Origin of the sequence: Streptomyces sp. AJS327 (assembly GCF_013450295.1) — a bacterium.
In the GTDB taxonomy this organism is placed as follows: domain Bacteria; phylum Actinomycetota; class Actinomycetes; order Streptomycetales; family Streptomycetaceae; genus Streptomyces.
The window spans coordinates 336,962-394,632 of the sequence record NZ_SKBR01000004.1 but is presented as its reverse complement, the minus strand read 5'-3'; the positions used below and the strand labels follow the sequence as shown (position 1 = coordinate 394,632).

38 protein-coding genes and 1 tRNA gene (2 of these 39 running past the window's edge) are annotated in these 57,671 nt (G+C 72.6%); 25 read left to right on the top strand and 14 right to left on the bottom strand.

Annotated elements, in window-relative coordinates; translation table 11 throughout:
• The 5 genes from E0L36_RS23585 to E0L36_RS23560 form a co-directional block, all read right to left on the bottom strand.
• Positions 1-5,309, bottom strand: partial view of an SAV_2336 N-terminal domain-related protein gene (locus E0L36_RS23585; RefSeq protein WP_180931294.1) — the 5' portion only. 448 nt of this gene lie to the left of the window's left edge; only the first 5,309 of its 5,757 coding nucleotides appear in the window; its start codon is at positions 5,307-5,309; its stop codon lies beyond the left edge, outside the window.
• On the bottom strand, positions 5,306-6,313 hold the full coding sequence (locus E0L36_RS23580; protein WP_180931293.1) for a MoxR family ATPase: 1,008 nt from the start codon (positions 6,311-6,313) through the stop codon (positions 5,306-5,308). The genes E0L36_RS23585 and E0L36_RS23580 overlap by 4 nt, the downstream gene beginning before the upstream one ends.
• 83 nt (positions 6,314-6,396) lie before the next feature.
• Positions 6,397-8,577, bottom strand: coding sequence for a trypsin-like peptidase domain-containing protein (locus E0L36_RS23575; RefSeq protein WP_308416897.1), 2,181 nt, complete (start codon positions 8,575-8,577; stop codon positions 6,397-6,399).
• Between the two features lie 16 nt (positions 8,578-8,593).
• A complete protein-coding gene (locus tag E0L36_RS23570; protein ID WP_180931291.1) occupies positions 8,594-9,205 on the bottom strand; it encodes a CU044_2847 family protein in 612 nt (203 codons plus the stop codon).
• 475 nt (positions 9,206-9,680) lie between these two features.
• A complete protein-coding gene (locus E0L36_RS23560; protein ID WP_180931290.1) occupies positions 9,681-10,259 on the bottom strand; it encodes a Chromate resistance protein ChrB in 579 nt (192 codons plus the stop codon).
• A 153-nt stretch (positions 10,260-10,412) separates the two neighbouring features.
• On the opposite strand from E0L36_RS23560, the gene E0L36_RS23555 reads away from it, so the two are divergent.
• The 3 genes from E0L36_RS23555 (at position 10,413) to E0L36_RS23545 (ending at position 12,849) form a co-directional block, all read left to right on the top strand.
• A complete protein-coding gene (locus E0L36_RS23555; protein WP_180931289.1) occupies positions 10,413-10,745 on the top strand; it encodes a helix-turn-helix transcriptional regulator in 333 nt (110 codons plus the stop codon).
• Positions 10,742-12,055 carry an MFS transporter gene (locus tag E0L36_RS23550; RefSeq protein ID WP_308416896.1) on the top strand — a complete coding sequence of 438 codons (1,314 nt, stop codon included), beginning with the start codon at positions 10,742-10,744 and terminating at the stop codon, positions 12,053-12,055. Before E0L36_RS23555 ends, E0L36_RS23550 begins: the two co-directional genes overlap by 4 nt.
• A gap of 353 nt (positions 12,056-12,408) precedes the next feature.
• Positions 12,409-12,849: a MarR family winged helix-turn-helix transcriptional regulator gene (locus tag E0L36_RS23545; protein ID WP_180931288.1), complete on the top strand. Its 441-nt coding sequence runs from the start codon at positions 12,409-12,411 to the stop codon at positions 12,847-12,849.
• Positions 12,850-13,209: 360 nt separating this feature from the next.
• On the opposite strand, the gene E0L36_RS23540 is transcribed toward E0L36_RS23545, so the two are convergent.
• Positions 13,210-13,605: a hypothetical protein gene (locus E0L36_RS23540; RefSeq protein ID WP_180931287.1), complete on the bottom strand. Its 396-nt coding sequence runs from the start codon at positions 13,603-13,605 to the stop codon at positions 13,210-13,212.
• 163 nt (positions 13,606-13,768) lie between these two features.
• Between E0L36_RS23540 and fabI the strand changes: the two genes are divergently transcribed.
• The 13 genes from fabI (at position 13,769) to E0L36_RS23475 (ending at position 39,552) form a co-directional block, all read left to right on the top strand.
• The gene (gene fabI / locus E0L36_RS23535; protein ID WP_180931286.1) at positions 13,769-14,557 is read left to right on the top strand and encodes an enoyl-ACP reductase FabI; all 789 of its coding nucleotides are present in this window, start codon (positions 13,769-13,771) and stop codon (positions 14,555-14,557) included.
• 283 nt (positions 14,558-14,840) lie between these two features.
• Complete coding sequence (locus E0L36_RS23530; RefSeq protein WP_308416895.1) at positions 14,841-15,893, top strand: zinc-binding alcohol dehydrogenase family protein; 1,053 nt, start codon at positions 14,841-14,843, stop codon at positions 15,891-15,893.
• A gap of 52 nt (positions 15,894-15,945) precedes the next feature.
• A complete protein-coding gene (locus E0L36_RS23525; protein WP_180931284.1) occupies positions 15,946-17,292 on the top strand; it encodes an NAD(P)/FAD-dependent oxidoreductase in 1,347 nt (448 codons plus the stop codon).
• The gene (locus E0L36_RS23520; protein WP_180931283.1) at positions 17,238-26,351 is read left to right on the top strand and encodes a type I polyketide synthase; all 9,114 of its coding nucleotides are present in this window, start codon (positions 17,238-17,240) and stop codon (positions 26,349-26,351) included. Before E0L36_RS23525 ends, E0L36_RS23520 begins: the two co-directional genes overlap by 55 nt.
• Positions 26,348-30,895, top strand: a complete 4,548-nt coding sequence (locus E0L36_RS23515) for a type I polyketide synthase (protein WP_180931282.1) — start codon at positions 26,348-26,350, stop codon at positions 30,893-30,895. Before E0L36_RS23520 ends, E0L36_RS23515 begins: the two co-directional genes overlap by 4 nt.
• Entirely contained in the window at positions 30,892-32,574 is a 1,683-nt protein-coding gene (locus tag E0L36_RS23510; RefSeq protein ID WP_180931281.1) for an NAD(P)/FAD-dependent oxidoreductase, read from the top strand. Before E0L36_RS23515 ends, E0L36_RS23510 begins: the two co-directional genes overlap by 4 nt.
• Before the next feature lie 125 nt (positions 32,575-32,699).
• Entirely contained in the window at positions 32,700-34,133 is a 1,434-nt protein-coding gene (locus E0L36_RS23505) for an FAD-binding oxidoreductase (RefSeq protein WP_180931280.1), read from the top strand.
• Positions 34,134-34,169: 36 nt separating this feature from the next.
• Positions 34,170-34,445, top strand: coding sequence for an acyl carrier protein (locus E0L36_RS23500; protein ID WP_180931279.1), 276 nt, complete (start codon positions 34,170-34,172; stop codon positions 34,443-34,445).
• Complete coding sequence (locus tag E0L36_RS23495; RefSeq protein WP_180931278.1) at positions 34,442-35,752, top strand: beta-ketoacyl synthase; 1,311 nt, start codon at positions 34,442-34,444, stop codon at positions 35,750-35,752. Before E0L36_RS23500 ends, E0L36_RS23495 begins: the two co-directional genes overlap by 4 nt.
• 185 nt (positions 35,753-35,937) lie before the next feature.
• On the top strand, positions 35,938-36,678 hold the full coding sequence (locus E0L36_RS23490; protein WP_180931277.1) for an ABC transporter ATP-binding protein: 741 nt from the start codon (positions 35,938-35,940) through the stop codon (positions 36,676-36,678).
• Positions 36,678-37,451 carry an ABC transporter permease gene (locus E0L36_RS23485; RefSeq protein WP_180931276.1) on the top strand — a complete coding sequence of 258 codons (774 nt, stop codon included), beginning with the start codon at positions 36,678-36,680 and terminating at the stop codon, positions 37,449-37,451. The genes E0L36_RS23490 and E0L36_RS23485 overlap by 1 nt, the downstream gene beginning before the upstream one ends.
• Positions 37,452-37,486: 35 nt before the next feature.
• Positions 37,487-38,119: a TetR family transcriptional regulator gene (locus tag E0L36_RS23480; protein WP_219637000.1), complete on the top strand. Its 633-nt coding sequence runs from the start codon at positions 37,487-37,489 to the stop codon at positions 38,117-38,119.
• A gap of 755 nt (positions 38,120-38,874) precedes the next feature.
• Positions 38,875-39,552 (top strand): response regulator transcription factor, encoded by a 678-nt coding sequence (locus tag E0L36_RS23475; RefSeq protein WP_180931274.1) that lies wholly within the window; start codon positions 38,875-38,877, stop codon positions 39,550-39,552.
• 120 nt (positions 39,553-39,672) lie between these two features.
• On the opposite strand, the gene E0L36_RS23470 is transcribed toward E0L36_RS23475, so the two are convergent.
• Positions 39,673-41,145, bottom strand: a complete 1,473-nt coding sequence (locus E0L36_RS23470) for an AMP-binding protein (RefSeq protein ID WP_180931273.1) — start codon at positions 41,143-41,145, stop codon at positions 39,673-39,675.
• Positions 41,142-42,278: an acyl-CoA dehydrogenase family protein gene (locus E0L36_RS23465; RefSeq protein WP_180931272.1), complete on the bottom strand. Its 1,137-nt coding sequence runs from the start codon at positions 42,276-42,278 to the stop codon at positions 41,142-41,144. The genes E0L36_RS23470 and E0L36_RS23465 overlap by 4 nt, the downstream gene beginning before the upstream one ends.
• Before the next feature lie 323 nt (positions 42,279-42,601).
• On the opposite strand from E0L36_RS23465, the gene E0L36_RS23460 reads away from it, so the two are divergent.
• The 4 genes from E0L36_RS23460 (at position 42,602) to E0L36_RS23445 (ending at position 46,165) form a co-directional block, all read left to right on the top strand.
• Positions 42,602-43,957, top strand: coding sequence for a cation:proton antiporter (locus E0L36_RS23460; protein WP_180931271.1), 1,356 nt, complete (start codon positions 42,602-42,604; stop codon positions 43,955-43,957).
• Positions 43,954-44,700: a 4'-phosphopantetheinyl transferase superfamily protein gene (locus E0L36_RS23455; RefSeq protein ID WP_180931270.1), complete on the top strand. Its 747-nt coding sequence runs from the start codon at positions 43,954-43,956 to the stop codon at positions 44,698-44,700. Before E0L36_RS23460 ends, E0L36_RS23455 begins: the two co-directional genes overlap by 4 nt.
• Before the next feature lie 154 nt (positions 44,701-44,854).
• Positions 44,855-45,169, top strand: a complete 315-nt coding sequence (locus E0L36_RS23450; protein ID WP_308416894.1) for an acyl carrier protein — start codon at positions 44,855-44,857, stop codon at positions 45,167-45,169.
• A 204-nt stretch (positions 45,170-45,373) separates the two neighbouring features.
• On the top strand, positions 45,374-46,165 hold the full coding sequence (locus tag E0L36_RS23445; RefSeq protein ID WP_180931269.1) for a thioesterase II family protein: 792 nt from the start codon (positions 45,374-45,376) through the stop codon (positions 46,163-46,165).
• Positions 46,166-46,248: 83 nt separating this feature from the next.
• On the opposite strand, the gene E0L36_RS23440 is transcribed toward E0L36_RS23445, so the two are convergent.
• The gene (locus E0L36_RS23440; protein WP_180931268.1) at positions 46,249-47,256 is read right to left on the bottom strand and encodes a hypothetical protein; all 1,008 of its coding nucleotides are present in this window, start codon (positions 47,254-47,256) and stop codon (positions 46,249-46,251) included.
• A gap of 364 nt (positions 47,257-47,620) precedes the next feature.
• Here E0L36_RS23440 and E0L36_RS23435 point away from each other — a divergent pair, with 364 nt between their 5' ends.
• The gene (locus E0L36_RS23435) at positions 47,621-47,938 is read left to right on the top strand and encodes a heavy-metal-associated domain-containing protein (RefSeq protein WP_180931267.1); all 318 of its coding nucleotides are present in this window, start codon (positions 47,621-47,623) and stop codon (positions 47,936-47,938) included.
• 87 nt (positions 47,939-48,025) lie between these two features.
• Positions 48,026-50,317: a cation-translocating P-type ATPase gene (locus tag E0L36_RS23430; protein ID WP_180927864.1), complete on the top strand. Its 2,292-nt coding sequence runs from the start codon at positions 48,026-48,028 to the stop codon at positions 50,315-50,317.
• Positions 50,318-50,704: 387 nt separating this feature from the next.
• Here E0L36_RS23430 and E0L36_RS23425 read toward each other — a convergent pair whose 3' ends face one another.
• The gene (locus E0L36_RS23425) at positions 50,705-51,355 is read right to left on the bottom strand and encodes a hypothetical protein (RefSeq protein ID WP_180931266.1); all 651 of its coding nucleotides are present in this window, start codon (positions 51,353-51,355) and stop codon (positions 50,705-50,707) included.
• A gap of 484 nt (positions 51,356-51,839) precedes the next feature.
• Between E0L36_RS23425 and E0L36_RS23420 the strand changes: the two genes are divergently transcribed.
• The 3 genes from E0L36_RS23420 (at position 51,840) to E0L36_RS23410 (ending at position 55,236) form a co-directional block, all read left to right on the top strand.
• Complete coding sequence (locus tag E0L36_RS23420) at positions 51,840-52,685, top strand: hypothetical protein (protein WP_180931265.1); 846 nt, start codon at positions 51,840-51,842, stop codon at positions 52,683-52,685.
• A 177-nt stretch (positions 52,686-52,862) separates the two neighbouring features.
• Complete coding sequence (locus E0L36_RS28365; RefSeq protein WP_180931264.1) at positions 52,863-54,983, top strand: TIR domain-containing protein; 2,121 nt, start codon at positions 52,863-52,865, stop codon at positions 54,981-54,983.
• A gap of 180 nt (positions 54,984-55,163) precedes the next feature.
• Positions 55,164-55,236: transfer RNA gene (locus E0L36_RS23410), tRNA-Lys, on the top strand.
• 261 nt (positions 55,237-55,497) lie between these two features.
• Here the strand turns inward: E0L36_RS23410 and E0L36_RS23405 are convergent.
• The 4 genes from E0L36_RS23405 to E0L36_RS23390 all read right to left on the bottom strand — a co-directional run.
• Complete coding sequence (locus tag E0L36_RS23405) at positions 55,498-55,941, bottom strand: hypothetical protein (RefSeq protein ID WP_180931263.1); 444 nt, start codon at positions 55,939-55,941, stop codon at positions 55,498-55,500.
• 13 nt (positions 55,942-55,954) lie between these two features.
• Positions 55,955-56,764: an aminoglycoside phosphotransferase gene (locus tag E0L36_RS23400; RefSeq protein WP_180931262.1), complete on the bottom strand. Its 810-nt coding sequence runs from the start codon at positions 56,762-56,764 to the stop codon at positions 55,955-55,957.
• Between the two features lie 76 nt (positions 56,765-56,840).
• Positions 56,841-56,999, bottom strand: a complete 159-nt coding sequence (locus E0L36_RS23395) for a hypothetical protein (RefSeq protein ID WP_180931261.1) — start codon at positions 56,997-56,999, stop codon at positions 56,841-56,843.
• Between the two features lie 15 nt (positions 57,000-57,014).
• Positions 57,015-57,671: the 3' portion of a radical SAM protein gene (locus E0L36_RS23390; RefSeq protein WP_180931260.1), read on the bottom strand. The gene runs 558 nt beyond the window's last position; the window shows 657 of its 1,215 coding nt (coding positions 559-1,215); its start codon lies beyond the right edge, outside the window; it ends in the stop codon at positions 57,015-57,017.

Sequence of the window (57,671 nt, the reverse complement as noted above, 5' to 3'; positions counted from 1 at the left end):
AGAGCGACAGATCGCGCCCTCAAGGTCTGGCCCAAGGCGAGGTGCGAGCGGGACTGGTAGGCCAGGACGCTCGCCTCGCCCGCACGATCCCCTTCCAGCCGGAGGATGTTCAGGGCGTTCGCGAGATGCTCGGTGGCGTCGTCGTAGCGGTGCCGGTGCAGGGCGATCGCGCCACGCAGTCTATCCAGCAGCCCCAGGGTCCAGGCGTCTCCGGCCGACGCCGCCAGCGTCCGTGCCCGGTCCGCCATGTCCTCGGCCTCGTCGAACTGGCCCTGGAAGAACCGGGCTTCGGCGACGACCAGGGACGCACGGGCGGTCGCGTGGAGGTCGTCCGCACTCTCCGCCGCTTCCCGCAGGGAACGCGCCGTGGCGGCGAACCGCTGGGTGAAGGCACCCGATTCGCTCAACTCCCGTGTCATCAGGAGCAGATCGACGGCCAGGCGCAGATGAGGCCGGGTGCTTGCCTGGCGGGCGCGGGCCAGCAGGCACTCGGCCTCGCCGAAGAGCCAGTCCAGCGCACGGTGCCTTTCGGGAAAGACCAGTCCTGTGTGGGTCGTTGGCTCGATGTGCCGGGCCAGGTGGTCTCGCAGTCCTCGGTCAACGTACGCACGCACCACGGTGGCCAGGTAGAAGTCAAGCAGTCGGGAGAACGCCTGCTCCAGCTCCTCCGGGGCGTGTTCAGACTCGGCCATATCGCGCGCGTAGAGGCGTACGAGGTTGTGGTGGCGGTATCGGCCGGGGCCGGAGGACTCCAGGAGGGAGACGTTGACCAGGGACACCAGCAGGTGTTCCGCGTCCGGGACGGGGATGTCGAGCAGGGCGGCGGCCGCCTCCAGGGAGATGTCCGGACCGTCGATGGTTCCGAGGAGGCGGAAGGCACGGGCCTCCGGGGGATCCAACCCGGCGTGACCGAGGTCGAACGCGGACCGCACCGAGAGGTCCCCGACGCGCAGTTCGTCCAGACGGCGCCGTTCGTCCGCGAGCCTCTCGGCGAGCGTTCTGACCGTCCAGTCGCGGCGGGCGGCGAGACGGGCGCCGGCGATACGGATGGCCAGCGGCAGGAAGCCACACGCGCTGACGACGTCGTCCGCGGACCAGTGGTCGGACCACACGCGTCGACTGCCGACGATCTCGCTGAAGAGCGCCAGAGCTTCCTGGGTGGGCAGCACATCGAGGTTCACCAGCCGTGCGCCCGCCAGGTCAACCGCCCGGCAGCGACTGGTGACCAGTACCGCGCAGTTCTTCGAGTCGGGCAGCAGCGGAAGAACCTGCGCCGCGTCGCGCGCGTTGTCGAGCAGGATCAGGACGCGGCGGCCTGCGAGCGCGGTGCGAAACAACGCAGCGTTCTCACTCGACGAGTTGGAGAGTGCGTCCGCCGGTGCGCCGAGAGAGCGGAGGAACGACCGCAGAACGGAGTTCGGTTCGATCACCGGCTCGTCCGTACCGTCGAGGTCGAAGTAGAGCTGGACGTCAGGGAAGTGGGAACGCACCTGGGCGGCGATCTGGAGGGCGAGCGCGGTCTTGCCGACGCCAGCCATGCCCGACAGGACGACGACGGTCCCTTCGGAGTCCGACGGCTCGGTCAACTGCCGGGAAATGCTCGCGATGTACGAGGACCTTCCGATGAAGTCGGCTACTGGAGCGGGAAGTTGCTGCGGTGCAACGGACATCCTGTCGATCCAACCGAGCGGCGAACGAGGGGAGTTCGGGAGGAGGCCGGGGTCCTGCTCCAGGATGCGCTGCTGTAGCTCACGTAGGGCGTGGCCCGGCTCGACGCCGAATTCGTCAACGAGCAGGCGGCGCGTGTCCGCGTACACCGCCAGGGCCTCGGCCTGCCGACCGGCTCGGTAGAGGGCCAGCATCTGAATCTCGCGGAGTCGCTCACGCGTTGGGTGCGCTGCGGTGAGCGTGGCCAACCGGGCGATGGCCCGGGAGGTCTCGTCCAGATCCAGGTCCATCTCCGCCTGGATCTCATGGAGTTGGAGGCGCCACTCCTCCAGGCGATCGCGCTCCGCTCCGGCGAACGGACCTGGCACACCGAACACCGACTCCCCGTCCCACAGGTCCAGTGCGCTGCCGATCAGTGTGCGGGCTTCCGCCAGGTCACCGGCTGCCCGCTGTCGATGAGACTCCTCTACGAGGTTCTCCGCCACCGCTAGGTCGAGTGAGTCGGCCGCGACGTCGAGGAGGTAGCCGCCTTCCTCGTACCGTACCGACAGGGGCCCGAGAACGGAGCGCAAGCGGGAGGCGTAGGTGCGCACCGCGTTCTCGGGCTGATCCGGCGGGGCGTCGCCCCAGACGGCCTCGATCAGCTCCTCCATCGTGACGACACTGCCCCGGGACAACAACAACACGGCCAGCACCGCGCGTTGGTTCATCGTTCCGACGCGAAGAGCCTCCGAGCCGTGCCAGGCGCGGACGGGGCCCAGGACCTCGAACTGAACTCCCCGGCGGGGCGGTCTGGTTGGTTCCGGGAGTTCTCTGAGCGGGGTGCGGCTGCTGAAGGTCACCGTCCGGGACAGGTCGCCGTCACGGATGTGGTGGTGCAACCCGTTCAGTTCCGGGCCGGGTTCGAGGCCGAGTTCGCGGTCGAGCAGGCGGCGCGCGTCGGCGTACACCGCGAGCGCCTCGGTCCTCCGGCCCGACCGGTAGAGGGCCACCATCAGCAGGGCCCGCAGGCGTTCGCGGAGTGGGTTGTCGTTGACGAGTTCGGTCAGTTTCCTCTCGGCCTCGGCGTTCTCACCGAGGTCCACGTCCAGTTCGATCTCGCTCTCGGCGAGGGAGAGTCGCCACTCCTCCAGGCGTGCGCGCTGTGCTTCGGCGTAGGCGCCGGTGATGCCCTGGAGGGCTGGGCCTTTCAGCTGGGCCAGCGCCTGTCCGATCAGTCGCCACTCGCCCCGCAGTCCCTCGGAGTCCCGAGCCGCCAGGGCTTCCGCGTGCAGCCGCTCGGCCTCCGTCAGGTCCAACGGAAGGGGTGTGTCGGGCTGTTCACCTCGGAGTGTGAACATGGTTTCCTGTCCGTCGCTCTCGATGGAGAGGCCGAGCGGGGTGAGGATGTAGCGCAGCCGCGAGAGGTCGTAGCGCAGGGTGTGGAGGGCGGATGGGGAGGTCTCCCGGCCCCACACCGCGTCGATCAGGGTGTCCCTGGACACGTCACGACCCGCGTTCAGCAGCAACACCGCGAGAATCAGCCGCTGTTCGGGCGTTCCCGTGTAGACGGGCGCTGTGCCCCGCCAGGCCAGTTCCGGACCGAAGACCGTGAACCGGACAGTGTCGGCTGGGACTTGGGGTTCGACATCGACCGTGTCCCGGCGACTGGGCTCGTGGGGTGGGGTTCGGGGGGTGGGGGCGGCGTCGGGCGTGGGCTCGGGGGAGGACGGGACTCCGTAGAGCCGGTCCAGTACCGGGCTCAGGAGCACCGCGAACGCCGCCGCCTCCTGGGAGAGTCGAGCGGTGCCACGCGGGTCGGCGAGCAGCGCGGCGAAGTCCGGCAGGCGCCCGAGCCGGGGTTCGAGGGCCTTGCCGACGGCTTCGACGATCTCGATTGTCTGCTCCGCGCTGAGTCCGCCGGCCAGGAGGTCGCGGACGCCCGGTCTGAAGTCGAGGGGGACGTCGCCGGTTCCGCCTCCCAGCGACGCCGGAAGTGAGCGGTCGGTCAACTCGTCGGATTCCAGCGGTTGGAGGAGCCCGCCCAGCAGCACCTCGGCGACCGCGTCCGGGGAGGTGGCGGGCAGGGTGGCGATGCGGACCAGCTGCATGACGGGCACGTTCAGCGGGCGGATGGCGGTGAGCCGCACGGCGAGCCGGTACGCCTCGGGTGAGAAGGAGGCCCGGAAGCGTTCGATCAGTTCCGCCGCTGACGTCGTCCCCCGGGGCGTCGGATTGGGCTCCGGGGGGACGTGGGTGGGGACGCCGGTGGTCTCGGCTTCCGGGGGTGGTGCGATCAGGGCCGTGTCCGTCAGTCGGGACGGTCCGGGGTGGGTCAGCAGGCGCGTCCAGGTTCTCAGTGAGGTGGGTGAGAGTCCGACGACGGGGACGGGCAGCGTGCGCGGTGTGCGCTCGATCTGGCCTCCGCCAAGGGGATCACGCACGTCCAGTGCGCCGTTGTGGCTGAACGATCGTGCGGCTACCAGGAGTTGGGGTTGGGCGTCGAAGGCCGTGCCGCGCCAGAGCCGCCTCGGGAGCGGGGTCAGGACGATCAACGGCCCGGAACGTTCCCACGTGTGGAGGAGGCGGTGGCCCTCCGGGCCGCGCCACGCCTCGTCGACGCCGTCAGTCAGGACGAACGTGAGGGGCGACTCGGTGGCCGGGGGGACGCTCTGCCGTCGTCCGTCGCCCGGTGTGAACCGGTGGAGGTGGACGGCGCGGAAGACACCGGCACGTCCCAGCAGGCGCCGCACGTCCCGTACGAGCGGCTGCCACACGCGCATGGACGGCGAGTCGTCGACCAACAGGGCGGCTGTGTAGCGGAGTTCCCGCTCGGGGCGGTCGATCACGTCGAGCAGGCCGGACTCGGCGGTGAGCCGCACGGTGGCTTCCACGTCGACGACCGTCCGGTGCCGGTGGTCGCGGTGGCGCCGCAGGGGACGCAGCGCCCGGGCGAGGCCGTGCGGGCCCGGCAGGGGGCGCGGTCCCGGGGCGCGGACGGCGCGGGCCCGGGGTCCGTCCGGAGGGCCCGGGTCGCGGTGGGCCGCGGTGAAGAGGCGGTGCCGTCCGTCGGTGGGCCCGGCGGGAGCGGCGGGCTCCGGGGCGGCCTCGACAGGCCATGCGGCGGTGCCTTCCGCAGCCTCGGTGACACCGGGCGGGTCGTCCGTGGGCGGCGGGCCGTCGGCGGCGGCACGGGACACGGGGAGTGAAGTACCCCTGGCCTGGGGCGCGTTGGTGGGTTCGTGGTGGGCGAAGGGCGGTTCGTCAGGCGGTGTGAACGGCCTGTCGGCCGGTGGCCGGTCGTCTCCGGGGGCGTGTTGTGCGGGGTTCTCCGCGTCCGGGATCTCCGCGTCCGGGATCTCCGCGTCCGGGATCTCCGCGTCCGGGGTCGCCGGGGAGGACCGTGGCGGGGAGACGTCGGCGGCGGAGCCGGAGTCGACGTCGGCTCCGGGATCGACGTCGGCTCCGGGGGCGGTTCGGCTGGGGTCGGGATTCGCGGCGTCCGCTCCGGCACGGTGGGCGTCGTCAACTCGCTTGTCAGCCCCGTCGGTTCGGACCGGCGGGCGGCTCATCGCCTGGGCGAGCCAGAGGACGTCGAGGAGTTCGGGGCCGCCGAGTTCGTACCCCATGCCCCCGAGTGCCTGCCGGAGCCGCTCGATCATGCGGGGAACGCTTCGTCCAACCGGTGCATGACCGCGGCCAGCAGCTCGTCCCGGCTCAGGTCGGCGCCGGTGACCCGCAGGTGGACGGCGGCGAGGAGCTGGTCGGTGGCGAGGCTCTGCGTCGCCGCGCGCCCGAGGAACGCCTCGATGAGGTCTCCGGCCTGGGCGAGGGCCTCGTCGCCGAGGTTCTGCCGGACGATGTCGCGCAGCTTCGCCTCGTCGGGGTCGCGCAGGTCGAGCCGAACGCAGCGGCGGAGGAAGGCGGGTGGGAACTCGCGTTCGCCGTTGCTGGTCATCACGACGATCGGGAAGTGCGCGCAGGCCACCATGCCGCGCTGTACCCGGACGCGTTCCCTGCTGCCGGTGACGAGCACGTCGGCGGTCTGTTCGTGCTCCGGGAGGCGGGCCAGCTCGGGGATCTCGAACTCGCCTTCCTCCAGCACCACCAGCAGGTCGTTGGGCAGGTCGATATCGGACTTGTCCAGCTCGTCGATGAGCAGCACGCGGGGCCGGTCGGCCGAGGCGAGCGCGGTGCCGAGTGGGCCCAGCCGCAGGTAGTTCCCGATGTCGGAACTCTGGTCGGTGCGCCTCCTGAGGCGACGTGCGGGGCCGCGCAGGGGTTCGCGCTCGCGGCGCAACGAGGCTTCGCGCAGCCGTCCGACGGCGTCGTACCGGTAGAGGGCGTCCGTCAGGGTGGAGCGGCTGTTCACGGACCAGCGCAGGACGTCGCCCAGTTGTAGGTCTTCGGCGACCGCCCGCGCCAGTGTGCTCTTCCCGGTGCCGGGGCGGCCCGTCACCAGGAGTGGGCGGCGCAGGTGGAGGGCGGCGTTGACGACGGCGACCTCCTCGTCGTTCATCAGGTAACGCTGGGCGGTGGGGCGGCGGTTGGCGGCGGGGAAGCGGCGCCAGGGCGGGGGCTCCGGGAGGTCGGCCGGGCCGCGGAACACCCACCAGTTCTCGGCTGCCGCGCCGCTGTCGCCGGCGGCTGAGTGTGATTCCGGCACGGTCTCGCTCTCCTTGGTCGGGACGGGTCGGGACGGGACGGGACAGGGCGTGTCGGGTCGGGTCGGGACGGGTGTCGGAGGGGTCAGGGCTGGGAGGTGGCCGGTTGAGTGAGGGCCCAGGGGTCGGGTGCCAGTGGGGGCGGGCGGTGGTCCGGACCGTCGTGCAGCAGGGAGAGTTGGCGGCCTCGGTGCGTGGGACAGTCGGGATCGGCGATGGCCTTGGCGCGCTCCATCCGGACGGTCTCGGGAATGTGGTCGTGGTCGACGCCCTCCACGAGCGCCAGCAGGTCCGCTGTGAACTGCCCGCCGTGGTCCTGGCGGTGCCACAGCACCGTGTGAACTCCGGCCTGGATGCACTGTCGTAGCACTCGCCCCTGGTGCCGCGGGTCGCAGCAGACGACGACGATCCCGGCGTCCGGGGTCACTTCGAGCCGGGCGCGGGTGACGGCGGGGTCCGTGCAGCGTTCGTCGAGCAGCAGCCGGGGGGCGGTCGGCAGCGCGGTGGTGCGGCGCTTCCAGCCCGCGTACGACTCCCGGGTGCGCTCTGAACTCCGTAGCACCACCCGCCGGGTGATCCCCGGGTAGAACCCGCCGCCGCCGTCGGCCTCGTCGGTGAACTCCCAGGTGTCCACGTCGAGATGGAGCCAGGCGGGTGCGACGAAGAACTCCACCAGCGCGGTCGTGGGGTGTTCCCGCACCTCGGTGTTGAGTACCCGGCGGATGGCCTCCACCACCTGCTGGCTGGGGACTTCGGTGTCCTGGGTCAGCACGACCTCGTGCCGGTCGTCGCCGCTCCACACCCAGATCTGGTACGTGAAGAGATGGGGCGCCACGGGCAGCAGTTCGACCTGGAGGCGGGGCGGGAGCAGGGGTGTTGGCTCGCCTGCGGGGTGGGCGGCGGCATGGGCTGTGGCAGCGTCGGCCCGGTACTGGTCGACGGCGGCCGGGGCCACGCCCAGTCGCGGGGCCGCGCTGCGTACCCAGGCGTCGAGGTCGTCCGCGAAGTAGCCGCCAGCGGCGCGTTCCTGGACGCCCACGCGGATGACGCCCTGGAGCAACGGCGTGATGGGCTGGCCGGGTTGGGGGTCGTAGCCCTCCAGGAGGTCGGTGGCGTCGGCGAGGTCGGCGGGGCGGGGAAGGTCGTTCGCGTAGGGCAGGACCTCGCGCAGCAGTGTGGCGGGGTCGCTGGAGTGGCAGTGGGCCAGCAGTGCGTTGAGGTTGTGGCGTCGGCGCGGCGAGATCCGTTCGCCGGGGCTGACGAGGCGGGCGACGCGCAGCAGTGCCGCCCAGTCGGCGGACTCGACGACGCTGCCGGGTCCGTGTTCGACGAGATGGTCGTAGACGATGTCGAGGAGTTCGGGGACGCCTCGGCGCACCCCCATGGCCAGGCCGGTCAGCCGCTCGACGTCCGTCGCCGCTCCGGCGGACGGTCTGCCCAGCCGAGCGGACAGCTGCTCCTCGCACTCCCGGATCGCCCGCCGGGAGGGCAGTAACTGTTCGAGCAGGACGAGGAGTTGCTGTCGGCCGAGGCCGCCCGCCGGAACGGCGACCGGAGGGAGGGTGGGCAACTCGCCCTCGATGGACGGCAGTCCGATCGCGTACATCGCCGCGGGCACACCACGGGGTCCGTCCCCGGGAGGCGGCACCGGGCCGGGGACGGGAGGCGGTGCCGTCTCGTGGGCGGCGACGACCAGTCCGACCACGGCCTGCCGGTCACGGTCCCACAGGGGCCCACCGCTGAACCCGTCCGCGACCGTCCCGCCCAGGACGTCCAGGGCGATCCAGGGGTGCGCGGAGACCCGGGGCATGGCGCGGAGCGTGGGCAGGGCGTGGCCGCTGGCCCAGAGCGCCACGACCTCCCTGCCGTCACGCTGGGGCAGGAACGGGGCGGGTTCGGCGTTTGGCGGGGCCTCCGTGTCGAGTTCCAGGACGGCGAGGTCGCCGTGGTACGGGAGCATGCCGACGGGCGGGGGTGTGGGGTGGTCGCTCTCCGGGCGGGCGCGCGGCGGACGCCACATGTGCGGGAGGACCCTGCCGTCGAGCCGCCGCTCGCGGTCGACGTGGGGCAGCCGGACCGGGACGGGCTGGTCGCGTGGTGGCGTGGCGGGGTCGTAACGGTCCCGGCCCAGCGCGCTGTTGACGACGTGGGCACAGGTCAGGACCAGTTTCGGGGTGATCAGCACGCCCGCGCCCACCGGCCGGGCCTGGCCCAGGACCGAGACGAAGGCGCGGTGCAGCGGAGCGTCCGCCAGCGCTGAACTCACATCCGGCCGCATACCATCAGGTGCCGTTCGTCTGGCCAGGAACCGTGCCCCGCTGTGGCGTTGGGGGTGGGGCGCCGTACGAGGCGCTGGGGCCGCCACCAGGCCCCGCGCCTGCCCGTCCCGAACCGCCCGCGCCACCGGTGGCGTTCGCGTCGTCCGCCGGGTCGGCCGGGTTCGCGTCGTCGGCCGGGCTTCCGGTGTCCGTGAGGTTCCAGGTCGCGGAGACGGTGAAGCTGGCCTCGCCGCTCCCCGAGAAGACCCCGAGGCTCAGGTCGCTGCCGAGGGTGACGCCGAACTCGACCGTCACCTCGTCGGGACGGTGGGCGGACTGGGCGAAGCTCTGGTGGATGCTTCCGAGTACGCCGTTGAGCGGGCGCAGCGCCTGGGCGAGGGCCTCGCCGCCCCGGGTGACCGCCCGCGCCGCGCGCCCGTCGGCGCTGACCGGGCGGGCCGCCCCGAATCCGTCGGGAAGCTCCAAATCGGAGCCGTACGTGGACTGTTGACCGCCCGGGCTGGCACCACCCGCCTCCTCACCGGCCCCAGCTGGTGCGCTGGCCGTGGGGTGTTCGGGCGTGAGGTGGAGATGTGCGACGGAACCGTCGTCGAAGGTAAGCCTTACGTCCCCCATGAGCCGAATTCTCGCATGTCACACCCGGATCCGTGGGGCCCTTCACCGGTCGTCTTCCGCCTCCTCGCCTCGTCTTCCGGGCACCGCCACGGACCCGGAGGCCCGTCGCGGGGTCCACCAGAGACGGAACCCCTGGTGGCCGGTGGGGTGTTGGGGGCCGGTGTGGCTGGTGGCGGGTGGCGTCAGGGGGCGGCGACGTACAGCGCGGAGGCGTCGGCGAAGGCCACCGGTCCGCCGGTCATGACCGGGCGGGCGCCGATCCGGTCGGCGAGGGTGCCGAGGACGGGCCTGAGGGGCACTTCGGCGCCGTCGTAGTGGCGAGCAGGCCGCCGGGCACCAACAGCGGGGGACGGCGTCGTCGGAGAAGCCGCCGAGGTTGGCGGCGTTGCCGTGGGCACGAGGGCGGTGGTGAGACCGGCCGCGTACTGCGGCCACATCTGCCGTGCGGGGGCTGCCTGTTGGGGCGTTCCGGTGGTCACCGGCCGTCGCCGGGGGTCTGGTGCAGGGAGTGGAGGACGCGTTCGGCGTAGTCCTCGCAGGCGGTGGTGCACCGCCTGAGTCGTTCGGCCGCCTCCGCCGCCTCCGGGGAGCCGAAGACGTCGCGCGCGGTCAGGTCGCGGTGCCAGCGCCGGAGGCGTTCCAGCGACTGCTCCTCTTCCTCCAGTTCGGCGAGGGTGAACCTGGCGTTGCGGATCCCGTTGGCCAACTCGTTCTCGAACTTCCCGCAGTCGGTGAGGAATTCGGTCCAGTCCTCGGAGCGTGCGGCGGTGAACAACGCTTTGAGGCGGTCGGCGTCCTCCGGGCCCCGGCCGGACGCCTGGAGCGTCATGGCCTGCCCTCCGGACTGTTCCGTGAGGCCGAGGGCCCGGGAGAGGCCGTCGGTGAAGACCGGTACGTCGGGGACGGCCCAGATGCCGGGCCCGAGGGAGAGCGCGCCGATCCTGCGCAGTTCCCGCCAGACGGCGACCCGGTGCCGGGAGGGTTTCGCCGGCGGTTTCAGTACGACGAGGAGCCAGCGTTCCGCCGGTTCCCCAGCCGATTGTCCGTTCGTCACGCCGGGCAATGTAGCAGAGGTTACATCACGCTCTGTAGCGAGTAGACACGGTGCGCACGGTCGCCTCCCCGCTCACCGGGGCGACACGGCTTGATTGTGCGAGAATTTTCGAACTATCATCGTGCGAGAATTGCCGAACGATAGGAGAGGGCCATGACTCCGGCGAGGGTCTACCAGCACCCCGGCACCGACGAGATCGCGATGCCGAGGGTCCTGTTCGCGCTGAGCGAGCCACTGCGGCTGACGATGGTCCGGACGCTCGCCGAGCGGGGCGAGGTCGACAGCGTCGAGCTGGGCCCGGACCTGCCCCGCTCGACGCTCACCCACCACACGAGCCTGCTGCGCGAGTCCGGGGTGGTGTTCGTCCGCGCCGAGGGACGGAAGTGCATGATCCGCCTGCGCCGGGAGGACCTGGAGGAACGGTTCCCGGGGCTGATCGACACCGTGCTGACCGGATACCCGGAGTCGGGGCCGGTGACGGAGTGATACGCCGTCTCTGGCCGCTGGTGTGCGCGGCCGTCGCCCTCGGCATCGACGCCTACGTCCTCGCCGGGGTCCTGCCGTCCATCGCGGACTCGCTGACCACCACGGTGGCCACGATCGGGCTCGGGGTGACGGCGTTCACCGGAGCGTACGCGCTCGCCGGTCCGCTACTGGCGGACCGCGTGACCCGCGGCGGGACGGCCCGGGTACTGCTGGCCGCACTGGGGGTGTTCAACCTGGGCAACCTCATGACGGCCCTGGCGCCGGGGGTGGAGGTCTTCCTGGTGTCGCGCGTCGTCGCGGGCGCGGGCGCCGGGGTGCTCACGGCGGTCGCCACGGCGACGGCCGCCGCTATGGCCGCCGAGCACGAGCGGGGCCGCGCGATGTCGCTGGTCACCTTCGGCCTGTCCACCGGGACGGTGGCGGGCGTGCCGGTCGGCATGCTCGTCGGGGACCGTCTCGGCTGGCGGTGGACCATGGCGCTGGTCGTCGCCGTCGGCCTGCTCAGCATGGCCGCGCTCGCCGCCCGGGCGCACACCCTGCCGTCGCTGGCCGGGGCGGACCGGCGGCCAGTGCTGGGCGTGCTGCGCTCGCGCCGGACCGTCCTCGGCGTCGTGGCGGCGTTCCTCCTCGGCGTGGCCAGCCTCGGGCTGTACACCTACCTACTGCCCATGGCCGACCAACGCCAGCTGGACGACTGGGGGTTCGCGCTGGTCTGGGCGTGGGGCGTGGGCGGGGTCACCGGATCGGCGCTGATCGGCGGAGTCCTGGACCGGTTCGGGCCACGCGTGCCGCTCGCCGTCCTGCCGGGCGCCCTGGCGGCGTCGTTCGGCGTGCTGTGGACGACCTCCTCGCCCGTCGCGTGGCTCCTCGCCACGGCTCTGTGGGGCGCGAGCGGCTGGGCCTGCGTGCCCACCCTGCAACAGGCGCTCACCGCCGGACGGCCCCAGACGGCCACGCCGGTGATCGCCTTCCAGATGGCGGCGATGTACCTCGGCTCCGCAGCGGGCGCCGCGGTGGGCAGCTCCCTGCTGTCGAGCGGGACGCGCGCCTCCGACCTCGCCGCGTGGGCGCTGCCGCCGGTGCTCCTCACCCTCATCCTCACCGGCTGGATCGGGGCCGCGAGGAGGCCAACGCGCGTCGCCACGAAGGTTGTTCGGCCACCGCACCCCTCCCCCACCGGCCGGCGGCCGACCGGAGAGGGGACCGCGCCCGGTCGTACGGCACCGGGGTGTTCAACCGGCCCCGACCGCACCGTCGTTGTGGAGGGGTGCGGCGAGGGGACGACGGGCACCCGCCCACCCGGGACGTGAGCACCGCCACCGTCCGCACGACCCCGCGCGGGACGTGGGCACCACCTCCCGCGCGGCCCCACGCGGTCCGCGCACCCGCGCCCGCGCTCCGTCGCCCGTTCCCCCTCTCCCCCCGGCGCCCCCGCGCCGCCGCGCTCCGGTCATCGGGTGCCGACCGCCGGGCGGTGCCGGGCAGTTGGGGACCGACGGACTCCGGACTCGGGGTACGGAACCCGGGGCTCGGGGCTCGGAGGCTCGGGCGGGCTACCGGTCCCGCGTCCAGGCGAGGGTCACCCGCCTCATTCCGGGCGGTGTTGGTGACACCCACACCACGACACGATGTTGGTGTAACCAACACTGATAGCGTGGTGGTCATGGACGAGATCCCGGATCGCCTGACGGAGAAGCCGAGTTGGCTGATCAGCCAACTGGCCATACACGCCCGTCGACTGGCGTTCGACGGCTTCACCGCCGTGGACGCGCGTGGGTACCACTACCGCATCCTGGCCGCGCTGCACGAGTTCGGGGCGGCCAGCCAGGCCGAGTTGGGCAGACGGTGCCGGGTGGACCGGAGCGACGTGGTGGCCGCCGTCAACGAACTCGCCGGGAAGGGCTTCGTGGACAAGGAGCCGGACCAGCACCACGGGCGGCGGAACCGGGTGACCCTCACCCCGGACGGCGCCCAGCAACTGCGGCGCATGGACCAGGTACTCGACCGGGTACAGGACGACCTGCTCCAGCCGCTGTCCGCCGAGGACCGGGCGACGCTGACCCGCCTCCTCGGCCGGGTGCTCGCCCACCACGAACCGGGCTGACGACTACCGGACCCGAACGACCGTCCGGCTACGGGGTCTTGGGCCCGAGTGAGATGACCGTGCTTCTCGGAGGGCGCCGTGTGGTCGGCGCGCGGAACGGCCCGTAGGCCCCGCGCGGTCCCCGTCCGCGTACCCCAACTTCCCCTCCACGGAAGCCCGGGCACAGAACAGCGCCCGCCGGGGGCCGGAACGGCGGGCGGGTGCGGGGCACTTCACGACTGGGGTGCGCCCGGTCCGGCCCGGAGGCGGGAGCCGTGGCGCGACCCGGGGCCGCACCCGTCGGCGCCGGGGCCGGGCATCCACCTCTGAAGAGGGGGCGGAGGGACGGGTGTTGGGGCGCCGGGGTGCGGTCGGACGGGGTCAGAACCGGGTCATGCCGTTCACCTCGGACGTCACCCGCTCGTACTCGGGGGACTGGAGCGAGGGCATCATGGTGCGCAGCCGGGCCACGTCCCCACCGGGACGGATGCGGCCGGTGACCAGCCCGACGAGCGGCTTGATCTCGTTGAGGGTGAGCTTGACGCTGGTGGCGTAGGTCATCCGCAGGGAGCACATGGGGTTCTCCAGGGTGCCGCGCCGCGCCTCCCGCAACCGGCCGTCCTCGATGCGGAAGTAGTAGGCGATCTCCCCTTCCTCCGGCGCGTCGCGAATGTGGTGTTGCAGTTCGACGTGGAGTCCCGGCCGTTCGGGCAGCCGCCCGCCGCGCTTCTCCAGCTCCGCCAGATACTCCGGGGACAAATACTTGATCATCGCCATACCACTCTCCGGATACTTGGGTGGGTGGACTGTACTTGGCGGGGCCACGGTGCGGCATTCCTTCGCAGTGACGAATTAGCCCGGCGACGGCGGTCGCGGTCCTTCGTAGGGAGGAGCACCTGGTGTCGTATTCATCGGCGGCCCGCCGGAGGATTCTTTTGGGATGCTGCTGGAGAACAAGCGCCTTCTGGTGACGGGCGTACTCACGGAGAAGTCAATCGCCTGGCAGGTGGCCCGGCTCGCCCAGGAACAGGGCGCCGAGGTGGTGCTGACCGGGTTCGGCCGCGGGCTGCGGCTGACGGAGCGGGTCGCCGCGCGGCTGCCGCGGCCGACGGACGTGCTGGAGCTGGACGTCACCCGCGAGGACCAACTGGACACCGTGGTCGCGGACCTGGAGGGACGCTGGGGCGAGCTGGACGGGGTGCTGCACGCGGTCGCGCACGCGCCGCGGGCCGCGCTGGGCGGCGGTTTCCTGGACGCCCGGTGGCCGGAGGTGGCCAGCGCGATGGAGGTCTCCGCCTACTCCTTCGTCGCGCTGGGCAGGGCGTTCTCCCCGCTGCTGGCCCGGTCCGGGGGCGGCTCGGTGGTGGGGCTGGACTTCGACTCGTCGGTCGCCTGGCACGCGTACGACTGGATGGGCGTCGCCAAGACGACGCTGGAGGGGTGCGCCCGCTATCTCGCCCGTGACCTGGGCGGACAGGGGACGCGGGTGAACCTGGTGGCGGCCGGTCCGCTGCGGACGGCGGCGGCGCGGGCGATCCCGGGGGCCGAGGCGGTCAGCGACGCCTGGCCGTACCGGGCGCCGCTGGGCTGGGACGTGCACGACGGGGAGCCGGTGGCCCGGGTGGTCTGCGCGCTGTTCTCGGACTGGATGCCCGCCGTCACCGGAGAGATCGTGCGCGTGGACGGCGGGGCGCACGCGGTGGGTCCGTCGACGGCCACCTCCCCCTAAAGGACGATGCTCATCCTTTCGGCGCCGAGGGGGAGTTCATCAGGGCGACGGAAGACACGGCGCGGAGGCCACTCATACATTTCGTCCCACCACTCGGGGACCTCGGCCGGAGTTCTCCCCGGAAACGGACGTATTCCGCTGCCAGGAGGTTATGGGCGTGATCAGTACCGAGGCATGGGTATTGCATGCGGGCCCTGCCCAGGCAAGCTCGGAGGAACCCGTCCCGGGAGAACTCGTAAGGGAGGAGTTCACGTTTCCGGACCTCGCGGAAAACGAGGTCCTGGTGGAACCGCTCTTCGGTTCCTGGGAGGCGAACATGGGCCACGCCCTGGAGCGGACGCCGGTGGACGTGTGCCGACAGCGGGGCGAGGACCGCATGGTGATCGGCAACTTCGCGGCGGTCCGGGTGGTGCGCCCGGGCCGGGCCGTCACCCGCGTACGGGAGGGCGACCTGTGCCTGACGCAGGCGTTCGCCCGGACCGACGAGCACGGCTACGTCAAGCTCGTGCACGCCTACGACGCCCCGGGGACCATCGGGGTGCTGGCGCGGCAGACCAAGATCGGTGAGCATCTGCTGCTGCCGCTACCGGAGAACTCCCGCTACACGCCGCAGCAGTGGGCCGCGTCCTACGGCCGGTACTGGACCGCCTGGGACAACTGGCGGGTCACGTACGCCTGCTGGATGTCGCAGGTACGGCGGAACCCGGCCGAGCTGGACCCGCGGCCGCTGGTCTTCGGCTGGGGCGGCGGCGTCGCCGTGGCCGAGCTGGAACTGGCCCAGCGGGACGGGTTCGTGGCGGCGATGGCGTCGAGCAGCCCGAAGCGGCTGGCCGAGATCGAGGCCAAGGGCATGATCCCGGTGGACCGCCGGACCTTCCCCGATCTCGACCACGACGAGGGGAAGTTCGCGTCCGATCCGGAGTACCGCCGCCGCTACCAGCAGTCCGAGCGGGTCTTCCTCCGCACGATCCAGGAGCTGAGCGGCCGCCGCGGCGCCGCAGTGATCATCGACAACATCGGGCGTCCGGTGTACCGGGCGACGCTGCGCGCGCTGGGGCGGCAGGGGGTGCTGACGACCGTGGGCTGGAAGCACGGCATGCGCCTGGAGACCGCGCGGGCCAACGAGTGCATCAAGCGCCACATCCACGTCCACACCCACGCCTGCCGGTTCTCCGACATCGAGGAGATTCTGGAGTTCCAGGAGGAGTCCGGCTGGATGGTCGAACTCGGCGACCAGCGCGTCTACCAGTTCGACGAGATTCCCGAGCTGGCGCGGGACTACGCGAGCGGGAACCTCGATTCCTATTTCCCGCTCTTTCAAATCAACGTTCAGTGAGTACCGTTCTTCGTTTCGTGAACCGAACTCACTCACCTGGAAGGGGAAAGCTGTGTCGGACGTCGACTTCGATATAGGCATCATCGGGGGAGGCCCGGCCGGTTCCACGGCCGCGTCGTACCTGTCGAAGGCGGGACTCAGCTGCGTGGTGTTCGAGGGGGAGAACTTCCCACGTGAGCACGTGGGCGAGTCCCTGATACCGGCCACGACGCCGGTGCTGGCGGACATCGGGTTCCTGCCGCAGATGGAGGAGGCCGGTTTCCCCAGGAAGTACGGTGCCGCCTGGACCTCGGCCACCGACAAGGGAATTCCGACGATGGGGTTCGAGGGAATGTCCCACGGATTCCGGTCGGCGCTGGTCGAGTTCAACGAGCGCGAGCAGCTGGGCGTCAACCAGGATTACACGTACCACGTGGACCGTGGGAAGTTCGACCTGATGATGCTCCAGCACGCGGCGAGCCTGGGCGCGAAGGTCTACGAGGGCACCCGTATTCGCCGGGTGGACTTCGACGGGCCGAATCCCCGCGTCATCGTCCCGATGGGCGGCAGCGAGGCGTCGGTCACGGTGCGGATGGTCGTCGACGCGAGTGGGCGGCACACCTTCCTCGGCCGCCAGCACAAGCTGAAGGTGAGCGACCCGGTCTTCAACCAGTACGCGATCCACAGCTGGTTCGACAACCTCGACCGGGGCGCGCTCGCGGTCGACAAGGACCAGGCCGACTACATCTTCATCCACTTCCTGCCGATCACCGACACCTGGGTGTGGCAGATCCCGATCACCGACACCATCACCAGTGTCGGGGTCGTCACGCAGAAGAAGCACGTCCAGGCGTCCAGTTCGGACCTGGAGGGCTTCTTCTGGGAGTGCGTGTCCAGCCGCCCGGACCTGCACGAGGCGCTCCAGAACTCGCAGCGGGTACGCCCGTTCAAGACCGAGGGCGACTACAGCTACGCCATGAAGCAGATCTGCGGCGACGGCTGGGCGCTCGTCGGGGACGCGGCGCGCTTCGTCGACCCGATCTTCTCCAGCGGGGTCAGCGTCGCCATGAACGGCGCCCGCATCCTGAGCGCGGACATCATCGCCGCGGCGGAGAAGGGCGACTTCAGCAAGGCGGCCTTCCACACCTACGAGTCCAAGCTCCGCCGCGCGGTGGGCAACTGGTACGAGTTCATCTCGCTCTACTACCGGCTCAACATCCTCTTCACCGCCTTCGTGCAGGACCCGCGGTACCGGCTGGACGTGCTCAAGATGCTCCAGGGCGACGTGTACGACGACGGCGAGCCCAAGGCGCTCACCGCGATGCGGGAGATCACCCGGCAAGTCGAGGAGAACCCCGACCACCTGTGGCACAAGCACCTGGGTTCGCTCCGCGCGCCCAGTGCCGCGCCGCTGTTCTAGAGGGCTACGAGATGCGGCCACCGATCACCGAGCGGGCAGCGCGGCGCCGCGCCCCGGAGCCCATCGCCATGGTGGGGGCCGGGTGCCGGTTCGCCGGGGGAGCACACGGGCTGCCGGGACTCTGGCGGCTCCTGAGCGAGGGAGTCGACGCAGTGGAGACCGTCCCGCCCGATCGGTGGGACGCGGAAGCCCTGTTCGACCCCGACCCGCGCAAGCGCGGGGCCCTGTACAGCCGTTGGGGCTCCTTCCTCGACGACGTCGGCGGGTTCGACCCCGCGTTCTTCGGCATCGCCCCTCGTGAGGCGCACGAGATGGACCCCCAGCAGCGGCTGTTGCTGGAGGTCGCGTGGGAGGCGCTGGAGGACGCGGGGCAGCCCCCCGGGGCGCTGTCCGGCACGGCGACCGGGGTCTACACCGGGGTCCTGGGCATGGACTACACGGTGCTGCACGCGCGGCAGGCCGGGCTGGAGGAGATCAACCCCTGGTACGCCAGCGGGCGGGAGTTCAGCTTCGGCCCCGGCCGGCTCTCCCACCTGCTGGGCCTCCAGGGGCCCAGCCTGTCCGTCAACACGGCCTGTTCGTCCTCGCTGGTCGCGGTCCACCTGGCGTGCCAGGCGCTGCGGGCGGGCGAGACGGACCTCGCCCTGGCGGGCGGGGTCAACCTGATCCTCTCCCCCGAACTCAGCGTGTTCCTCTGCAAGGTGCGCGCCATGTCACGGGACGGCCGCTGCAAGCCGTTCTCGGCGGCGGCGGACGGCATCGTCCGGGGGGAGGGCTGCGCGCTGGTGGTCCTGAAGCGCCTGGCGGACGCCCTCGCCGACGGGGACGAGGTCCTCGCCGTCATCCGGGGCTCGTCCGTCAACCACGACGGGGCCAGCGCGGGGCTCACCGTCCCCAACGGGGCCGCGCAACAGGACCTGTTGCGCTCCGCCGTCGCCGCGGCCGGGATCGGGGCCGACACCGTCGACTACGTGGAGGCACACGGCACGGGCACCCCACTCGGCGACCCCATCGAGATGAGCGCGCTGCGCGGGGTGTACGGCGCGGGCCGGGCCGAGGAACACCCGCTCGCCGTCGGCTCGTTGAAGAGCAACCTCGGGCACACCGACTCGGCGGCCGGGATCGGCGGGCTGCTGAAGGCCGCGCTGGTGCTCCGGCACGGCCAGGTACCGGCCACCCTGCACCTCGACGAGCGGAGCCCGCGCATCCCGTGGGACTGGCCGGTGACCGTCCCCACCGAACTCACGCCGCTGCCGGAGCTGGAGAACCGCCCCCGGCGCGCGGGCGTGAGCGCCTTCGGGCTGAGCGGCACCAACGCGCACGTCATCCTGGAGGCGCCACCCGCACCGGAGCGGGAGGCCGGTGAACAGACGGGCACCGGACCGGTGTTGCTGCCGCTGTCGGCGCGCAGCGCGGGCGCCCTCACCGACCTCGCCCGGGCCCACCACACCCGGTTGACGTCCGGGCATGACAGTCCCGCGCTCGGGGCCCTGGCGCACAGCGCGGGCGTGCTCCGCACCCACCACGCCGAACACCGGCTGGCGGTCACCGCGTCGGACCCGGACGCCCTCGCCGAGCGGCTGGCCGTCTTCCTGGACGGAGGCGCCGCGCCCGGTCTGAGCAGTGGCCACCACGAGGACGACGGGGAGGTCAGCGCGCCCCGGCTGGTGTTCTGCTTCTCCGGCCAGGGCTCGCAGTGGCCGGGCATGGCACGGGAGTTGCTGGGAGACGAGCCCGAGTGGCGGGTCTTCCGGGAGTCCTTCGACGCGTGTGACGCCCTGGTGCGGGACCTCGCGGGCTGGTCCCCCCGCGAGGAGATCGACCGGCCGGAGGAGACCTCGCGGCTGTCCCGCACGGAGTTCGCCCAGCCCACGATCTTCGCCGTCCAGGTGGCGCTGGCGGCGCTCTGGCGCTCCTGGGGCGTCGAGCCCGCCGCCGTGGTGGGCCACAGCATGGGCGAGATCGCCACCGCGCACGTGGCGGGGGCGCTGAGCCTGCCGGACGCGGCCCGGGTGGCGGTGCTGCGCGGTCAGGTCCTCGCGGACTCGGCGGGGCGGGGCCGGATGGCCACCGTGGCGCTGGGCGAGGAGGAGACCCGCGCGGCGCTGGAGCCGTTCGCGGACCGGCTGTGGGTGGCGGGTGTCAACAGCGCCCGCAGCACGGTGGTTTCGGGTGAGGTGGACGCGCTTGACGAGCTGACGGCGCGGCTCGCCGAGGAGGGGGTGGGCTGCCGGGCGATACCCGGCGACCACCCGTTCCACAGCCCGCTGGTGGCCGGGCCCCGCGACCGGCTGGCGGCCCAACTCCCCCGGCTGCGCCCCGAGTCCCCCACGATCCCGGTGGTGACGACCACGCCGGGCGGGGCGGACGGCACCCTCTTCGACGCGGCGCACTGGGCGCGGAACGTCACGGAGCCGGTCCGGTTCGCGGACGCCGTCGGCACGTTGCTGGAGCGCGGGCACACCGCCTTCGTGGAGGTCGGCCCGCATCCGGTGCTGGCGCTGCCGCTGACGCACACCGTCGAGGAGCGCGCCGACGAGGCTCCGGAGGCCGGGGAGGTCGTGGTCGTCTCCTCGCTCCGGCGCGGATTCGACGCGGCCGAGAGCCTGCTGGGCGCGCTGGGCGCGCTGTACGCGCGGGGTGTCGCCGTCGACTGGGCCGGGGTGCCGTGCCGGGGCGGCGGCCGCACGAAGCTGCCGACGTACCCGTGGCAGCGGCGCCGCTTCTGGCTCCGTACGGCCGAATCCCCCGCCAGTGCGAGGCCGTTGGGCGTACCGGAACGGCCGTCGGACCGGTCCGCCCCCGCGTCCCAGCCGACGCCCCCGTCGCCCCCGTCAGCGTCCGGGGCCGCTCCGGAGGCCGCTCCCGGGGCAGCTCCCGGGGAGGTGGACGGTCCGGGGTGGGAGGAGGTCGTCGAGGGGGCGGTCGCGCGGATCCTCGGGCTCGAACCGGGGTCGGTCCGCCGCCGTCAGGGCTTCGCGGAGATGGGCATGGACTCGGTGTCCGCCATCGAGCTGCGCGACCAACTCCAGGTATATGTCAGCCCGTTGAGGGCCACAGTGCCGTTCGACCACCCGACGGTGGAGCGCCTCGCGGCGTACCTCGGCACCCGCCGGTCCACGCCGGAGCGCCCCGCCACGGCCCCGGCCCCCACAGCGGCGGCCCCCGAGCGCTCCGGCCCCGCCCCACACGCGGGCGGGACGAGCGCCGGCGCTCCGGGTTCCATCCCAACCACCGCACCGGCACCGGTCGTTGACGCCGCCACGAGCGGCGGCGGCACCGGGGAGGCGCGGGTGACCGTGCCCGTCTCCGGGGACGGTTCCCGGGGGGAGGCAGCCGAGGAGCCCATCGCGGTCGTCGGCCTCGGCTGCCGTTTCCCCGGCGGCGGCGAGGGCCCCGAGGGGTACTGGACGATGCTGAGTGAGGGGACCGACGCGGTAACGCTGTCCCCGGAGGGCCGGTTCACCGACCGGAGTCGCTGGCGGGGCGCCTGGCTGCCCGAAGTGGACCAGTTCGACGCGGAGTTCTTCCGTATCGCGCCGCGCGAGGCGAAGGTCATGGACCCGCAGCAGCGGATGTTCCTGGAGGTCGCCTGGGAGGCGCTGGAGCACGCCGGGCAGTCGCCTGACCGGCTGCACGGCACGCGCACCGGCGTGTTCGTCGGGATGAACTCGCACGACTACGGGGACCTCATCACCGTCAGCCCGGAGACGGTGGACGCCTTCTACGGGACCGGCAACTCCTTCTGCTCCACCTCCGGACGGCTGTCGTACTTCCTCGGCCTGCACGGGCCCAGCCTGGCCGTGGACACCGCCTGTTCCTCCTCCCTGGTCGCCGTGCACCTCGCGGTGCGCAGCCTGCGGTCGGGCGAGAGCGAGGTGGCGCTGGCCGGTGGGGTGAACGTCATCGCCGGGCCCACGATCCACCGGGCCAGCGAGTCCGCCGGGGCGCTCGCCGCCGACGGCCGCTGCAAGACCTTCGACGCCGCGGCCGACGGCTACAACCGGGGCGAGGGCTGCGGGGTCGTGGTGCTCAAACCGCTGTCACGGGCGCTCGCGGACGGCGACCGGGTGCTGGCCACGTTGCTGGGGTCGGCCGTCAACCAGGACGGGCCGAGCAGTGGCCTGACCGTGCCGCACGGCCCGGCGCAGGAGGAACTGATCCGCACGGCGCTCGCGGACGCCCGGGTGACCCCCGCCGACCTCGGCTACGTGGAGGCGCACGGTACCGGGACCCCACTCGGCGACCCGATCGAACTGGAGGCGCTGGGCGCCGCGTTGGCCGACGGGCTGCCCGCCGGTCAGCGGGTCCCGGTGGGGTCGGTGAAGACCAACATCAGTCACCTGGAGGCCGCTTCCGGCATCGCCGGACTGATCAAGGCGGTACTGGTGCTGTGGCACCGGCGGATTCCGCCGCATCTGCACTTCCAGCGGCCGAGTCCGGAAATCCCCTGGGACGAGCTGCCGTTCGACGTTCCGACGGCCAACCTGCCCTGGCCGGAGGGCCGGAGCGCGGCCGGTGTCAGCGCCTTCGGGTTCAGCGGTACCAACGCGCACGTGGTGCTGGGGCTGCCCGGTTCCGCCGGGGGGACGCCCGACGCCTCCGCCACGTCCGGCACCGCCGAAACGTCCGAGGCGTCCGAGGCGTCCGAGGCGTCGGCCGAGCGTCCGTATCTGCTGACGCTGTCGGCGGCGGACCCCGGCGCGCTCACCGCGCAGGCCGCCAACTACCGCGACCTGCTGGACTCCGCTCCGGAGAGGGCGGGTTCGGGTGCCGCCGCCACGGCGGACCCGGTGCGGGCCCTCTGCCGGACGGCCGCCATCCGCCGGGCCCACCTGCCGCACCGGCTGACCGCCGTCGCCCGGAGCGGTGCGGAACTGGCCGGGCTGCTGGGCGAGTTCGCCGAGCAGGGCGACGACGGTTCGCCGGGCCTCAGCACCGGCCACGTACGGGACGCCGGGGAGCGGCGCATCGCGTTCGTCTACTCCGGTCACGGCTCCCAGTGGGCTGGGATGGGCCGCCGACTGCTGCGCGAGGACCCGGTGTTCCGCGAACAGCTGGCGGAGACCGACGGCTGGCTCCGGCCCGTCCTGGGCTGGTCGGTGGCGGAACACCTCGCGGAGGGACGGGAGTTGCCGTCCGGGCCGCGACAGCAGGAGCTGATCTTCGCTGTCCAGACCGCTCTCACCCACCGCTGGCGGGCCCTGGGGGTCCACCCCGAGGCGGTCGCCGGGCACAGCCTGGGCGAGGTGGCCGCCGCGCACGCGGCCGGGGTGCTGGGCACGGGCGAAGCGGCGCGGGTGCTGCACGCCCGCGCCACCACCCAGGAACGGCTGGTCGGCACCGGAGCGATGGGCGTCGTCGGGCTCCCCGCCGAGCGGGCGGAGGAGGCGATCGAGGGCCACCGCGACCGGCTGTGGGTGGCGTTGAGCAACAGCAGCCGCAGCACGGTGCTCTCCGGTGATCCGGAGGCGCTGGACGAGGTGCTGGCGCGGCTGCGCGGCCAGCGGGTGTTCTGCCGCCGGGTGGACGCGGCGGGCGCCGGTCACTGCCCGCTGGTCGAGCCACTGGACGGCGAACTCGCGGAAGAACTCGCGGGGTTGGCGCCCGCGCCGGGAGGCGTGGCCTACTACTCGTCGGTGGCCGGTGGCCGTCAGCGGGGCGAGGTGTGCGACGGCGCGTACTGGGGCCGGACCCTGCGGGACCGGGTGCGCTTCACCGAGACCGTACGGGCCCTGGTGGCCGACGGGTTCGACACCTTCGTGGAGATCTCCCCGCATCCGGTACTCCTCCCGTTCGTCGAGCAGGAGCTGGGCGCGCTGCGGCACGAGGGGCTGCTGCTGCCCTCGCTGCGCCGCGACGGGGACGACCTGGCGGTACTGCTGTCCTCGCTGGGCGCCCTGCACGCGCACGGCCACGCGCTGGACTGGGGCCAGCACTTCCCCGAGGGCGGCCCGCCCGCCGACGCCCCGCGCTACCCATGGCGGCACCGGAGCTACTGGCTGCCCGAGCCGTCCCCGGGCACGGCGTCCCGCGCGGCCGGCGGGTCCGTCACCGCGGGCGGTCATCCGCTGCTGGCCCGGCGCACCGAGGTCGCCGGGGGCCCGAGCGTCTTCGAGGGCGACCTCAACGACCGTCTTCTGAAGGCTGGTTCACCCTGTGGGCGACTGTGGGAGACGCGGCTGGTGCCCGACGCGACCTGGCTGGAGATGGCGCTCGCGGCGGCCCGTGAGCACTTCGGTCCGGGACCAGTCGAGCTGGCGCACGTGGAGCTGCCCGCTCCCTACCTGTACGACGCGGCGCCGGAGGGCGGGCCCGGGGACGGCCAGCCAGGCGCCGAACCGTCCGAACCCGCCGTCGCCCAGCTGGTGCTGGACGCGACGGCCGGGATGGACGAACCGGCGACCTTCGCCGTCACCACCCGGTCCGCGCTGGACGGCGGGGGCACGGTGCGGGCGGGCGGGCTGGTGTCCCCCCGGGCCCTGTCCCCGGAGCCGGTCGGGCCACCGCCCGCCCCGGCCGGGGAGGCGGAGGCGCCGGAGTGGGCGGCCGCCGCGCTGTCCGCCGGTGGGGTGTCGCTGGACGGACTGCGGGTGCTGGGTGGCGAACGGGCGCCGGGCGCCTGCACGGTGACCTGCGCGCTCGAATCAGCGACCGAACCGTCGGGCGACAGCTGGGCGTTCCCGCCCTCGCTGCTGGAAGTAGCCCTGCGTGCCCCGGCGTTGGCCCTCCCCGCAGATGAGGGCGCAGGGACCGGTCCGTACCTCCCGACCGCCGTCGACCGGCTGACCCTGCTGCGCGGGGCACCGGACGGGCCGGTCACGGTGCGCGCCACGGTGCGCGAGGAGCCGGGCGACGGCGAGCGACTGCTCGGGGACGTCACGGTCTACGCGGAGGACGGCGCGCCGGTGGCGCTGCTGACCGGGGTCACCCTGGAACCGCCGCCCGGCGCCCCGTTGGCCGCCGGTGAACGGGCGCGGCTGGACGGGCTGTTGTACCGGCAGCACTGGCGGCTCGCCGCCCGGCCGGGGAGGCCCGCCGCGACGGCGGCCCAGGACCGGGCTGCGGACCCCTGGTGGCTGCTGCTCGCGGACGACACCGGCGTGGCCGAGGCGCTGGCCGGACGGCTCGCCGCCACGGGTGCGGGGAGCGTGCGGATCACGCGTGAACAAGCCGCCAGTCCGGGCGGGTTGGAGAAGCTGGTCCGGGACGCGCTGCACCGTCCTGGCTGCCGTGGCGCGGTGCAGCTGTGGGCCCTGGACCTCCCGGCGGAGGCCGACCCGCTCAGCGACGCCACCGACGGCGGGGCCGGGGAGTCCACCGAGGCGGTGTACGACACCGTGTTCCGCCTGGCGCGCGCCCTGGGTTCGGGGCGGACCGCGCTGCCGGTGTGGCACGTGACGCGCGGCGCCTGCGCGCCGGACGCACCGGGCGCCCACCGGCGTCCGGTGGCCGTGGCGCACACGCCGCTGTGGAGCCTGGCCTCGGTCGCGGCGATGGAACACCCCGCCGCCTGGGGCGGCTTGCTGGACCTGGACCCGGTCAGCGGGGGGCTGGAGGCCGACGCGGACGCCGTCGCCGGGGAGTTGACCGCCGGGGACGGCGAGGACCACGTCGCGGTGCGGGCCGGGCGCCGCCTGGTCCAGCGGGTGGTCCGGGACCGCACCCGCGGACCGGCGCTGCCGCGCGAGCGGTGGGTGCGCCCGGGCGGCGCCTACCTCGTCGCGGAGGGCGCGGGGCGGCACGGACTGGCCCTGGCCCGGCGGCTGTTGGAGCTGGGAGCCGGGCGGGTGGTGCTCACCCACGGCCCCGCGGACGCCCCGGACGCGGAGGTGGCGCGTCAGGTCGCGGCGCTCGGCGCCGGAGGCCCGGGCGAGGTGCTGCTCGTCGAGGCGGACGGCACCGACCCCGCGTCGCTCGGGCGCGCGCTGGACCTCACCCGCGAGGGCGGGGTTCCGCGCGGCGTGTTCTGGCTCGCGGTGGACTGGAACCTGGTCGGGAGTGACACCTTCGGGGCCTCCGACATCCGGGAGGCTGTGTCCCAACGCGCCGTCGGCGCCTGGTGGTTGGACTCCCTGCTGCGGGAGCGGCAACTCGACGCGGATCTCGACCACTTCACGGTCTTCAGCGGTATCGCGGCCTCCTGGGGTTCGCTGGGTGCCGCCCGGCAGGCCGTGCCGGACGCGCAGTTGGCGGCGCTCGTCCAGCGGCGCCGCGAGCGCGGCGAGCCGGGGCTCTGCGTGCGGTGGGCGCCCTGGGACGGGACGGGGCTGCTGGAGCGGGAGAGCGAGACGCGGCTCGTCCGCGCCGGACTCCGCCCGCTGGCGCCGGAGACGGCGCTGACCGCGCTGGAGTACGCCCTGACCTCCGACAGCGCCGAGACGAGCGTCTGCGAGGTCGACTGGGGCCTGATGATGCCGCTGTACCAGCAGACGGCGTGGCCGCTCTTCGACGACCTGGAGCCCGGCGACGAGGAGGGCGAGGCGGCGACCGCGCTGCTGCGGCAGCTCACGGCGCTGGACCCCGAGGAGCGGGCGGCGGCCCTCGTGGAACGGGTGCTGGCGGAGGCCGCGGTGGTGCTGGGCGCGGACTCCGGGGACGAACTGGACCCGCGCCGGGGCTTCTTCGACCTCGGGATGAACTCCGTCACCGCGCTGGAGCTGAAGGTGCGCCTCCAGCGTCTCTGCGCCGCGACGCTGCCCAACACGCTCGTCTTCGAGTACCCCAACGCGGAGGCCGTGGCCGCCTATCTGGCGGCGGACGTCCTGGAGCTGGACACCGGCGGCGACACCGCGGCGGAGCCCGGGGACCCGGACGTGGGCACTCCGTACGACCCCAACGACCCACCGGCCGACGGCGGTTCAGACGGTCCCGACCCCTCGGAGCAGCCGGGCGGCGCGGCGAGCGCCGACGGCACGGGCGGCGCCGACGGACCGGACGACGACCTCCTCGCGCGCTTCGAACGCGAGATGGCCGAAGTCGAGGCGATGGACCTCGGCCCCGGCCGGTGGGCACCGCCCCGCACCGAGACCCACGACCCAGGAGAGGGGGGGAGATGACGACGGGGACCCCGGACGACCGGGCGAGGCTGAACCGCGCCCTCGACACCATCGCCCAGCTCAGGAACCGGCTGCACGCCTACCAGGCGACGGACGGCCCGATCGCCATCGTCGGTGTGGGCTGCCGGATGCCCGGCGGCGCCGACTCGCCGGACGCGCTGTGGCGGGTGCTGCGCGACGGCGTGGACACCGTCACCGAGTTCCCCGCGGACCGGGGCGACGCGGCGGCCGTGTACGACCCCGACCCGGACGTTCCGGGGAAGGCGTACTGCGTCAGCGGCGGATTCGTCGAGCACGCCGACGCGTTCGACGCCTCCCTCTTCGGGATCTCTCCCGCCGAGGCGGTGGCGATGGACCCGCAGCAGCGGGTGACCCTGGAGGTCACCTGGGAGGCGCTGGAGCGCGCCGGCATCGCCCCGGACCGGGTGGAGGGCACCGCCACCGGCGTCTTCCTGGGCGCCAGCACCAGCGACTACGTGCGGCTGCGGCAGCAGCTCACCGGCTCCACCGGCGTCGACCCGTACCAGCTGATGGGCGAGCCCGCGTTCCTCGCGGGGCGCGTCGCCTACCACTTCGGGCTGCGGGGGCCGGCGCAGGTCATCGACACCGCCTGCTCCTCCTCGCTGCTGGCCGCGCACCTCGCCTGCCAGAGCCTGCGCCGCGGCGAGTGCGATCTCGCGCTGGCCGGTGGCGTCAGCCTGATGCTCACCCCGTACGGCTTCGTCCTGGTCAGCAAGACCGGGGCGCTCTCGCCCGACGGCCGCTCCAAGGCGTTCGACGCCACGGCCGACGGCTACGCGCGCGGCGAGGGCTGTGGCGTCGTCGTCCTCAAGCGGCTCAAGGACGCGCTGGCGGACGGCGATCCGGTGGTGGCCGTCATCCACGGCTCGGCGACCAACCACGACGGCCGGTCCAGCGGCATCTCCGTGCCCAGCGGCACCGCGCAGCAGGAGGTGGTGCGCGCGGCGCTGAGCGACGCCCGGCTCGCCCCCGGTGAGATCGGCTACGTCGAGGCGCACGGCACCGGGACCTCGCTCGGCGACCCGATCGAACTCCGCGCCCTGGAGGCGGTGCTGGGCCCGGGCGTGCCCGAGGGCCGGTCGGTGTACGTGGGGTCCGCGAAGACCAACTTCGGTCACCTGGAGGCGGCCGCCGGGGTCACCGGGCTGCTGAAACTCGCGCTGTCGCTGCGGCACGGCCAGATACCGCCGAGCCTCCACTTCCACCAGCCCAACCCCAACGTCGAGTGGGAACGGCTCCACCTCACCATCCCGACCGGGGTGACCGACTGGCCCACGGGCGAGCGCGGCCGGTTCGGCGGCGTCAGCTCCTTCGGCGTCAGCGGCACCAACGTCCACCTGGTGCTCGGGGAGGCCCCGCCGCCCTCGACGGAGACCGCCCCGGAGCCCCCGGAGGAGGCGCGCGACGGGGCCGGACTGCTGACGCTGTCCGCCGCGAGCCAGGAGGCGGTCGCCGAACTGGCCGCCCGCTACGCGGACTTCCTCGGCCTCCCCACGGACGACGAGACCGGCGGCGGCGCCGGGGACGGGCCCGCGATGGGCCCCCTGTGCCGGAACGCGGCCCTGAGCAGGGCCCAACTTCCCTACCGCCTCGCGGTGGTGGGCGGGTCGAGGGGTGAACTGCGGCAGCGGCTCACGCGGTTCACGGAGGACCCCGGGGTACCCGGCGTCCTCAGCGGGCGTGCAGAGTCCCGCCGACTCGCCAGGGCCGCGTTCCTCTTTCCCGGGCAGGGCAGCCAGTACCCCGGTATGGGCCGCGAACTGTACGAATCCCAGCCGGAGTTCAGGGCCGCGATGGACCTGTGCGACAGCACGCTCCGCGGCGAGCTGCCGCGCCCGCTGCTGGAGGTGCTCTACGGCTCGCCCGAGGACACCGCGCTGCTGGACCACACCCGCTACACCCAGCCCGCCCTGTTCGCCGTCGAGTACGCGCTCTCCCGGATGTGGCGAGCCTGGGGCGTGCGGCCCAGCGCGGTGCTCGGGCACAGCGTCGGCGAGTTCGCCGCGGCCTGCGTCGCCGGGGTGTTCGGCCCCGAGGAGGGCCTGACCCTGGTCGCCGCGCGCGCGGCGCTGATGAGCGACCTCTGCGAGCCGGGCGCGATGCTCGCCGTCCCGCTGTCCGAGCGGGAGGCGGAGGAGGTCGCCGAGGAGACCCGCGCGGCGGGCGGCACCCTGTCGGTGGCCGCCGTCAACGACGCGGCGGCCACCGTGCTGTCCGGCACGGCGGACGCTGTGGAGAGCGCCGCCGCCCGCCTCACCGAGCGGGGGCACCGGGTGCGGCGGCTGGAGGTCTCGCACGCCTTCCACTCGCCGCTGGTCGAACCGGCGCTGGACCGGCTGCGCGCGGTGGCCGAGGGCATCCGGTTCGCCGCCCCCCGCGTCCCGCTGATCTCCAACCTCACCGGTGCGGCCGCCGAGCCCACCACCCTGTCGGACCCCGGCTACTGGTGCCGCCACGCCCGCGAGCCGGTTCGCTTCGGCGACGGGCTGCGCGCCCTGGACGGCCTGGGCCTCGCCACCTTCCTGGAGGTGGGCCCCGGCCGGACGCTGCTGGGCATCGGCTCCACCGCGCTGCCCGGGTCCGAGCGCTCCTGGCTGCCCACGCTGCCCAAGGGTGGCGACCAGGACGGCGAGGCCGTACAGGTGCGGGCCGCGCTGGGCGGGCTGTGGACCCGCGGCGCCCCGGTCGACTGGCGGGCCGTCCACGGGGACCGCGCCACCGCCGGGAGCGCGGCGCTGCCCACCTACGCCTTCCAGCGGCGGCGCTACTGGTTCGAGGTACCGGACCAGCCTCCGGAGCCGCCCGGAGCCGGGACGCGCCGCCCCGCCTCCGGCGAGGCCCCGGAGGCTGGCGGGGGCGGGCCCGCAGCGAACGCCACGCACGCCACGCACGCAGTCCCACCGCTCGTCGTGGAGCTGGCCGAACTGGCCCCGGCGGAACGGCTCGTACGGATCGGGGCCTGGCTGCGCGAGCTGCTCGCCACCGCCCTGTGGAAGCCGGTGGAGGACCTCACCCCGGACGTGGACCTGCTGGGCCTGGGCGTCGACTCACTGCTGGTGACGCAGGTCGTCTCGGCCGGGCGGAACGACGTGGGCGTCACCCTGACCCCTCGCGAGCTGTTCGCGGAGCCCACCCTCGCCGCCTGGGAGACGCTGGTCGTCGGGCGGGCGGAGCGGGAGCACGAGCTGCCGGGCGCCGCCGAGCGCGCGGCGGGTGCGGGCAGCGCGGCGCCCGACTGGACCGACCACGCCGTCCTCGTCGAGGACGCGGTGCTCGACCCGGCGATCCAGCCCGGCGACGCCTGGGCCGCGCACTGGCGGGAGCCGCGCGAGGTGCTGCTCACCGGCGCCACCGGCTTCGTCGGCGCGTTCGTCCTGGACGAGCTGTTGCGCACCACCGGCGCCACCGTGCACTGCCTGGTGCGCGCGGACGGCGAGGAGGCGGCGCTGGCGCGGCTGCGCTCCAGCTTCGAGACGTACCGCCCCTGGCCGGAGGAGCACGCGGCGCGCATCGTCGCCCTCCCCGGCGACCTCGGGCAGCCGCTGCTGGGGCTGGCGGAGGAGACCTTCGACGCGCTGGCGCACCGGCTGGACGCCATCCACCACATCGGCGCGAACGTCAACTTCGTCCACAGCTACGCCCAGTTGAGGCCGGTGAACGTGGGCGGCACCGAGGAGATCCTGCGGCTCGCCTGCCGGGGGCCGCTCACCCCCGTGCACCACGCCTCCACCTTCGCGGTGTGGGGGGTGCCCGAGGACCTGAGCAGCGCCTTCGGCGAGGACGACCCGCTGACCCGCGCCGGGCGGCTGCCCAACGGCTACCTCCAGACCAAGTGGGCGGGCGAGTGCCTGGTGCGGGAGGCGCGCGAGCGCGGGGTGCCGGTGAACGTCTACCGGCTAGGCCAGATCATGGGCGACTCGCTGCACGGTGTCTGCGTCACCAACAGCTTCACCTGCGCGGTCATCAAGGGCTGTATCCAGTACGGCTCGGCGCCCGCGCTGGACATGCTCGTCGAGATGACCCCGGCGGACTACGTCAGCGCGGCGTGGGGACACATCGCCGCGCGGGGCGAGTTCGGGCGGAACTTCCACCTGCTCAACCCGGAGCGGCTCGCGTTCAAGGAGCTGGTCGGCTACGTGCGGCGGCACGACTGGCGGGTCGAGGAGCGGCCCGCCGCCGAGTGGGTGGAGGACTTCCGCGCGGGCGTGGACGCCCAGCCCGCGGCGGCCGCCGAGGACACCGAGGCCGCCCGGGACACCGAGGCCGCCCGGGACACCGAGGGCAACGCGCTGCTCCCGCTGATCGACACCATCAGCGAGATCGTCCGGGTCGGCCAGGACGCGATGACGTACCACGTTGACAACCTGGCGCGGGCGCTGGAGGGCAGCGGTGTCAGCTGCCCTCCGCTCGACGACGACCTGCTCGACACCTACTTCGGCTGGATGGTCCGCACCGGGTTCCTGCCCGCCCCGGCCGCCGTCGGCCACCCCAGCTCCCGACCGGAATCGGAGACCCCCGCATGACCTCCCCCAGCTCGTCCCCGGACCCCGCACCGGAGGCTCCCGGCACCCCGGACTCCACGCCGACCTGTGACGTCGCCGTGCTCGGCGGGCGGTTGTCCGCCGGAATCCTGGCGACCGTGCTGGCCGCGCACGGCGCCCGGGTCACCGTCGTCGACGACGGGGCGCCGCCCGCGGTCCCGCAGAGCGCCATGGGGGTGCACGCCTCCGCGCTGATCCGGGTGATCGCCGAACGCTACGAGGTGCCCGAACTGGCGCACCTGGCCACGGTGGACGGCGTGCGGGAGCACGTCACCACCACGGTCGGCGCGGAGCACGCGCACAGCTTCCTGTACCACCGGCCGGGCCGCCCGCTGAACCCGGACGAGCTGGTCCAGGTCTGCCCGCCCAAGGGCTCGCCGCCCGACCCGCACTACTACCGCCCCGAGGTCGACGCCCACCTGCTGCGGCTGGCCGAGAACAAGGGGGCGCGGGTGCTGCGCGGCGCGAAGGCCACCGAGGTGGCCCCGGACGCCGAGGGCGTCACGGTGCGGCTGGCGGAGGGCGAGCCGGTGCGCGCCAGGTTCCTGGTCGACGCCAGCGGCCCGGACTCGCCCCTGGTGGAGCGGCTGGGGCTGCGGGAGGAGCCCACCCGGTTCACCACCAGCACCCGCACCCTCGCCACCCACATGCGGGGCGTGCGCCCCCTGGAGTCGGTGGTGGCCGACCGGCCGGAGGAGTTCCGCTCTCCGGTGGCCTGGTCCCGGGGCAGCAACCACCATATGGCGGACGGTGTCCGGCTGAGCGTGATCCCGCTGGGCAACCACCCCGAGCCGGGCGGGGACGGCCCCTTCGGCGTCACGCTGACGGTCGACGCCGGAACCGCCGGGAGCACCGCGAACTCCCCGGAGGCCGAGTTCCGCGAGATCGTCAGCCGGTTCCCCACCCTGGCCGCGCAGTTCGAGGGGGCACGGGCCGAGGGCGAGTGGACGGTCACCACCCGCGACCAGCACTCGGTCCGCGAGGTCGTCGGGGAGCGGTGGTGTCTGCTGGGCGACGCCGCCGGGTACGTCGACCCGTTCATCTCGCGGGGGCTGAGCACCGCGCTGGAGACCGTGAACGTCCTCACCTGGCGTCTGCTGAGGGCCCTCGCGCGGGACGACTTCACGCCCGAACGCTTCGCGCCCGTCGGGGAGTTCCTCCTCGCGCACCAGGACGCCAACGACCAGCTCGCGGCGATGGCGCACGCCTCGCTCCGCGACCCCCGGCTGCTGAAGTCCGTGCTGTTCGTCCTCGAAGTGGGCTTCCGCTACGGCGGGTTCCCGATGATGATCGCGCACGCCCGGTTCCGCTCCACCGGGGACGACAGCGAACTGCGGGCGCTGGAGACCCTTCCGCACACCGGGCACGTGTTCCCCGGACACGAGGGCTTCTACCGGCTGTTCGGCGCGACGGCGACGATCTGCGCCCAGGTGCGGGCGGGAACGCTGGACGCCGACACGGCCAGCGAACGCGTCTTCCGGATGGTGCGCGAGGCGGACTTCGTCCCCGCCGCGTTCGAGTTCCGGGACCCCTCGGTGCGGTTCCTGCGCATCACCCCGGTCACGATGCTCCGCCTGGCGCTGTGGTCCTTCCGGGGCGCGCCCAAGGACATCGCCCCCCTCATCCGCGGCGGGCTCAAGGCGGTGCTGCGCGGCGGCTGAGCGTCACCAACGCCCGTGTCCCCGCCGCCGTTCCGGCCCCCGCCACCCCCTTCCGGTCCTTCCGGTTGTCCGGTCCTTCCGGTCTTCCGGTCCTTCCGGCCACGAGAACCAAGGAGCACACACCCATGGCCACCCCATCCGCATTCTCCGGCAGCGTCCTCACCCCCGGTGACGACGGCTTCGAGGCGGCCCAGGTCACCTGGAACGCCTGCTACTCCTCCCGCCCCCGGGAGGTGATGGTCTGCCACGACGCCGCGTCCGTCGCCGAGGCGGTGCGCAGCGTGCGGGAGCGCGGACTGCCCTTCCGGGTGCGCTCCGGCGGCCACTCGATGTGCGGGCTGAGCAACCTGGACGACGGCGTCATCATCGACCTCGGCGGCCTGGGCGGCGTCGAACTCACCCCGGACCGGCAGACGGTGCGGATCGGCGGCGGCGCCCGCCTCGCCGACGTCTACAACACCCTCTGGGACCACCGGCTGACCGTCCCGGCCGGCACCTGCCCGCGGATCGGGGTCGGCGGCCACGTGCTGGGCGGCGGCATGGGCGTGCTGTCCCGGTCGCGTGGCGCGCTGGTGGACCATCTGACGGCACTGGAGATGGTGGACGCCGAGGGCCGGCTCCTGCGCGTCAGCGAGGACGAGAACCCCGACCTGTTCTGGGCCTGCCGGGGCGGCGGTGGCGGCAACTTCGGCATCGTGACCGCGTACGAGCTGCGGCCCACGCCGATCGACGACGTCACCATCTTCACGGTCAGCTGGACCTGGTCGCAGCTCCCCGACGCGGTGCGGGCCTGGCAGCGGTGGCTGGGCTCGGCGGAGAGCCGTATCAACAGCTTCCTCTCACTCTTCCCCCAACAGCAGGACATGGTCGTCGCGTTCGGCGTCTTCGACGGTCCGGCCGCCGACTTCCGGCCGCTGCTGGCCCCGCTGACCGCCGAGGTCGCCCCGGAGGCCGAGGTCGTGGAGGAGGTCCCGTTCATCCAGGCCGTGGACACCGTCGAGGCGTTGCAGGGCGAGGCCGCCGCCGCCGAGCAGGTGCGGGCGCAGGGCAGTTCGGCGATCATCGCGAACCCGCTGAACGACGAGGCGCTGGCCACGCTCCAGGAGTTCCTCACCGACCCGCCCAGCCACCGAGCGGAGGTGGCCGTCTACGGGATGGGCGGCGTCATCGGCGAACGGGAGCGCGGCGACACGGCGTTCGTGCACCGCACCGGCCTGATGGCCTTCGAGTACCGCACCGACTGGGACAGCCCCGAGGACGACCGGCTCAACCTGGACTGGGTGACCCGGCTGCGGCACGCGATGGCCGAACACACCACCGGCGCCGCCTACGTCAACACCATCGACCTGGCCCTGGAGAACTGGCTGTGGGCCTACTACGAGGAGAACCTGCCGCGCCTGATGGCGGTCAAGCGGCGGTACGACCCGGAGAACGTCTTCCACCACCCGCACAGCATCCCCGGCTCGCTCACCGCCGAGGCGGCCCGGGCGCACGGCGTTCCCGAGGCCACCCTCAAGCGGCTGCACGACGACGGCCTGCTCGACGGACCGCTGGACTGACGGCGATCCCCACCGTTCCCGTCAAGGAGACTCACCATGACACCTGACACCGCACAGCCCGGCCGCACCGACGAGGAGCTGCTGGCCGAGATCGCCGAGATCCTCTACGACGTCTGCGGCGTCCCCCCGGCCCGGAGCACCCCGGACAAGTCCTTCGTCGAGGACCTCGACGTGGACTCGCTGTCCATGTACGAGATCGGTATGACCACCCAGGACCGCTTCGGCGTGGAGGTCCCGGACGAGGACATGTACCAGCTCCGCACCGTCGGTGACCTCGTCGCCTACCTCCGGAAGGCGGGAACCCCGGCATGACCGGCCCCCCCGAGGAGGCGGGCGGCCCCGGGCGGCGGGTGATGGTGACCGGTCTGGGCGCGTCCACCCCGCTCGGCGGGGACGCGCCCGCCACCTGGTCGGCGCTGCTCGCCGGAGTCTCCGGGGTGCGCGAACTCACCGCGGAGTGGGCGGAGGACCTGCCGGTGCGGTTCGGCGCGCCGGTGGCCGTCGAACCGTCCGAGCGGCTGGAGGGGTACCAGACGCGCCGGATGGGCCGGTCGCAGCAACTGGCCTGGCTGGCCGCGGAGGAGGCGTGGGAGGACGCCGGGGCGCCCGAGGTGCCCGCCTCCCGGCTGGCCGTCTCGGTCGCCTCCGGGGGCGGCGGCGTCAGCGACCTGCTGGACCAGTACGACGTGCTGCGCGAGCGGGGCTGGAAGCGGGTCGCCACCCACACGCTGCCGATGTACATGTCCAACGGCGCCGCCGCCTGGCTGTCCGTGCGGTACGGCGCCACCGCCGAGGTGCGCGCCCCCGCCGCCGCCTGCTCGTCCGGCGCGGACGCCCTGGCCCACGGCCAGGAGCTGATCCGCTCCGGGCAGGCGGACGTGGTGCTGGCGGGCGGCACCGACGCCATGCTCCACCCGGTGATGGTGGCGGGGTTCGCCGCGATGCGCGCGCTGTCCCGCCGCAACGACGACCCCGCCAGCGCCTGCCGTCCCTTCGACCGCGGCCGCGACGGCTTCGTGCTCGGCGAGGGCGCCGGGCTGCTGGTCCTGGAGGACGCCGCGCACGCCGCGCGGCGCGGGGTCCGCGGCTACGCGGAGCTGGCGGGGGTGGGCCGCTCCGCGGACGCGCACCACATCTCCAACCCGGAGCCCACCGGGGAGGGCGCGGTGCGCGCGATGCGGCGCGCGCTGGCGGACGCCGGGCTCGGCCCGGACGCCGTCCGGCACGTCAACGCGCACGCCACCGGCACCCCGATGGGTGATCTGGCGGAGGCGCGGGCGCTGCGGGAGCTGCTGGGGCCGCGTCTGGGCGGCGCCTCGGTGACCGCGACCAAGTCGCTGACCGGGCATCTGCTCGGCGCCTCGGGCGCGGTGGAGGCGGTCGTGACCACCCTGGCCCTCCGGCACGGCCTCGCCCCGCCGACCGTCAACCTCACCGACCCCGATCCGCGGGTCGGGGAGGACGTGCTGGACGCGGTGGTGCGGGACGCCCCGGCGTCGCTCCCCGGGGGGCCGCGCGCCGCGCTGAGCAACTCCTTCGCCTTCGGCGGGCAGAACGTCTCCCTGCTGCTGCGCGACAGCGGCGCGGCCGACGGAACCGGCGCCGCGACCGGGGCGTGACAGGCGGCCCGACCGGAGCCGCGACAGGCGGCGAAACCGGCGGCTTCCACGACGGCGTGACGGGCGGTCAACCGGCCGTCGCCACGGGGTTCCCAGGCCGGTCCGGCTCCCCTACAGTCGAATTCAACACGTAATGAGTTCTTGGTTCGAAGGCTCAGCGACCCGAAGAGAGAAGGGGAGGCCCTGTGGGTACGGAAAGCCCGGAGGCCGCCATCCAGGTGGAGGACCTGGTCGTGGTGCGAGGTGGAAAGAAGGTGCTGCCCAACCTGTCCACCCTGGTCCGCCGTGGAGGGATCACGGGGCTTCTCGGGCCCAGCGGCAGCGGGAAGACCACGTTGATGCGCGCCATCGTCGGTGTGCAGCGGGTGCGTTCGGGACGGGTGACGGTACTGGGTGAGCCCGCCGGCTCGCCCTCCCTGCGCCACCGGATCGGGTACTTCACCCAGTCCCCCAGCGTCTACACCGACATGACCGTCCGGGAGAACGTGCGCTACTTCGCGCGGCTCTACGACTTCCCCAAGCCGGACGTGCGGGCCGACGCGGCGATCGAGGAGGTCGGCCTCGGCGACCAGGCGGGGCAGCTGGTCGGCACGCTCTCCGGCGGGCAGCACAACCGGGCCTCCCTGGCCTGCGCCCTGGTCAGCCGCCCCGAACTGCTCGTCCTGGACGAGCCGACGGTCGGCCTCGACCCGGTGCTGCGCGAGGAACTGTGGGACAGCTTCCGCAAGTTGGCGTCCGAGGGCGCCACCCTGCTGGTCTCCAGCCACGTCATGGACGAGGCCAACCGCTGTGAGCGGCTGATCCTGCTGCGCGACGGCGCGATCGTCGCCGACGACACCACCCAGGCCATCAAGGACCGGGCCGGCACGAACGACCTGGACCGCGCGTTCCTGACGCTGGTCCAGCAGCACGAGGAGGTGGCCTGATGTCCACACGGCAATCCACCCCACGGGGCGGCGTCCTCTCCCCCCGGCTGATGGGCGGCACCACCCTCCGCGTCCTCGGCCAACTCCGCCACGACCGACGGTCGATGGGGCTGCTGATCGGGGCGCCGCTGCTGCTGCTGACCCTGGTCTACTTCATGTTCGACGGCAACGACATGCTGCGCGACCGGGTCCTGCTCATCATGCTGGGCATCTTCCCGTTCCTGCTGATGTTCCTGGTCACCAGCATCGCGATGCTCCGCGAGCGCACCTCGGGCACCCTGGAGCGCCTGTTCACCACGCCGATGGGCAAACTCGACCTGCTCTTCGCCTACGGACTCGCCTTCGGGCTGGCGGCGACCGTCCAGGCCAGCGTGGCGACCACGGTGGCCTACTGGCTGCTCGGCCTGGAGACCGAGGGCGGCGGCTTCTTCGTCGTGCTCATCGCGGTGGGCAACGCCCTGCTCGGCGTCGGACTGGGCCTGCTGTGCAGCGCGTTCGCGCGGACCGAGTTCCAGGCCGTGCAGTTCCTGCCGATCGTCGTGCTGCCCCAGATCCTGCTGTCCGGGCTGTTCGTGCCGCGCCCGGCCATGGCGGGCTGGCTGGAGGGCCTCAGCAACGTCATGCCGCTCGCCCACGGGGTGGAGGCCTTGCAGGAGGTCGGCATGCACGCGAGCGCCACCGCCGACATGTGGCGCGGCTTCGGTGTCGTGGTGGGATGTGTACTACTCGCCCTGACCCTGGCCGCCGGAACCCTGCGGCGGCGCACCGAGTGAGGTGAGGGACGCGTCGCCTCGGGAGGATGGCCCACGTGCAGAAGAAGACGGGACGGACCGGACGCCGGCCCGGCAAGACCCGGACTCCCGAGGCGATCCTCCGCTCCGCGCGCGAGGCGTTCGCCAGCAACGGCTACGACGGCACCTCGATCCGGCAGATCGCCACCGGTGCCGGTGTCGACCCCGCGCTGGTGCACCACCACTTCGGCACCAAGGAGGAGTTGTTCCTCAAGGCCATCGAGGCTCCGATCCAGCCGGAGGCCATGATGGACGACATCTTCGCCGCGGATGTGGAGGCGGTTCCGGAACGTGTGGTGCGGACCTTCCTGGGCGTCTGCGAGGGCCCCGTCTCCGGCCCCGCCCTGCTCGGCCTGCTCCGGGGCGCCATGGCCCACCAGTGGCAGGCCGCTCTGCTGCGTGAGCTGTTCTACACCCAGATCGCCCGCCGCCTGGTCCACCGGCTGGGCGAGGCGGTGGATCCCGAGGAGGTCCCCTTCCGGGCCTCACTCGTGTCGAGCCAGCTCTTCGGCCTGGCGATGAGCCGGTACGCGCTGCGTCTCCAGCCACTGGCGGACGCCCCCCGCGAACGCGTCATCGCCATCGTCGCCCCCACGATCCGCCGTTACGTTCTGGAGGAGCTGGGCACGGGCGAGGACGACGCGCCCTGATCACGCGCCCCGCGCGGAGACGGACAGCGACAGCCAGCGACAGACGGCAATGACGCGGGGCCGGGCCGCGAGGACGCGGCGACGACGCTGAACGCCGGGCGAAGCACCCATGGATAGCGGGCACGGTCGCCCGGTCCTCGGATGACGCGCATAGATCCCGCATTCGCTCCCGGATGACGCGCATAGATCTCCCCCGGACGGCGCGTGCACAATCCCCACACAATGCGAGCGCGACACTGGAAGTGGAGCCCGGTTCGGATTACGGTCGTCCCGTGTTTAACTACTCACCAGTTTCGCTCAGTTGAGCGGCCTCACCCCCTGGTGACCGGTACCCGAGTACCACTCGATGGGTCACACACACGTCGATTTCGGGCGATACCGAGTTCCCGGCCGACAGATCTGTCGGCTTTTCGTCCGACCGGCGGCGTATCTCCTCAGGCGCGTGCGAACCGAAGGAAAAGCCACGGTCGCGCGAATCGAAGGAAAACGCCCTGCATCCACCCGGAAACCCTGCGGTCAGCGCCCCCGGATACCAATGACCCGCCACCGGTTCCATGGGCTGGCGAATTGGCCGTCAAGCGTTGCTGTTCTGTTACAGATCTTCACCTGTCGCATGTTTCGGCTTGGCGCAAAAGGTTTCTCGCTTGCGAACGGTGTGCTACCTTGATGCGGTGTTCAGTGGGTGTTGATTCTGTGGAGAATTGACAGCCGGTACCATAAGGCTGGCCTGTACAAATGAAACGGGGGGTCGTCCTGTGCGCATTCTGATCGTGAGTGAGAGGACGGTCGTTAGGGCGGGCTACCGAATGCTATTCGAGACGCAGTCAGATCTTGAGGTGGTGGGCGACGCTGGAGATATGTGCCAGATCGCGCGCAGCCTGCAAGGGAAACCGCCCGACGTAGTGATCATAGATTCGGCGGCATCGACTCTCGATGCCGCCGATGTGGTCCGGTGCTTCGCGCGCAACGCGTCGAACGTCCGCTGCCTCGCGCTGGTCGCGGCGCTCGACGAGCGGGTTCCGCACCTGCTCCACGCCGGCGTCCGTGGCCTGCTGCTCAACCACTCCTCATCGACGGAGATCATCTCCGCCGTCCGTCTGGTCGCCGCGGGATACACGCTCTTCTTCTCCGCTGGCGGCTCCTTCGCCGCGGGTGCGAAATCCGCCGTGGCGACCGAGAGCGAGGTACGGCGGGAGCCCGATCCGGAGACCCTGGAACGCCTGACGCGACGCGAGGTCGACGTCCTCCGACTCATCGCTCGGGGGTGCAGCAACGCCGAGATCGCGGCGGTGCTCTACGTCAGTGAAAGCACCGTGAAATCCCATGTGCAGCGGATGCTGGACAAGCTGGATCTCCGTAACCGCGTGCACGCGGTGATATACGCCTACGAGCGCGGGATGATGGGCACCGAAAAGGTGAGCGTTTCCGCTTGAAGAAAGCGCGCCACAGGGGAGGGGGCTCTGCCCCCTCCCCTTTTTTTGCGAGGGCGGGAGGTGGCGTCCACTACGGTAAACAGTCGCGGAAAATCTTCGGAAAACGGCTTTGCCGGGGTTTCAACTTCCTTTTACTTCACCAGTTATTTCCCGGGCCATCGAGGTGCGGTCCTTTTTCCCGTTCGCGGTGCGCTTCAGCTCGTCCACCACATGCAGGGTGTCGAGCACCATGTAGGGCGGCAGCCGGTCAGCCGACCACCCCTTGAGACCCAGCAGGGATACCGGAGTTCCGGGCTCCGCGGGGGTGACGACGGCGTGCAGGGCCGCCTCCAGACCCTCGCCGATCACCAGTACCGCGGCCTCTCCCACAGCCGGGTGCGTACTGAGGACACTCTCTATTTCTCCGAGTTCCACTCGCTGCCCGCGAATCTTTACCATCTGGTCCCGCCGCCCGACGTACCAGAGGTTCCCCTCCGCCCCCACCCGCACCACGTCTCCCGTGGCGTACGGACCGGAATGCGGTTGCCGTCCCCAGTAGCCGAGCATCACCGTGGGCCCGGATACCAGGAGTTCGAACTCGCCCTCGCGGTCGGTGGGTTTCAGGGTCAGCTCGTCCCCCGAACAGGCACGGCCGATGGGCAGTTCCCCACCGCCCCGGAGGTCGGCGGCGGTCACCTCGTACGAGGTGCAGACGTTGGTCTCCGTGGGGCCGTACCAGTTGAACAGCCGCACCCCGGGCCAGGTCTCGCCCAGCCGCCGCACCAGCGGCGGCGGGAACGGCTCCCCCGCGAAGAGGCAGGTGTGCAGGGCGGGCGGCGGCGGACCGTCGAGCAGCCCGCCCTTGCTCATCATCAGCGTCAGCGCGGACGGCACCGAGTACCAGACGGTCAGCTGGCGTTCCTCCAGGAAGCGCACCAACTGCTCGGGCGCGTACGCCATCTCCTGGGAGATGAGGTGCACCGAGGCGCCCGCGCGGAACGCGGCGTAGAGGTCGAAGACCGACAGGTCGAAGTTGAACGGGGCGTGGCCCGAGAGCCGGTCGCGGGGACCGAGGCCCAGCCGCTCCACGGCCCAGTCCACGAAGCCGAGGGCGTTGCGGTGGCTCAGGCACACCCCCTTGGGCTCGCCCGTCGAGCCGGAGGTGTAGAGGATGTAGGCGAGGTCGTCCACCGACCCCTCGGCGGGCGGGGGTTCGGTCTCCGGGGCGCCGTCGAGCAGGTCCGCGCAGCTGAGCAGCGGCGGGCCGTCCCACTCCGCCGCGCGCGCGGTCTCCGCGTCCGGGGCGACGGCCAGCGCGGCCGCGCAGCCGTTCGCGATCCGGGCGACGCGCGCGGCCGGGTTGGACTCGGTCACCGGAACGTACGCGGCGCCGCGCCGCAGACAGCCCTGCATCAGCGCCACCGCGTGCGCGGTCTTACCCGTCCACAGCACCACCCGGTCACCCGCCGTGACCCCGCGGGCGGCCAGGGCGGCGCTGAACCGGCCGGCGAGCGCGTCCAGTTCGCCGTACGTCAGGGCGCCGTCCGGCGCGTGCACGGCGAGCGCGTCCGGGTCCCGGCGCGCGGCGTCGATGACGGGCTCGTGCAGCCTCACAGTCCCAACTCCCGGGCCGCCAGCTCCCGCTGGATCTCCGAGGTACCCGAGAACAGCACGCTGGGCACCGCGTTCCGCAGCTCCGCCTCGATCCCGGCGTCGGCGAGGAAGCCCTGCGCGCCGAAGATCCGCACCGCGTCCATGGCGCTGGCCAACGCGCCCTCGGAGGCGGCCAGTTTGGACAGTGCCACCTCCAGCCGGGCCGGGCGGCCCTGGTCCATCTCCCAGCACGCGCGGTAGAGGAGCAGCCGCGCGGTCTCCAGTCGCATGTGCATCTCCACGACGCGGTGCGACACGGCCTGGAACCGCCCGATGCTGCTGCCGAACTGCTTGCGCCGCCTGGCGTGTTGGGTGACCCGGTCGACGAGCCGGGCCATCATCCCGACGTACCCCGCGAAGAGGCAGGCGCGCTCCCAGCCCATCGAGTGCTGGAAGATCGTGGCGCCCATCCCCTCCCTGCCGAGGACCGCGTCGCCGGGGACGAGGCAGTCGGTGAAGGTCACCGTGGAGGCGGGCGTGGAGCGCAGCCCCATCTTCTCGAAGGGCTCCCCGACCCGTACGCCCGGCGCCTCGGCGGCCACGACGAACGCGGTCTGTCCCAGGTGCCCGGCCTCCGGGTCGGTGGTGGCGTAGGTGACGAAGACGTCCGCGACCGGCCCGTTGCTCACGAAGGACTTCTCCCCGTTGAGCAGATAGCCGCCGTCCACCGGCGTCGCCGTGGTCGCGAGCCGGGCGACGTCCGAACCGGCGCCGGTCTCCGTCATGGCGTTCCCGGCGATGTGGTCGCCGCCGCACATGCCGGGCAGCCAGCGGGAGGTGATCGCCGCGGAGCCGAACTCCGCGATCGGCACCGCGCAGGCGAACAGGTGGGCGCTGGCGGCGAAGACGACGCCGGTGTCCGCGCACGCCTCCCCGAGGGCCTCGTAACTCCGGGCGGTGTCCAGGGCGCTGGACCCGGCCCCGCCGTGCTCGACGGGCAGGCACGCGCCGAGCAGCCCGAGGTCGCCGATCTCCCGCCACTTCTTGCGGAACTCCGTGGACGTGGTGGCGGGTTCGGGACCGAGGGCGGAGCGGGCCGCTTCCAGGATCTCGTCGTGGCGCCGCTGTTGCTCAAGGGTCCAGCCGAAGTCCATGTCTCTCCCGTTTCTTCGTCACCGCGACCGTCACCGTGACGTCCCCGCGCGGCGGAACGCCGACGTCTCCCCGTCCGGCGGGTATCGCGCCGTTCACCGTGTCACTCTGCCGTCAGCGTTGGCCGAAAGCCCAGGCTCTCCCCCGAAATTCATCCTCTGTGAGGTCTCCTCCTCCCCCCGTATGAATCCGAAGAGACCGGCGCTGCCGGGTAATTGGCTCTCGCGGCCAATAGCGGTCCGGTATCCGCCCCTGAAGAATCGCTCGCCGGACAAGCGGACCAGCCGAACACGTCATGCTGGGGAACACGGAAGCTGGAGGCGGAATGGCGGCGGACGGTCTTCCGGCGGAATCGGTCGCCCTGGCCGATGTGGCCCTGGTCCTGCTGATCGGACGCCTCGCCCTGCGGATATGCGGACGGCTGAAACAGCCTCCGGTCGTGGCGGAGATCGCCATCGGCATCGCGCTGGGCCCCAGCCTGCTCGGGCTGCTCCCCGGCGACCTGCCCGGCCTGCTCTTCCCCGACGAGGTTCGGCCGATGCTGTCGGCCCTCGCCCAACTCGGACTGCTGCTCTTCATGTTCCTGGCCGGCTGGGAGATGGACCTCAGCCAGCTCCGGGGCCGCACCCGCTCGTTCAGCGCGCTAGCGGCCCTCGCCATGGCCGTCCCGTTCGCGCTGGGCGCCGGGGTCGCCCTGCTGCTGGCCGGACGGTACGCGAACGGCGAGGTCAGCAGGACTGCCTTCGTGCTGTTCCTCAGCACCGCGTTCGCCATCACGGCCTTCCCCGTGCTGGCCCGCATCATCAGGGACAGCGGCCTCCAGGGCTCCCCGCTCGGCGTCATCTCCATGTTGTGCGCGGCGGCCGGGGACGTGGCGGCCTGGTGCGTACTCGTACTGGTCGTCGCGGTGGCCGAGTCGGGCAGCCACGGACAGTTCCTGCTGGTGCTGGCGCTCACCGCCGCCTACGCGCTGGTCATGGTGGGCGTGGTGCGCCCCGGGCTGCGCCTGCTGCTCGCCCGGACGCGGCGCGTGGGCGTCTCGCGCGGCAGCCTGTTCGTCCTGCTGGCCTGCGGGGTGTTCCTCTCCTCCTGGGTGACCTCCTGGATCGGTGTCCACGGCATCTTCGGCGCCTTCGCCTTTGGCCTGGTGATGCCGCGCGGCCTGCGCGAGGAGGTGCGGAGCGGCATCGCCACCCCGATGGTGACGACGGTGACGCTGCTGCTGCCCGTCTTCTTCATCGTCACCGGACTCTCGGTGGACGTCGGCACGTTGGGGCTCGCGGGGCTCGGCTTCCTGGCCCTGGTCATGGCGACCGCCGTGGTGGGCAAGTTCGCCGGCACGGTCCTGCCCGCGCGGCTGTCCGGGATGTCGTGGCGGGAGGCGGGCGCCTTCGGGGCGCTGATGAACACCCGCGGCCTGACCGAACTCGTCATCCTCGACGTCGGCCGCCAACTCGGCGCGATCGACACCGAGATGTTCACCATGATGGTGCTGATGGCCGTGGGCACCACCGCGATGGCCGGGCCGCTGCTGCACTGGCTCGGCGTGACCCGCCCCGGCGTGGACACCCCGGCCCAGGACGCGCCCGGCGCGCCCGGAACACCCCCCGAGACCCGCGAGACCCGCGACACCGCCGCCAACTCCCCGGAGCCCGCCGTCGTTTCGCGGGAGCGGCCGTGACCCGCCCGGTGGCGGGCACCGCCGTCGCGCTGGACGGGGCGCACCGCGCCCGGGTCTGGTTCGGCCGGTCCCCCGTCGCCACCCCGGCGGACTGGGCGGTCCTCTCTACCGGGGAACGGGCCCGCGCCCACCGGTTCGTGGACCCCGAGGAGACCGAGTGCTACGTCCACGCGCACGCCGCCGTACGGAGGTTGCTGGCCCACCCGCTCGGACTGGCCCCCGAGGCACTGCGGTTCGGCCGCTGGCCCTGCCCCCAGTGCTCCGGCTCGGATCACGGACCGCCCCGGATCATCCACCCGCCCGCCGCGCCCCGCTTCAACCAGTCCCGCAGCGGCGCCGACTGGCTGCTGGCCACCACCCCCGGAGACACCCGGGTGGGCGTCGACCTGGAGCCGGTGCGGTCGCTCGCCACCTCCTTCGACAACCTGATGACCAACTGCCTCACCCCGGAGGAACGGGACCACGTCCGTCAGCCCACCGAACCCGCGGAGCGGCACCGGCGGTTCTTCCGCTGCTGGGCGCGGAAGGAGGCGGTGCTGAAGGCGGTGGGCAGCGGCCTCGCCGGGGGGCTCACCCGGGTCCACGTCCGCCCCTGGGAGTCCGGCGGGACGCCCGTCACCTTCGACGGGCCCGGCGCCGGTCGCTTCCTCGTCTCCGACGTACCGGTACGGGACGGGGTGGCCGCCGCCGTCGCGGAAGAGCTGAACGACGCCTCGCGTATGGGTCGTTCGGCCGACGGATGAACACCGACCCCCGCCCGGGGGCCACTTCGGTACTCATCCGAAAGGACAGGAGGCGATTCATCAACAGAGCTGAGGACGTCCCGGATACCGGGGGATAGGTTGTGGGCCGTCTCGCCCGTCGCGGAAACACGGGACACCACACGTACCAACCGCTGTGAACAGCCTGGAGGTCACCATGTCGGGGAACGTCACCGTCCCGAATAACGAGGAACTGCTCTCCGAGTTGACGGAATTCATCGAGCAGCGATTCCTCCCGGAGGGCGAGAGCGGCATCAAGCCCAACACCCCGCTGCTCGAATGGGGAATTCTCACGTCCATCACCACGACGGAACTCATCGCCCACATTCAGGAGCGCTACGGCCTCTTCGTTCCGCCGGAGCGGATCGTCGGCGCCCACTTCAAGAACCTGGACGCCATCGTCCAGCTCGTCGGCTCGCTCCGCGACGACGACACGGTAGCCAGCGCCTGACCCCGCGACCCCCGAAGCGGCGCCCAGGATCACCCGCACACAGCGGAGTTCGGGGGCCGCCGCCGTATGTCCCGTTCCTCCCACGGGTCTTCCACACCCTGGGGATCAACTCCGTGCGACGACAGTCGGGTTATGGGGCGACGGTCCGGCACTGCCGGGGACGGGCCCGCCGGACACGGCGGCACGAGAACGGTGAGGAGAGGCATGGAGGGCACCGCGACGAGTCCGGAGCGACCCGCTGGGACCCGGTACCCCGACGCCGGGAGGGGCGGCGGGAACGTCGCCGGGGGCAGCGCCGCCGCTCCCCCGCAACTGTTCTGCCTGCCGCAGGCCGGAGCCAGCGCGACCCGATACGTCGCCTGGCGGCGGCGGTTGGCGCCCACCGCGCGGGTCTGCCCCGTCGAGCTGCCCGGGCGCGGGTCCCGCTGGGGTGAGGTACCGCCCGACCGGCTCTCCACGCTGGTCGACGACCTCGCCCGCCGTATCCGCACCGAGCTGGACGGGCCCTACGTGCTCTACGGCCACAGCTTCGGCGCCCTGCTGGCGTACGAACTCGCCCACGCGCTCCGCCCGTTGGTGGGGGAACCGGAGGCGCTGCTGGTGTCCGGCCGCAACGGCCCGAGTCTGCCGCACCCGGCGATGCCGCTGCACGGGCTGCCGAAGGACCGTCTGCTGGAACGGCTCCGCGAACTCGGCGGTGTGCCGGACTCGCTGGAGCGCAGACCGGAGGCGCTGGATCCCTTCCTGCCCACGCTCCGGGCGGACGCCCGGCTCGCGGAGCTGTACCAGCGGGGCCGGCACGCGGTGCTCACCTGCCCGCTGTACGTGGTCGCCGGGGACGAGGACCCGCTGGCCGACCCGGCGGGGCTGGCCCGCTGGGGCGAGGAGACCACCGCCGACTGCGAGGTCACCCGGGTCCGCGCCGGGCACACGCTGTTCGACACCGGCGCGTTCCACGACTGGCTCCGCCGGGCCCTCACGCCCGGCGGCGACTGAGCCGCCCGGCGGCCCAACCCCCCGGGCCGCCGGGCTCCTCCCTCCACACCGGACCGCGTACACCCGTCGTGGTGGTCCGGGTGCTACGCGTGGTGGCCGTGCTGGGGATGGTGCGTGTGCTGGCCGTCCGCCGCGTGGTGTGCGTGGTGCGTGTGCTCCTCCCGGTGCTTGGAGCCGCCGTCGGGCGCCCGCTCCCCCTCGTCCGCCCGCACCGTGAACGCCGCGGTGCGCACCGTCCCCTCGTGCTGGAAGTCGAAGAACAGCCGGTAGACCCCGGCGCTCGGGGCGACCGCCGTGAAGGTGACGTCCGGGCCGGGCCGGGTCCGCCCGTCGCCGGGCTCGCCGTGCGGATGGACGTGCAGGTAGGCGAGGTCCCCGGAGCGCAGCGCGACGAGGTGCCCGTACGCGCCCAGGTAGGGCTCCAGATCCGTCACCGGCCTGCCGTCCCTGGCCACCCGCAGCGTGAGCGGGGACGGAGCACCGCCGCTGGGCCTGCCCGCGAGCCGCACCTCGTACCCGTCGACCCGGGCCAGATCGCTCTCCTCCGGCGTCTCCACCTGCTGCTCCTCGCCGGTGACCGTGAGGTCGGCGCCGAGCGTCAGCCCCTCCTCCCGCCCCTCGGGCGCGAAGTCGGCGAAGAGCCGGTAGGCGCCCGCCCGGGGCAGCTCGACCGGGGCGGACCAGCCGCCGTCCGCCGCGCGGGTGGGGTGCAGATGGCGATAGACGGTCAGATCGCGCGCGGCGATGATCAAGTGCAGCTCCTTTCCGTGCAGTTGTCTGTACGCGGTGACGCGGCGGGCGCCCGCGTCCGCGCCCCGCCCCGCGTCCGCCCCCTGTTCCGCTGACGCACCGGCGTCCGCGCCCACGTCCTCGACGATGGCGAAGCGGATCTCGGTGGTACCGGCCGCGACCTCGGGGGTGCTCAGCTCCAGCGTGTAGCCGTCCAGCGAGGCGTGGAGTCCGCCCGGGGCGGCGGAACCGTGCTCATGGGCACCGTGGCCCTGGGCCGCGTGGGCGCCGTGCTCGTGGGCACCGTGGGCCGCGTGCGAACCGGCGGCGGGGCTGCTGGGGGTGGTGTCGGCGTTACTCATGGCGGAGTCCTCTCTTCGGGTCGCCGGGTGGCGACACCACGAAACATATACCCCCTGGGGGTATAAAGCCAAGCCTCGACACCCCCACCCCCCGTCCACCAGGACACCCGTCGGGGTCTCCCCGGCGAGCACCCCCGGGAGGCCACCCCGCCGCGAGCCCCCGAGAACCCCCGAGGCACCCCCGAAGGGTGCTGGCCACCCCACCCCTCGCCCACAACGCCCAGCTCCGGATACCCCGCACGGGTAGCGGATCCCCCACGGCGAGAGCTTGCGCGAGACGACGGGTGGGGGTATACATGAATCACGGAGCGATACCCCTAGGGGGTATGAACCAGAGAGTACGGTTCCAGAGAGGAAAGAACCCATGCCGGAAACGACCACGGAACAGACGGCGGCTAACACGTCCTGCTGCACGACCGACGGGAGCTGCCACACCGGTGGCACGGTCGCCACCGCGGCCGTCCCTGGACGGACCACCACCGTGTACCGCGTCTCCGGCATGACCTGCGGCCACTGCGTGGCCACCATCTCCGCGGCCCTCGACGCCCTGGAGAGTGTGGACTCCGTCCGGGTCGAGCTGGCGGATGGCACGGTCACCGTCCACAGCGCGGGCTCGCCCGACGACGAAGCGGTCACCGCGGCGATCGACGAGGTGGGTTATGGCGTCGTGGGTCGGGTCTGACGCCGTGCCGGGAGACGCTCACGCGTCCTCCGCCCCACCACCACCCCTTCTTTCGTCCCCTCTCACCGTGTGCGCGAGGAGCACCTGATGACCACCACGACTGCTGCCACGACCCAGGTCGAACTAGCCATCGGCGGGATGACCTGCGCGTCCTGCGCCTCACGTATCGAGAAGAAGCTCAACCGCATGGACGGGGTGAGCGCCACGGTCAACTACGCCACCGAGAAAGCGAAGGTCTCCTTCGAGCCGGGGGTGGAGGTCCCCGATCTGGTCGCGACCGTCGAGGCCACCGGCTACACCGCCGCACCCCCACCCCCACCCACCCCCACCGGCACCCCGGGCACCACCGGCACCCCGGGTACCACTGACCCGCACGGTCAGGAGAGCCGGGACGGGGAGCTGCGGGCCCTGCGGCAACGCCTGATCGTCTCGGTACTACTGGCCGTCCCGGTCATCGCGATGGCCATGGCACCCGCCCTGCAATTCACCAACTGGCAATGGCTGTCACTGACCCTGGCCGCCCCGGTGGTCGTCTGGGGCGCACTGCCCTTCCACAAGGCCGCCTGGACCAACGCCCGCCACGGCGCGGCCACCATGGACACCCTCATCTCCCTGGGCACCAGCGCCGCCCTGACCTGGTCACTATGGGCACTGTTCTTCGGGACCGCGGGCGAACCGGGAATGACCCACCCCTTCGAGCTGTCCATCGCCCGCACCGACGGCGCCGCCAACATCTACCTGGAAGCCGCGGCAGGAGTCACCGCGTTCATCCTGGCCGGCCGCTACTTCGAGGCACGCTCCAAGCGCAAGGCCGGCGCCGCGCTCAAAGCACTACTGGAACTGGGCGCCAAAGACGTCACCGTCATCCGCCAGGGCCACGAACAACTCATCCGCACCGAGGAACTGGTGGTCGGCGACCACTTCGTGGTCCGCCCCGGAGAGAAGATCGCCACCGACGGCACCGTACTGGAGGGCAGCTCGGCCATCGACGCCTCCATGCTCACCGGTGAATCGATCCCCGTAGAGGTCACCACCGGAGACAACGTCACCGGCGCCACCCTCAACGCGGGCGGACGCCTCCTGGTCGAAGCCACCCGCGTCGGCTCCGACACCCAACTAGCCCGCATGGCCAAACTCGTCGAGGACGCCCAAAACGGGAAAGCCGCCGCACAACGCCTAGCCGACCGCATCTCCGGGGTCTTCGTCCCCATCGTGATCGCCCTGGCCCTGGGCACCCTGGGCTTTTGGCTGGGCAACGGAGCCGGACTGACCGCCGCCTTCACCGCCGCCGTCGCCGTACTGATCATCGCCTGCCCCTGCGCCCTGGGCCTGGCCACCCCCACCGCCCTCATGGTCGGCACCGGCCGCGGCGCCCAACTCGGCATCCTCATCAAGGGCCCCGAAGTCCTGGAGAACACCCGCAAAGCCGACACCGTCGTCCTCGACAAGACCGGCACCGTGACCACCGGCAAAATGACCCTCCTGGAAGTCCACCTCGCCCCCGGCGAGAACGAGACCGAAACCCTCCAACTAGCCGGAGCACTGGAAAACGCCTCCGAACACCCCATCGCCCAGGCCATCGCCACCGGCGCCACCACCCGCACCGGAACCCTCCCACCCCTCGAAGACTTCGCCAACATCCCCGGCCTCGGCGTCCAGGGCATCATCGAGGGCCACGCCGTCCTGGTCGGACGCGAGAAACTCCTGACCGAATGGGCCATCACCCTGCCCGCCCCCCTCACCCAAGCCAAAACCGACGCCGAACACGCCGGACACACCGCCATCACCGTCGCCTGGGACGGACAAGCCCGCGCCATCCTCACCGTCGCCGACGCCGTCAAACCCACCAGCACCCACGCCATCACCCAACTCCGCTCCCTGGGCCTGACCCCCATCCTGCTAACCGGCGACAACCAACAAGTCGCCGAAACCGTCGCCACCGAAGTCGGCATCACCCCCCAGGACGTGATCGCCGAAGTCATGCCCGAAGACAAAGTCAACGTCGTCAAAGACCTCCAGAACAAAGGCCACTCCGTGGCCATGGTCGGCGACGGCGTCAACGACGCCGCCGCCCTCGCCCAAGCCGACCTCGGCCTGGCCATGGGCACCGGCACCGACGCCGCCATCGAAGCCGGCGACCTCACCCTGGTCCGCGGCGACCTCACCGCCGCCGCCGACGCCATCCGCCTCTCCCGCAAAACCCTCTCCACCATCAAGTCCAACCTCTTCTGGGCCTTCGCCTACAACGTCTCCGCCCTCCCCCTCGCCGCCGCCGGACTCCTCAACCCCATGATCGCCGGAGCCGCCATGGCCTTCTCCTCCGTCTTCGTCGTCGGCAACAGCCTCCGCCTCCGCCGCTTCAAACCCACCACAAACTGAGGGGAGTTGAGCGAGGCCGCGTCCGCGCGACGCGGGACGGAACGAGCCCCTGGGCGGGGCGGCGGGACCTCCGCCGCCCCGCCCAGCCGTGCGCCCGGCAGCCGGGGAGTCACAGCCGCCGGGAGGGACCCGGCCGGTCCGCGCGGGACGGGGCGCAGTGCGCGCAGGCGGCGGCTTCGGCACCGAACGGACCGTCGCGTCTCCACCGACCGGCGCCGTACGCACCGGAACACACCGGGTACGCGCCGAACGGGGCGAACCGGTCCCCGTGGCAACGGGACGGCGCGCACACACCGGGGTGACACCCGCCGTCACAGCGACGGCGAAGGGAGAGGCCGGGCACGGGAACCTCGCGGGGTCGGGCCGACCACCGCCGGACCCACGCGGTCAGGCGGCGATCACATACGGGCTGGGGGCGACCGGTGACCACACCGGACGTTCCGGAGCCCGGGGAACCCGCGGGGAGGCCCGCCCGATCACGCCACAGGGCGAGGCGGCGCCCGGAGCGGGGCACACGGCGAACTCGTGGTGCGCCAGGACGAGTTCGCGCTGGAGTTGGCGGAGCGCCGTCCGGCCCACCGCGCGCCAGACGCCCACGGCCGCGACGGCCTCCTCCTCGGACGGCGGACGTCCCTCCCACCGCGGAAGCGGGAGACCGGCGTGAGCGGCCGGCGTCTGACCGACGGGTAGCCCCGTGAACTCTTCGGCGGATGCCAGAAGTTGACGTGTCAGATCGATCGAGGCCAGCTCTCGCTGGACGAACTCCAGGGTTCTGACCCGACGTTCGGCGCGCAGCCAGAGATCGAGCGCGATCCGCGTCTTGCCCGCGCCGGTGGGGACGCTCAACAGCCCGCGCGCGCCGACGGGATCGTCGCCCCGGCACCACTTGGCCTGCACCACCATGACGGGGCGCTGCCCCTCGTAGACCACCACGTCCACGCCCGTGTCCGGGTGGGACGCCCGGCTCCCGCCACCGGGGGCCGCCGGCCCACCGGCCACCGCCGTGAACTCAGCGAGGGCGGCGCGGAATCGGGACATGCCCGGCACCCTACACCGCGCCCCTCCACACCGGGCGGCCCTGCGAGCGTTCTGCGAACGCCCCCCTAAACCCCACCAGTTGGCCGCCGGGCCACCCCGGGGACGGCCCGGCGCGCGCCCTTCGCGGGCAGCGGTCAGCCCGGCACGTTCCTCCTCGGCCACGGCACCCGCCGAAGAGCGCCACAAACCCTTCCTGAACGGGTGGTTGACCCGCCGCTCCAGCGAACACGCCCCGTACGACGGGTCGTTCACGTCCATCGACGGTCACGGGAAGCACGTCCGGCGAACTCCACGGCGAACCGCCGCGGTTGACCTCCGGCGAACTTCACCGCGAACCGCCGCGGTTGACCTCCGGCGAGGGACGCGGCGACCCTCCGGCCTGCCCGCTCATGTCCGGGAGAGGCCGGTAGCCGCCCCGCCGTGTTGTCCGCCCGGACAGCCTCCCTCTACGGTGACGGGTCCGAGGGACCCAGGGGGAGGAACCATGGCCGAGGGTCGCTACCGGCTCAGCACACCCGCGGCGCGCCTCACCACGCGCGTCGTCCTCGCCGCCATCGGTGGCGCGGTAGCCGGGATCGCCGCGTACTCGATCAGCCAGACCGGCGGCCAGTTACTGTCCGTCGTCGTGGGTGGGCTCGTCGGCGTGGGCGTGGCGCTGGGCGCCGACCACTACCGGCGCACGGTGCGGTTATCCGAGGTCAGCCTGGTCCTCCTCGGTAACACGGTGACCTTCACCGCCACCACGGACATGCGGCAGGCCGCGCAGCGCGCGTTCTTCCAGGCGGCGACGCGGATCGCCACCCGGCCGTTAGCGGACGGCAGCGGCAACCTGCGGGAGGCGCTGACCTCCCTGAAGACCCTGTTCGACCGCTACCGCGAGCCCCTGGAGTCCGAGACCGCGGCCTTACCGGCCCCGGCGGGGAACGGCGACTCGGTACACGAGCTGATGCTGGAGATGCTCAACACCGAACTGGGGCCCTTCCTCGCGACCTGGCACCCCCAGCTCGCGGCCTGGGAGGAGACGCACCCGGACGAGCCGGAGGGGAACTGGCCGCAGAACGCGGCGTTCCGGGCCGAGTTACGGTCGCTCCAGCACCGCCTGCGCCCCTACGTCGTGGGGCTGGGCACCATCGCGGGCCTGCGCGAACCGGAACGCCACCTGCCGCCGCTCCCCGACCCCGAACCGGCCCCGGCCCGAGACCCGGCGTCCGCGCCCGTCCCGGGCCCCGCGTCGCACCCGAGCCCCGCGTCGGACCCCGCGCCCGCCCCCGCCGACGACCGCCCCCGTCCCTCGCCCCGCCGCCCGCCGGGACCGCGCACCCCGGAGTGACCGCTCCCGTTTGCGGACCGCCGCGCACCGTGGCGCATGATGTGACCGTGACATCCGCGCGGCACCGCCCTCTCGTCCCCGGTCATCGGGCCCGGTCAGCACCGTCCCCGTCGGCGCGCGCCGACACCGGGGCGCCGCGCTGACCCGGCGGGCCGGACCGACCGACGTGGGGAGCCGATGAACACCAGGCCGGAGGCGACGCCACCCGCGGCCGCGACGTGGGACGTCTTCGTCAGCTACAGCCGCTCCGACGCGCAGCGCGCCGGGGCGCTGGCCTCCGCGCTCCGGCGCTGCGGCCTGGCGGTCTTCCTCGACGACACGGCCGTCGAGGACTTCGCCTCCATCACCCACACCATCGCCGCCGGCCTGGGCCGCTCCAGGGCGCTGCTGGCGCTCTACTCCTACGACTACCCCCAACGGCGCGCCTGCCAGTGGGAGTTGACGTACGCCTACCTGTCCGGGCAGCGGGAGGGCGACCCCCGCCGGAGAGTGCTGGTCGTCAACCCGGAGACCGGCGCCGACCACGTCCAGCCGCTGGAGGTCCGCGACGCCCTGCACTGGTCCTGGCCGGACAGCGGCGACGCGCTCGACCGCCTCGCCGCGCGGGTGGCGGCGCACGTCGCCCGCCTCGCCTCCCCCATGGCCGACACCGGCCCCGACCCCGCGCCCTCGGCCGCCGTGCCCTGGCTGCCCGCCCCGGCGCGGGTCGGCTCGTCCCGCTTCACCGGCCGCCTCCCCGAGCAGTGGCGCGTCCACTCGGCGCTGCACCGGCACCGCGCGCCGCTCATCCAGAGCACCGGGCAGGGCGCCGACCGCGCCGCGCAGCTGCGCGGCATGCCCGGCATCGGGAAATCGCTGCTCGCCCAGGAGTACGCGCTCCGCTTCCGCTCCGCCTTCCCCGGCGGCACCTTCTGGTTCGACCTGCACGCCGCGCGCGGCGCCTCCGTCTCCACCGCCCTGGACTCCTACGCCGAGCAGGTCGCCACCGTGGCGGACGCCCTCGCGCTGGACCGTCCCGCCGACGCCGGGCTGCCGCAGCTGCTCAGCCGGCTCGCGGTGCTGCTCAGCGAGCGCGGCGCCCCCTGCCTGTGGGTGGTCGACGGCGTACCGGACGGGCTGACCGACGCCCAGCTCCACCTCCTGCGCGGTCCCCACCTGCTCGCCTCCAGCCTGATGACCACCCGATCGCTGCGGTACACGGCCTTCGCCGAGACCATCGACCTGCCGCCGCTCGCCGAACCGGACGGCTACCGGCTGCTGACCTCGCACCGCGCGCCCCGTGACGAGATCGAGGAGACCTCCGCCCAGGCCCTCGTCCACGACCTCGGCGGCCATCCGCAGGCCCTCGACCTGCTGGCGGCGAAGGCCACGTCGAGCGACTTCGGGCGGTTGCGCAACCGCCTCCACGCGCCGGGCGCCGACCTGCTCGGCTCCCCCGAGGCGGAGGACGGCCGCCCCCCGCTGACCGCCACCCTGCTGTCCCGTCCCCTCTCCGGCCGCGCGCCCGCCGACGACGTGCTTCGGCTGCTCGCCCTCGCCTGCCCCGCGCCCCTCAGCCAGTCCGCCCTGGAGACGGCGCTGTCCGCGCTGCCGCCCTACGGCCCCTGGGCCACCGGCGGTCTGGTCGGCCACGCCCTCGACGCCCTCCTCGGCTCCGGCTCGCTCCGGCCCGGCAGCTTCCAGGAGCGCTCCTGGACCATCCACCCCCTGCTGGCCCGCGCGGTCCGCCGCCACGACCCGGACACCGCCCGCCAGGAGGACCTGCGCAAGGTCCTGCTCCAGGCCCTGACCCCCCTCGACTCCCCCGCCCGGGACGGCGAGGCCGCACGGCTCACCATCACCCGGGAGACCTCCACCCCCGGCCCGCTGGAGCGGTCGGCCGCCTTCGACCTCCAGGTCGAGCTGGTCACCCGGGTCGGGGTGCAGCCACTGGCCGAGGGCGCCGGATCGCTCCGCGAGGCGCTGTCGTCCCTCCACACCCTGTTCACCGCGGCACGCGACGCGCTGCACCGCGTCGCGGACGAGATCACCATCCCCGTGCACCTCGCCTCGATCGTCGCGCACCTGCTCAACCTGCGCCTGCGCCCCTTCCTCACCCGCTGGCACACCGCTCTCCAGCAACACGAGGCGGCCCGCCCGCCGACCGTCAGCGTGATCGACCACGAGCGGGAGTGGCCGCGGAGCGACGAGATGCGCGCCGAGCTGCTCGCCCTGCGCGGCCCCCTCACGGACGCGGCGACGGACCTCGCCGCGATCTGCGGCGTCAGCCTCCTCGAACCCACGCCCCGCCGCCCCTGACCGCCCCGCGCCCCGAGGAGCGCCGAAGCGCCACCGCGCGCCCCACCGGAGCCCCCCTCGGAGGCGCCCCCGCCGCTCCGAACCTGGTTGCGGCCACCTCGACGGGTACGGGATCATGTGCGACGTCCCAGCTACGCGGGGTCCGCCCCGCCCAGCGGGCCACGTTATGCTGCACGGTGCGGGCCGTTAGCTCAATTGGCAGAGCAGTGGACTTTTAATCCATTGGTTGTGGGTTCGAGTCCCACACGGCCTACTCTCCAGACCAGGTCGGCCCCCGCTGACCTGGTTTTTTCCTTAGCTGCGCCCTTCGGGCCGGGGAAAGCGATGTTCTTGGCGCCCTCGTGTGTGGCCGTCGCGCGGCCACCGGGTCCTCTCGGCTACGGCTGGGAAGGCAGTACCGGGTGACGCGGTATGACCCGCTGCGGTGCCCCAGTTGACCCCCACGGACGCCAGCGCCGCGGCCGTGGCCGCGGTCGCCGGGGCTCTTGTGTGGGGAACCTGAGCGGTGCGCGCGTTACTGGGTGTGCAGCACGTCGGCGAGTTCGGGGATCTGCCGGGTGGGGAAGTGGAGCAGCGCGTAGGGGGCGAGGCCCTGCGGCTTCAGGGGTACGTTCATGCGCCAGGAGCCGGGCTGCCAGGTGGTGCGGACGCGGTCGCTGAAGGGCGGGAGTTTGGCGAGCATGTCCACGAGACGGTGGGCGTCGGGGGTGGGGAGCTTGAGCAGAGCCCATCCGCGGTGGTAGTCGATGAACGGGTCGCCGCCGTATCCGAGCGGGGTAGGGCGCTGGGCGCGGACGCCGGCGGTCGCCTCGCCGACGTTCTGACAGCACGCGCTCGTCGTGAAGCCGAGTCGCCACAGGGAGCGGATGATGGGGGTCATCTCGCGGTCGATGGGGACCTGTTGCCCTGTGGAGGTGGTGAGTACCTGGTGCGGGTGGATGGCGGGATCGGTGCGCATGGGCGTCTCCTTGTCAGGTTCGGCGGTAGGTGACCCACTGGTGCGCGGCGGTGGCGAGGGACTGTTTCCACTCGGTGTCGGGGGCTTCTTCGGCGATGCTCGTCCAGAGGCGTGCCTGTGCTGCGGCGAACACGTGGAGGGCTCGGTTGGTGGTGGTGGCCCATGCTGGGGTCTTGGATGCCCACTGCTCGGCCTGGTGGGGGGCGTGCCCTGCGGAGATGAGCCAGACCGCCCAGCAGGCGGCGTCGACCCATGCGGCCCCGCGGGTGGGCCATGCCCAGTCGACGATGCGTGCGGCGTCGTTGTGGATGAGTACGTTGTCGGGGGTCCAGTCGGTGTGCAGTACGGTCTCGCCGCTGAGCAACGCGGCGTCCTCGGGGCGGTCGATGTACGCGGCGAGGCGTTGCTCGATCTGCTTCATCTCGATGTTGGCGGGAGCGTGGACGCCGGACAGTGTGCTGATCGCTTCGGCAACACGTGGTAGATCCTTGCTGCCTGGGCAGTAGTTGACGGGGCGTCCGTCGACGTGCTCGAACACCAGCAGATTCCACTCGCCGTCGTCGAGAGCCCACACAAGGCGGGGGGCGAGCGGGACGACGTAGGGGTTGATGGCGGCCTCGCGTTGCTGCGTCCATGCCTGTGGGTGATCGTTCCGGCGTCCCTTGAGGAAGAAACGGCCACGATCGGCGTCGAGGGTCACAGCGATCTCGCTGTTCATCCCCTTGGCGGTGGATTGGGTGCCGGTGATCGGCCCGGTGTGTTCGGTGATCGTGTCGCGGGTGGACTCGGGGAGGTCGGCCCAGTTCAGTTTCATGGTCACCATGGCGGGAGTGTGGGGCGGTCAGGGGCCGGGGCCGGCCGTTGGCGACGGACGGCCCCGGCGTGATGGACGGTGTGGATCAGTACGGGTTGTCGTCGCCGCAACCGCGCATGACCTCGTTGCCGGCGATCGTGTCGAGGTCGTCGACGAGTTCCACCTCGTCCTCGTTGACCGGCCGCGTGGTGAGCTGAACAGACACGGCGGGGTCAGTGGTGGCTGTCTCGGTGAGTGTTGCCATGGGGCGCACCTCCTTTCAGGCGTGTTGGCAGTAGCGATCCAGCGGTGATCCGGCCTTGCGGTACAACTTCACGAGCGGCATACACGTGGTGCACGACTTCTGGAGCGAGCAGCCGGTGCATCCGCTCTGACGCTGTAGCGCGCGGTCGGCGATGTCCCCGAGCCGGGACAGTCCCGCGACACCTTCTTTGAGGAGTGGAATGGGGTGATCGCGGGAGACTTTGCAGACGCTCGCCAGCCCGAAGGGGTTCACGTTCAGGGACGAGTGTCCGGCGTCGCATCCAGTGAAGGGGGTCCGGTTGTGGAGGTAGTCCGGGGCCTGTTGCGCGAGGGGGTCGGCGCCGCCGGCGAACGTCGGCGACATGTGGGTGTACTCGCGCACCCGTGAGGCGTACTGCTCGGCGAGCGTGCGCATGGCCACCGCCTCGTGCGCGTTCTTGTCGGTCACGACCACGCTCAGCGAGAGCGGCAGCTCGGCCTCTCGCGCGGCAGCAATCCCGCGCATGAACTTCTTGAACGCGCCGCGTCGGTTGGTGAAGCCGTCGAAGGTGGCTTCGGTGGCGCCGTAGATGCTGAGGGTGATTCGGTAGGGGCGCCGGGCGGTGAGCAGGTCTAGCAGGTACGGCCGGAACAGGGTGGACCCATTCGTCAGGATCTCCACCATCATGCCGAG

Excerpts from the sequence above, each read along its gene's own strand:
- E0L36_RS23570 (WP_180931291.1), bottom strand. The coding sequence starts at position 9,205 with ATGGGGGACGTAAGGCTTACCTTCGACGACGGTTCCGTCGCACATCTC.
- E0L36_RS23555 (WP_180931289.1), top strand. The coding sequence starts at position 10,413 with ATGACTCCGGCGAGGGTCTACCAGCACCCCGGCACCGACGAGATCGCG.
- E0L36_RS23545 (WP_180931288.1), top strand. The coding sequence starts at position 12,409 with ATGGACGAGATCCCGGATCGCCTGACGGAGAAGCCGAGTTGGCTGATC.
- E0L36_RS23540 (WP_180931287.1), bottom strand. The coding sequence starts at position 13,605 with ATGGCGATGATCAAGTATTTGTCCCCGGAGTATCTGGCGGAGCTGGAG.
- fabI (WP_180931286.1), top strand. The coding sequence starts at position 13,769 with ATGCTGCTGGAGAACAAGCGCCTTCTGGTGACGGGCGTACTCACGGAG.
- E0L36_RS23515 (WP_180931282.1), top strand. The coding sequence starts at position 26,348 with ATGACGACGGGGACCCCGGACGACCGGGCGAGGCTGAACCGCGCCCTC.
- E0L36_RS23510 (WP_180931281.1), top strand. The coding sequence starts at position 30,892 with ATGACCTCCCCCAGCTCGTCCCCGGACCCCGCACCGGAGGCTCCCGGC.
- E0L36_RS23505 (WP_180931280.1), top strand. The coding sequence starts at position 32,700 with ATGGCCACCCCATCCGCATTCTCCGGCAGCGTCCTCACCCCCGGTGAC.
- E0L36_RS23500 (WP_180931279.1), top strand. The coding sequence starts at position 34,170 with ATGACACCTGACACCGCACAGCCCGGCCGCACCGACGAGGAGCTGCTG.
- E0L36_RS23495 (WP_180931278.1), top strand. The coding sequence starts at position 34,442 with ATGACCGGCCCCCCCGAGGAGGCGGGCGGCCCCGGGCGGCGGGTGATG.
- E0L36_RS23485 (WP_180931276.1), top strand. The coding sequence starts at position 36,678 with ATGTCCACACGGCAATCCACCCCACGGGGCGGCGTCCTCTCCCCCCGG.
- E0L36_RS23465 (WP_180931272.1), bottom strand. The coding sequence starts at position 42,278 with ATGGACTTCGGCTGGACCCTTGAGCAACAGCGGCGCCACGACGAGATC.
- E0L36_RS23460 (WP_180931271.1), top strand. The coding sequence starts at position 42,602 with ATGGCGGCGGACGGTCTTCCGGCGGAATCGGTCGCCCTGGCCGATGTG.
- E0L36_RS23445 (WP_180931269.1), top strand. The coding sequence starts at position 45,374 with ATGGAGGGCACCGCGACGAGTCCGGAGCGACCCGCTGGGACCCGGTAC.
- E0L36_RS23440 (WP_180931268.1), bottom strand. The coding sequence starts at position 47,256 with ATGAGTAACGCCGACACCACCCCCAGCAGCCCCGCCGCCGGTTCGCAC.
- E0L36_RS23435 (WP_180931267.1), top strand. The coding sequence starts at position 47,621 with ATGCCGGAAACGACCACGGAACAGACGGCGGCTAACACGTCCTGCTGC.
- E0L36_RS23430 (WP_180927864.1), top strand. The coding sequence starts at position 48,026 with ATGACCACCACGACTGCTGCCACGACCCAGGTCGAACTAGCCATCGGC.
- E0L36_RS23425 (WP_180931266.1), bottom strand. The coding sequence starts at position 51,355 with ATGTCCCGATTCCGCGCCGCCCTCGCTGAGTTCACGGCGGTGGCCGGT.
- E0L36_RS23420 (WP_180931265.1), top strand. The coding sequence starts at position 51,840 with ATGGCCGAGGGTCGCTACCGGCTCAGCACACCCGCGGCGCGCCTCACC.
- E0L36_RS28365 (WP_180931264.1), top strand. The coding sequence starts at position 52,863 with ATGAACACCAGGCCGGAGGCGACGCCACCCGCGGCCGCGACGTGGGAC.
- E0L36_RS23405 (WP_180931263.1), bottom strand. The coding sequence starts at position 55,941 with ATGCGCACCGATCCCGCCATCCACCCGCACCAGGTACTCACCACCTCC.
- E0L36_RS23400 (WP_180931262.1), bottom strand. The coding sequence starts at position 56,764 with ATGGTGACCATGAAACTGAACTGGGCCGACCTCCCCGAGTCCACCCGC.
- E0L36_RS23395 (WP_180931261.1), bottom strand. The coding sequence starts at position 56,999 with ATGGCAACACTCACCGAGACAGCCACCACTGACCCCGCCGTGTCTGTT.